We start from the raw sequence: 57,671 nt of genomic DNA on the forward strand, positions 1-57,671 counted from the left end.
TAGACCTAGGTTTTCTGCTTCTCTTTTTAGCGGCTTCATGTAGTCCTCATAGAAAGTCTGTTTACGTTTTTTGATTAGGATTGTTTTTGCTTCTTCTGCCACAAACATGCCGACACCCCGTTTTTTGTACAAAATATTTTCAGCAACAAGTTCATTGATGCCTTTCGCTGCGGTAGCTGGATTAATCTTGTAAAACTGAGCAAATTCATTTGTAGAAGGGATACGTTCATCCGCTTGCAGCGAGCCATTCATAATGTCGTTTTCCAACTGTTCTTTAATCTGTAGATAGATCGGTCTGCTGTCGTCCAGCTTGTTTTTCATAAGATCGCCTCGTTATATGGTTCATTACTTGTGTAACTAACCATATAACCAATAAACCTAACTGTCAATAGCAAAACAATAAAGTTCGAGAAAACTGTGCATAAGACAAGGAGCCATACACACAAACCGGGCATAAATTTGTTAAAATATTCACAGACGAAACAATAGAAGGTGGACAAACATCAATGGAAATTTTTGAAATAATCCTGTTCATGCTCAGTGCTGTGTTTATTTCAAATGTATTGAGCAAATTCATTCCGAATATTGCGTTTCCGCTTATTCAGATTGTGCTCGGCATTTGCTTAACACTGCCATTTGCGAGCCATTCACTTGAACTAAGTCCTGAATTATTCCTGCTTTTGTTTATGGCGCCGCTCTTATTCAATGACGCTGCAAGAGTAGATAAAGGGGCAATTTGGGGATTAAGGAAACCGATTTTGCTCATGTCGCTCGGTCTGGTCTTCATGACGGTTCTGCTGCTTGGGCTATTCATACATTGGCTGCTGCCAGGCTTGCCATATGCCGCTGCATTTGCCTTGGCGGCTGCTTTAGGACCGACCGATGCGGTAGCAGTAGGTGCTTTGGCAAAAAAGGTGAAGGTACCACATTCAATTATGCATACACTTGAAGGAGAGTCGCTTATCAATGATGCTTCTGGACTCGTTTCCTTCCAGTTCGCAGTAGCAGCACTATTAACAGGAACGTTCTCCATTGTGGACGCTGGGACAAGTTTCATTTTTCAGTCTGTTGGTGGTGTTCTTGTCGGTTCTGTGCTCAGCTTGCTTAAAATTGTTCTCATGCGCTGGTTGCGTAATTTTGGAGTGGAGAATGAAGTTTCTTACGTATTGATGGAAATTTTGCTTCCGTTTCTTATCTTCATGGCAGCAGAGGAATTGGGTGTAAACGGCATCCTTGCTGTTGTTTTTGGAGGGATTGTACATTCACTCAGTTATAAGAAGCTGAATGCTGAAGTGGCACAGTTGAAATTGCTATCGAGAAGCACTTGGGCAATTATCTCGTACAGCTTGAATGGACTTGTATTCGTTCTTCTTGGGATGCAACTACCAAAAATCTTAGTAACAATATGGAAAAATGAATTTGTTAACAATGGCATGCTCATTCTTTATATTGTCAGCATTACAGCAGTGTTGCTCGGCTTGAGATTAATCTGGGTGCGTCTATTTAACAACTTTGGAACTGAGCGAATATCTCATGGGGGAAAAGAGTGGAAGACGACATTTCTCTATACAATTGCTGGTGTCAGAGGGACGATTACACTTGTAAGTGCGCTTTCCCTTCCGTTTGTCTTATCCGACGGAACGTTATTCGCAGAACGTGATCTGCTTTTGAGTATCGCTGCAGGGGTAATTCTGCTGACGCTGCTACTTGCAAACTTTACACTGCCATTATTCGCTCCAAAGGCAGTGAGTGGAAAGGAAAGACCTGCAGTAGCTGAAGAAATCGCTATTCTGCGCAGAGTGACGAAGAAGCTTCGGGAGAAACGGACAGAGGATAATCAGGAAGCTGTGGGGCGAGTAATCAGGACATACAATGACCGAATCATGTCCCTTACGAGGTCGGGCGAAATGAGACAGGATGAAAAGAAGCTGCGTCGAATGATTCTCGATTGGCAGCTTGCGGATACGCTAAATCTAGTCAAGCAAGGGAAGGTTAAGCTGCGTATCGCTTATCCTGCTCTATGGAGACTTAACCGGAAACTGTTTATCATGTCACGGGAAAAACGGTACCGCCGGAATCTGCTCTATATTAGACTTCTTAAAAAGAGGTTCCATGCGGAGCATTTCCACTTGCTTACTGCTGCCGAGCGCCGTGAACAGCATAAAAAGTTGTTCCGGAGCAACCGTGCGTTCATTCTTGAAAGGTTGAAGGATATGGATGAAAGTACATTTCCGCGAGAGCTTGTTGAAATGTTTATCATGCTTTATCAGCGAAAAGAAGGACGTCGAAAAGCTAAGAAAGATACTGCAAGAGAAGAACGGAATCTTCTATATTTTGCAATTCAGACGGAGAGAGATTACATCCAGCAGTTCTTTGAGAAGGGGAAAATTTCTCGCAATGATATGAAGCGTTTTCGTGAAAATTTGCTTGCAATAGAGAATAGTCTCAGTTTAAATGACTGATCAGATAAAAGGATCGGCTGAAATTCAGCCGATCCTTTTATTGTTTTAGTTTAAGGAAATTTCGAATAGCTTGAGCATGTTTGTCTTTCGGATAGTTTTTATATAGGTCACTTGTGAGTCGAATTGGATCTCCAAAGAAATAACGTTCATATTGAGTTTGCCTTGTTCCAAAAGCACTCATAGTCAAGTCCCAGGCAAGAGTGAAAATCTTGACCCGTTCCTCTGCCGTTTTCGTTGCTCCTTGAACATATAGATCCAAATCTTTACGAATGTCCGAGGCGAATGCCTTTTCGGTTGGCAATGTAATCAGTCCACTTGCTCCAAGCAGTTGTATAATCTCGCACAAACGAGGGTAGATTTTAGGGAAGACTGTGCCAGCGACCTTTAATGTGGAGAGATCTGGCCTCATATAGCCCCATTCATCAAGGGCGGCATGATTTTCTGCCTTTTCCATCAACGCTTTCATCGTTTCCAGTCCGATGATGATTTCGGACATTTTTCCTTGAATATGTTCGTATTCACCAATATTAATGGTTTCTACAATAAGTTCTGCGAGACCAAGGATGAATTCCGTCTTTACAATTTGTCTTGTGATGACCTGGTGTTTAGCGAAAGAGTGGAAGCCGCTAACTGTAATGAACTCTTCAGCAACCTCGGCATTTTTGTAATAAAATACCCTTTCCCATGGTACAAGAACATTGTCAAAAACGACGATGGAGTCAATTTCTTCGTACCTGGAACTGAGCGGATGATCGAATTCCGAGCTGCCGCCGACAAAAGAATTTCGGCAAATGAATCTAAGTCCTTCTGTGTCGGATGGAATTGCAAAAGCAAAAGCTTCATTTTCATTAAAGAAGTATTTGCCGACACTAAAGACGAGCAGTTCATCAGTAAGACCGCCTTGAGTTGCGAGAAGACGTGCGCCTTTAATTAAGATACCTTTTTCATTTTCTTCAACGATTCTTGCAGCGATAGGTTCATCACTTTCTCCAAAATACATGGTTGAACGATTGACCTGTGGTGAAATGAATGTATGTGTAAAAGATAGGTCCTCTTCTCGAGCTTTTTCATGGAAGGCTTTAAGATGGTCGGGAAAGCAGTTATTCCTGTTCTCTAGCCAAGCTGCAGAGGAAGCAAGACCGGTCAGAACTGTGTTTAAATAGTCGGGGCTTCTCCCTAGTATGCCTCCTGTTTGTCTGGCCCACAGTTCAATCATATGTCTTCTTTTAAGAAGGTCTTCCTTTGTCCGTGGCATCAGGTACGACATACCGACTGGGTCGCCGGTTGTTGGTGACGGAAAGGTCATGATGTCTTTGAAAGCAGGTTTGAGCTGCATGTCATACAGGTGAGCTTTTGTTTGAAGGAGTCCTTTAAATGCTGGGTGCTCGGAAATTTTTCCGGTGATTTTCTGGCCGTCATACCAGATTTCTGTTTTTAGCTTATCCAATCGTTCAATATACTTTTTCCCATTAATTGATCCCATTCGATCACCTCATTTAAGATTATGATTAAGGCACTATATTCTTTCTTGGTTTTCAATTTGGGAACAGGATTTATGGTTGTTGGCATATTTTCAAATATAATAATGATAATTGATTTTTGGGAGGTTATGCAGTGGGGAAGCGTATTTCATTTTTAACACCAATTCTGTTGATTTTCACTCTGGTCGTAAGGGTGTTCAGTGAAGTGCATCGTTTTAAGGTGAATGAGGTTGTTTTCAAGTCAGATAAAATTCCTGCACAGTCTGGAGTTACAGTTTTACAAATTAGTGATTTGCATAATAGAGCTTTTGGCAAGGGGAATAAGCGGCTCGTCCATGCAGTAAAAGAAGCCAAGGCTGATTTGATTGTAATAACGGGTGATTTGATCAGCAAAGATACTAAAAGTCTGAGAGCTGTCTTCTCATTCATCGAAAAAGTCGTAGATATTAATAAGCATGTATTCTTTATTTCCGGTAATCATGACTGGGCAAATTATCAGAACGAGGTATTGTTTGCTGGACTAGCGAAGCGAAATGTAAAAGTTTTGCACAATGATAGTGTCCAGTGGAAGAAAGGCAATTTCGTTTGCAATATTGTTGGGATTGATGATGCTTCAACAGATTACGAAGATATGGAGGCAGCATTTGCTAATATTGATAAAGATGCTTATACAATCTTCCTGTCCCATACACCAGACATTGTAAAAAAATATAATGATATTCCTGCAAACCTGATCTTGAGCGGTCATACTCACGGTGGTCAAGTCCGGTTCCCGATTATCGGAGCAGTTATTGCGCCGGATCAGGGGTTCTTCCCGAAATTGGATAAAGGAGTCTTTGAAATTGGCTCCGACCAGAGCCTTTATATCGATAGTGGGCTTGGAACAAGCAGGGCTCCATTACGCTTTTTGAACAGAAGCCAGCTCAGCCTGATCAGAATTGAGAGTACATTGTAAAGTTATTGTTTAATTTTTATTATTGAATTGAAGTAGTCGGCAACCCATGCTACATTGAATCCGCTTTGCCTTATAAATTAACAATTCATAAAGGGAGAGATCAATGGAGGTCAGAAGGAAAAGCCGAATTAAAACACTTATAGAAATACTTATCGTTTCATTGAAGTTGGGATGCACATCATTTGGTGGGCCAATAGCGCACTTGGGTTACTTTCATCAGGAGTATGTCCGCCGAAGAAAGTGGATGGATGAGGAGAGCTATGCGGATCTTGTAGCACTCAGTCAATTTCTACCTGGGCCTGCCAGCAGCCAGGTGGGCATAGGTGTCGGTGTCATCCATGGTGGAGTAATAGGAGGAATCATTTCATTCGTTGGCTTCACACTTCCATCCGTGCTTGTACTCATTGTATTCGCTATGTATCTTCACACGTTCAACGTCAATGAGGCAGGATGGATCCATGGGCTAAAAATTGTCGCTGTCGTAGTCGTCGCACATGCAATTCTCGGGATGGCGAAAAAACTGACACCGGATATGCCAAGACAAACAATCGCCTTGGCTGCTTTAATTGCTGTATTAGTCATTCCTGCGGCAACTATACAAATAATCGTCATTATACTGGCCGCGGTTGTGGGATTTTTAATTTATCGGAATCAAATAGCGGCGGATAAGCTGCAATCTATAAAACAGTTTCCTGTTTCCAGACGATTTGGCTTGTTATGTTTGGTAGCTTTTTTCTTACTTCTCTTTTTGCTGCCAATCTTGAGTAGGGTAATAAGTTCTGATTGGTTTGCAATCATCTCCGATTTTTATAGATCGGGTGCGCTTGTATTTGGGGGCGGTCATGTCGTACTGCCGTTGCTGGAACAAGCTTTTGTCCAAGCAGGCAGGCTAAATGAATCGCAATTCCTGGCCGGCTACGGAGTGACTCAAGCAGTTCCTGGTCCGCTATTCACTTTTGCTGCATACATAGGAACAATTATGAAAGGCTCATTAGGCGGTGTCATTGCGATTGTTGCGATTTTCTTGCCAGCATTTCTCCTCATTTTAGGAGTCTTGCCTTTTTGGAATACAATCCGTGGCAATGCGAAGGTCAAGGGAGCACTGATGGGGGTCAATGCTGCTGTAGTCGGAATTTTGTTAGCTGCACTGTACAATCCAATATGGACGACATCTATTTTGGATGTATATGATTTTGTCTTGGCGGCCATCTTGTTCGGAATGCTCGTATTCTGGAAAATGCCCCCGTGGACTGTCGTAATTGCTGGAATTTTAGGTGGATGGCTCATGTTATAAGCTGGTATTCAGTTCGTTAATTCTTGGTAAGTATAAATTTCCTGTATCGGCTACATCCATTGTCGGTAAGCCATTTGGTAACATTAACATTGGAATATTCATGCAAACTCTGCTTCAAATTCTTTGTTGGTGCTTTCTGAACATGTTAGAATTGTAGACAAAAGCAGACATTTACCGACTGGAGGCCAGGAGATGAAAAAACCTAGAATAGCTGTCATCGGCTGTTGTGTGACGAGAGATCTGTTCAATAGAAAGTTCGTTGCGAATTACAAAGAGTTCTATGAATGTGTCTCAACAGCTTGGCAAACATCCATAATCAGTTTCATGTCCAATCGGTCTAACATTGATGAACATGGTAAGGAATTTGTTGATGAAGTTTCCGATTTGCAAAGAAAAACAGTGCAGCGTGATATGGATAAGTCTTACCGTGAAGAGCTGATTGCTGAGAAGCCGGATTATATTATATATGATCTGTATACTGACGTGAAATACGGGATTGTAGAAACGCAAGATGGATATTTGACAGACAATCCGAATGGATTTAGGAAGACGAGATTTTTCACGGAGAAGCTTTACAACAGAAGACTCAATATTTTTAAACATGAGGAATTCATGGAATTATTCAATAGGAAATTTGATGAGTTTTATAAGTGGGTACATAAGAATCTTCCAGGTTGCCGAATAATCGTCACGAGATTCTCGGAGACTTACAGTTATATGACCGATAAAGGTTTTCCGGTCAATTTCTCAACTAAAGTCTGTGGAACAGTTGCTCGCAATAACAAAATGTATGATCGTATATATGACCATCTCTCGGAAAATTATAATATCGATTTTATCGATATGCAGAAGAGAACCTACTTTGCCGATTATAAACATCCATATGGCAATAAGCCATGGCATTTCACACAGCAATATTATGATGACTTGTTTAGTGGTCTAAATGAAGTTATGCTGAATCATCAGCAAAACGAAGAGAACACAAAACTGCAAAATAAGACAATTATCACCAAACTGGTTGAGAAAGTAATTTTAAAATAAAGCTGCAAGGCAAAAAAAAGGTGGCGTCCATACACGGACACCACCTTTTTACGTTTTTCAGCTAACACTGACCATTTGTTCAATTTTCTTTTTTATTTCTTCACTGGATAGGCTGAGGCCGACTGCAAGTTCATTGCAAATGTTAGGCATAATGCGTTGGAGTATCTCAGCATCTTGATGATGAAGTTTCTTGTTCTCAAGTTTCAATTCGTTTTCTTTGCGCAAGATGGTGTTAGCCACCTGGGCAATCTGGAAATCGTCTTGTGTCTTCAGAACAGAACGATAATGCTGGTTGCGTTCGGAAGGGCGGTCTGACCATGGATCAGGGGCATTCTTGAAAGTACTGAGGATTTGCTGTGCCAGCTCCTTTGTGGCAACAGGTGTCAACTTTGAAGTGCCTTTCTCCTGTGTAACAGGATGATACAATTTCAGAGATTCATTCTGAATCGGTGCGAGAATGTAGTAATCACGCGCTGTACCAGAAAATGTTTGCTCTTGTATATCTACAATCGTGCACACACCATGTGCTTCATAAAAGACTGTATCTCCAATTGAAAACATTCTCCCGTCTCCTTTGAAGGCTATGAAACACAGACAGTTCTGGTTTATAGCTCATCTTGAATTGCATATTCAAATGTAAATTATTAGATACGCTACTTATATCATACCATATTTTAATCGCTTTTGCCGGGTCGTGGCAAAACAGCCCATTTTCATTAGTCCTATCTCATCTTTGCCTCTTCAGCGAATCGTTTGATCCGTGCCTCTATATTGTCTCGAACACGCTGGAAAACAGCCCATCGTTCTTCTTCAGTTCCTTTTGCTTTAGCCGGGTCTTCAAAACCCCAGTGTTCACGTTTTGCAGATGGCGGTGAAATTGGGCACCTTTCATTGGCATCATCGCATAAAGTGATAATCCAGTCGGCCCTTTGCAAAATATCCGGATTAATTGTTTCTGAAACTTGTCCTGATATGTCAATATTCAATTCAAGCATGGCACGGACTGCTTTTGGATTCAATCCATGGGCTTCAATGCCAGCTGAGAAAACGTCAAATTCATTACCAAGATATTTTTTTGCGAAACCTTCAGCTATCTGGCTTCTGCATGAATTGCCTGTACATAGGAAGTAGATTATTTCTTTAGACATGAGCTTCATCCTTTCATAATCAGTGAATAATGGTCAGCCATATGTATAGACCTGTCAAAGTAATAAACAGAGTTGGGATCGTCAAAATGATGCCGACTTTTAAGTAATACCCCCAGGAGATACGGACACCTTTAGTTTTAAGGACGTGAAGCCATAGCAATGTTGCCAATGAACCAATTGGTGTAATTTTTGGACCAAGATCAGAACCGATGACATTCGCGTATATGAGTGCCTCTTTAATACTTCCGCTTGTTCCAGTATCTGCAATTGCAAGCGCATCAATCATGACAGTGGGCATATTGTTCATCACAGAGGATAGAATTGCTGCAACGAATCCCATACCAATTGTTGCGGCAAACAGTCCGTGTTCGGCAAAAGAGCCGATTGCATTTGCTAGGATGCTTGTGAGGCCGACATTTTTAAGGCCATACACGACAACGTACATACCGATTGAGAAGAAGACAATTGCCCAAGGAGCGCCTTTCAATACGGTCATCGTTTGAACCGCTGGGCTCTTTCTTGCGATAATCAGGAAGACAATCGCTATGAATCCAGCGATAAAGGAGACAGGGATATTCAAAAACTCGCTAATAAAGTAACCGGCAAGAAGGACGATGAGCACGAACCAGGATATCCTGAACATCGTATGGTCTTTAATAGCTGTTTCAGGTGTCTTCATATGTGACATGTTGAACTCTTTTGGGATTCTTTTGCGGAAGAAAAGCCAAAGCACAAGCATGCTCGCTGCAAGGCTGAAAAGATTCGGTACGATCATACGCGAAGCATATTCAGCGAAACCGATGTTAAAGAAATCAGCTGAAACGATGTTAACAAGATTACTGACGATGAGCGGGAGTGATGTTGTATCTGCAATGAATCCCGATGCCATAATGAATGGCAGAATCATTTTATCTTCAAAATTCAAGGCTCGTACCATCGCAAGTACAATAGGTGTAAGGATTAGTGCCGCACCGTCATTTGCAAAGAGTGCTGCCACGACTGCACCAAGAATGATGACGAGCAGAAACATTTTTAAGCCACTGCCATTTGCGAACCGGGCCATATGCAAAGCAGCCCATTCGAAAAAGCCAATCTCGTCGAGTATAAGAGAAATGATAATAAGGGCAACAAAGGTAAGTGTTGCATTCCATACAATTCCTGTCACATCCGTAATGTCACCGAAATCGACTACGCCAGCAAGTAGCGCGAGCGCAGCACCTGCACAGGCTGACCAACCGATGGATAGATTCTTTGGCTGCCAAATGACAAAGGTAAGAGTCAATATAAAGATGAAAATCGCAGTAAATGCAAGCATGTAATTATGTCCCTCTTTTCATATTAATCACAAAGTATTCTTCTGCCATTCCTTGTCAGAGATTCAATTTCAGTCATGACTGAGGGAAGTGTATCGAGCAGCTGAAGAAGAAGTGAGTATTGTGGATGATCTGTGTTTAAAGAATGGAATGTCCATCTTCCTCTTTTTTCTTCAGTGATAATTTTTGCAGCTTTTAACTTTCTCAAATGCTGACTGACCGAAGGCTGGCTCATCCCAAGCAGTTGCACGATTTCACATACACAAAAAGAGTCACGAGCCAAATAGCAGACAATCTTCAAGCGCGTTTCTTCTCCGATCGTTTTTAGGAAAATACCAGTCTCTTCGTACGTAACCATAGTAAAACCTCCTCAATCTTCATGGAAACAGCATTTAACTTTGTCATTAAATTATATAAGTGAATGGTTATATAAACAACTACTTATATGAATTTGCCGTAAAAATTCATAGATCGCTAGTGAAACTGCTTTTACTTATTACTAGTAAATTCTGACCCTTATGAAGTTTTCAATTTATGCCAGTATTAGTATGCCGGTTATTGGAAGTAGTACACGAAACTAGCAGGTGTCAGAAACGAAAATTTTGTATGTGTAGATTATTGAGGAAATTTAATGTTTCCATAAAAAAGCTCTAAGTCAAATGATCAGGGTGTGAGAATACTTGCCTGACTTTTAACTTAGAGCCTTTTATATTAATTTGCGTATGTAAGGGGTCCAAGTATCTATATTGCTACTACTATGTTTTACTTAACATGAACGGTGTTTACGAAATGTCTATACTAATGGAGGCCTATACGATGGAAGAGGCAAGAAAATATGGATCGAATGACTCGTTGATCAAAGTTTCTAACATGCTTTTTAAAACTTTAGTTGATCAACTAAATGTAAATACCGCTTATATTGCTAAAAGAGAATACGATCAGATGGATGTAATCAATTCATTTAATAGAAATAAAGTTCTGGTTACTAATGATATGGTGGTTGATTATAAAGAATCGAATTGTAAGTATGTTATTGAAAATGATAAGAAAATCCAGTTTTTCACTAACTTAATGACACATCGGGAAACGAAGAATAGAAGCATTACTAAACAACTTCAAGCAAAGGCTTTTTTAGGAGTTGCATTAAACAGCTCCACTGGAGTTGAATTTGGTACACTTTGTGTTGCCGATCAGGAAGAAAAAGAATTCAGCGAAGAGGATATTAAGTATATAAGGACGATAGGAGATGTATTGTCTTTTATTATTGAGCTGGATGACACATATGAAGACGTGGGAATGCTGAGTGTCCCAATTATACCTATATCCTCAAGTATTGCTATATTAGCCTTGCAAGGAAATATAAGTAGTACAAGAGGTCTGAAAATCTCAGAATGTGTTTTGGACTATGTTACCGAAAAACAAATTGATTACTTAATTATTGATCTCTCGGAAATGAAAAGAAATTATAAAGAATTCCTAGACTCCATAAATCGTCTGATTTCTTCACTTAAACTGATGGGTATAGATGTTATGTTGTCCGGTGTCTCTCCTGAATTAGCTAGTGTATTCATATACTCTACTTCATCCATAGAAGCTGAATATGTTCAGTGTATTGAAAAAGGTTTAGATAAATTAGGCTTTGAATTGAGGGAGAAAAGGTAATTTAGTCTGACATCACTATATAATAAAAAAAAGAGCTGCTTATCTAACTAATGGGCACTTGTAAATATAAATAGAAAATAACCGACCCTTGCTAAACAACAGGGATCGGTTATTTTTGATTGCCATAAGTCTTAAGTCCCTCAAACAGAGACTTCTGCATATTTAAAAAATAATCAAATAAAGGATTGTCTGGTTAAAAATAAGGGTATTACATTTTTTAATGATTTTGATTTAGTTCAAAAGACCCTGTAAAGGATGGTGTTTCTACAACTATATGATTAATTGGAGGTGAATGGAAGGGGAATGTATGGTGACAATGAGAGAATAAGAAAGCATTCCAACTATAGAGGTACTTAAGTGACCATTCTATTTAAAGAGATTTGCAAAAAAGAGATCTTAATATGCAGAACTTACTATTTATGAACGGTTAAAAAATTTTAGCCTAATAAGCTAGTATGCTCAATACTTCTCATGCATTAAACAAAGCATGCTGCATCTTTTTAGGAAAATTAACCCTGAAAAAAGTATCAAATTAATTGAGCAGGCTTGCCAAACAAAGAACATTGAAAGTATTTAACCCATATACTTCCTCGATATTATCTGCGAGTGCTTTGGTAAGTCCGCATTCAATATCACCAAAAAACTAAAGGATTTTTCTGCTTTACGATATTATGATTTGCACCTTGTATGTACACTAACTGATTTTTTAAAAATAAAATGGAAGGGATCACAGATATGGATTTTATAATAAACGAAGCTGGAGCTAAAATATATGAGAACATTGAACACCATAAATATTTATATATCCCTATACTGGATGGAGAAGATGATCAAGGAGTAGTCTATCAAGTAATGTCTGCAGCGCTTTATCGAAATCATAAGCATGCAATTGTAACAGTTAGGGAAGGGGATAGAAAAGCAACAGCTTATCGAGTTCCTGATGATTTATATAATTGGGTTGAATCACTTATAAGATTGAATATTAAAGGCAATATACGGATGCCTCTTATGATTGAATTTTGTATGAAAGAAAACCATTTATATGCGAAAGTTGTAGAAAGGTTAGAGTGGAAAGCAGCAACACATATACATGGGTGATTAGACATTTTAATTTTTTTTACATATTCGACGCCAATTATGCAGATTCATTTGTAATCCCATTGAGAAAGTCTTACTTTAGCTGTGAAATTAGCTGAATATTAATTGAGTTGATACAATAGATAGGAATATTATTAGGAAGGTGAATGGAGGAATTATATGTTTCACCCAACCATATTTGAAAATTTAAAAGTAGCATTTGAGAACCGTATCTATGATTTGGACAGTCTGGATGGAAAGATCGATATCCTGAATCGGATAGATCGGATGGACTTTGCTATTATGAAAAGAGACTTTGCACTTCGTTTTGCATTGCTCGGTGAACCGGATGTAACTGTCGAAGTTGTGCTTGAAGCATCGTTACAGGAGCTGGCTGATGAAATTCTAGAAAATGAACGGGCTCATCCTGGTTCTGCACTTCGTTTGCGGTTCCGGAAAAGAGTTGAAGATAGCGAAAAAACATGCAAAAAAATTACCGAGGCCCTTGCTGCAATCTGGGAAGATGACGTGGAAATCAAACAAACACTGAGTCGAGAACTGGATGATAAAAAGGTAGGGGAACTGGATACGATACTTGTCAAGTTCAAGCCGAAGCTTGATGAAGAGCATATTGAGGAGATTCCTGAATTTCTTGAACATGTGCTGGAGTCACTTGCAGCACTGAATAAGTTGTAAAAAAACAGAGCCGAAATGCGCCTAGTGCATTTCGGCTCTGTTTTTTACAAATGGTAACTGCAATTATCGGTGCCCATTATGTGAAAAGAAGCAGGACACCACCAATGGCTGCCGCGAGGAGGATTGCTCCTTCGAATATGCGCTTCGGGAGGCGTGGCAAAACATTAACCCCTATAAATGCACCGATGATGACAAGAGGAGCAAGTGCCAAGTCGAACTTAAAAGTAGTCGCTGTAATCATGCCAAGGTGAATGAAAATCGGCAATTTGATGATATTGACGGTAAAGAAGAACCAAGCGACAGTGCCAACGAACTCTTTCTGGGGCAGTTTTTTTGCAAGGAAATAAATACTCATTACTTCGCCCGCAGCGTTTCCGACCATTGTGGTAAAGCCGCCAAGTATACCCATTAACGCAGCGAATATGCGAGATTCAGGCAGCATCTCGTTAAAACGTGTTCCAAATCTATTACGTAACAGTTGCAGCACAATAAGAAGGAGTACGATGAAGCCGATGATTTTGCGTAATAAGTCCCCGTTCAGCAATTGCAAGGTGACATAGCCTGCAGCAAGCCCGACTAGAACCCAAGGCAATAGCTTGAAAATGAGCCGCCAATGAGCATTGCGCCGATAATAGATCACAGCAAATATATCGGCTGTAAGAAGCATGGGCAGCATAATGCCGACTGCTGTTTTCACGGGGAATACGAACATCATCATTGTGACCGTCAGAATACCGAGTGTAGGCAAGCCGGTCTTATTGATACCTGTCAGAATAAAGACAAGGACAACGACTGTCCATCCCAACAATCCAAGTTCAAACATAATTCATCCCTCTCTTCCATGGCTGAAGCAATTGATGTGTGTTTGAATTATAACAACTGATAAGGGGAAAATGATACCAATACGATAGAGGATAATGGGATTTAATGTATATTATTGTCGAAAAAGGTGAGATATATGATATAATTACTTGCCATTTCAATAATAAAGGAGGCTATTTCCTTGAATCACATATCTGAATCACCATCAACAAATAATAAAAAGACAGTTTGGTTTGTTATTATATTTCTTCTTATTGCAATAGCGGGTCTAGCCTATGTGAAATGGGTACCGTATTATGGAAAGAGCATTATTGCTTCGACTACTCACTCAATTGGTGAATCTATACTGGGCAATCCGGATGCCCCAAATCACTTTACATGGCGAGGTGCCTGGGAGTATGCGCTTGTCTACTTTAACTCAGTATGGAAGGCTGCTATTCTTGGTATTGTGATCGGTTCGCTTGTACAGGTCCTTATCCCAGCGAACTGGCTTATGCGTGTCCTTGGCAAGACGAATTTTGGAAGTACTGCAATAGCAGGACTCTCGTCACTGCCTGGGATGATGTGTACATGTTGTGCAGCGCCTGTCGCGGTCGGTTTGCGTAAGAAAAATGTTTCTGTAGGGGCGAGCTTGGCATTCTGGCTTGGAAATCCAACTTTGAATCCGGCAGTACTCATCTTCATGACCTTTGTTCTTTCCTGGAAGTTCACTCTGCTCCGTGTTATCTTTGGAGTCATCTTAACATTTGGAGTCAGTTATTGGGCAAATCGTTTTATGCCGAAAGCGACTCCTGAGACGGCTGCTGAACTTATGGAAGGAACAGAAGAGCCCGATGAGAGCGGACCGTTTTTCAAGAGATGGATGCGCAGTATAGGCACGATGATTCTATATATTGTACCGGCATATGTAATTTCTGTTCTGCTTATGGGTGCTGTACGGGGCTTCTTGTTCCCTCATATTGATTTCACAGCAACAAGTACATGGCTGATGATTATCCTGTTCGCAATTGGAGGCATGCTTTTTGTTATCCCGACAGCGGCAGAGATACCAATTATCCAGACATTCATGGCATTTGGTCTTGGCGGTGGTCCGGCAGCTGCGTTGCTTATTACGTTGCCAGCTATTAGTTTGCCATCACTTATCCTCGTAGCAAGGTCTTTCCCACGCAGAGTACTTTACTTCGTGAGCGGATCTGTCGTTGGGCTTGGTATTCTATGTGGGATTGCAGGAATGTTAATATTGTAATTTTATTAGTAAAGGACCGATATCATTTTAGATATCGGTCCTTTACTGTATACAAGTCTGACTAGGATTTTAAAAACACCAACAAATTATGACAAAAAACGCTAAAGACTATCCAAAAAGTTGCGATTTTCTGTTTAGCTTCCTAATTCAAAGGCTATGTTTATGATGGATAGTTGAATTGCGGAAGGGGATAGAAATGGAACGCGAACATCAAGAGTCACTTATCAGGACGTTGCAAAACTGTGTGAAAACGTGCAATATTTGTTTCGAAGCATGTTTGAATGAAGAGCATGTTGAAATGATGGCCGATTGCATACGGTTGGACAGGGAATGTGCGGAAGTCTGCAGTTTGTTAGGACAGTTTGTGAGCAGAGGATCGCAGTTTACGACTGAACTGGCAGGACTTTGTGCAAAAGTCTGTGAAGCTTGTGGTAATGAATGCAAAAAACATAATCATGAACATTGTCAGCGCTGTGCGCAAATTTGCTTTGCTTGTGCTGAAGAATGTCATCGTATAGCAGCTTAAGAGAAAGGACCATCATGGAAACGTGCATGGTCTATTTACTTTGTCTAAGAGGGGGAGAATGTAGAACTGAACTTGGTCGGAGTCTATGATGAAAATTCCTACAATTGTTCAGTCGTACAGGAATATACTGTATAATTAGGTGAAAAGAAAGGAGGAATAAGGGATGAATTCATATGAACCAGAATTAGTCACTACAAGTGATGATCGGCTGTTCGCCATGCTGATTTATCTTACAAGTTTTTTCTTCCCGTTGATTGGACCTTTGCTTATATGGTTGCTGAAAAGAGACGATTCAGCATTTGTGGAATATCATGGGAAAGAATACTTTAACTTTTTTATTTCATACACAATTTATGGCTTCATCAGTGCTATTCTTATTGTTGTTCTTATTGGAATTATATTCGCATTTGTCTTTGGCATACTGGCATTTATTTTTACATTAATTGCACTGGTCAAGTCCTATAATGGTAAAATGTATCGTTTTCCGATGATTTTCCGTTTTATCAAGTAATTTTGGGATTAAAAAAAGCAGATTGCCTGCAGGCAATCTGCTTTTTTTAATCTAATCCGGTCTGCTCTTTATTAACGAGCCGGTCCTTTTGGAAAATGAGCATAACATTTGCCGGTTGATCGGTTCGGGCGCCCTGATAGTTGTAGACAATGGTTTTGTACTCATCATCTTGATCTGGTCCGGTATAGCTTTTGCCTTCTCCTCCGAGTATTTTTGTCACCTCTTTGTAGCTCATTCCATCTTTTATTTCGTTGAAATCTTTCAAAGTCATGACAGCAAAATTGTCCAAGTTGTATTGGCGCTTCTCAATAAGCTTATCATCCTGGAATTCTAGATAAACCGAGGAGGCATATGTCATTGTGGGGAACTTATACCGAACAGTTCCTGAGTATTCATCTTTACTGTCCATTTCTCCGCCAGTCCCGGCAATCTTCTTAATCTCTTTATAAGTCATTCCTTCCTTGAAACGGTTAAACTTTTTCTTTGTTACACGTACCGACTCAAGGAAAGCTTTATCATCAATTTTGCCTTTTGGGACTGGAGTGACATCATCTTGATGAACAATGAGTGGCTTCTGCTCTTCTTGTGATTCATAGCCAATTACATCATCTTTTGGTTGTTCTGGGTATATAACTTTTTCTGAAGTTTCATCATCTGAATCTTGTGCTTCTTCTAAGACAGAATCTGGGGGTGTGTCTTCCTGATCAGTGCTATTAACGGTAATTTTTAATAGAATTAGAATTCCTGCAAGGGCGAACAGCCAGAACCAGTTTTTTTTGTAAAGCGTATTTCCATTCATCGCAGCACCTCCTGTTGATGGTTAATTACAGTCTGTCTGTTTTCTAAATTATCAGGGTGGAGGATGACTGGTCAATCGGACCGAAGTCGTGGTATTTATATGAAATAAACCTCGAATCATTATTGATTCAGTCAGACTAGCAGGGGAAACTACTTGAAAAATGCCAGCATAATGATAGTGCCTATAATCAGAATAAGAATTAAAACAGCTGCAGCTTTCCAGCTTAGTCCATTGAACAGATCAACGAGGCTTCCAGAATTAGCACGGTGAAATGAATCATGTAAATTACCGGTAGGATTGTTACGGATTTCTTGTTGTCGTAACCTTTCTCTTGTTTCTTCAGGGGATTCATTGTTATCTGTCATCTTCTAACCTCCTGGATTTTTCTGATAATTGTAACATAATATGAAAGGAATTCGGAGAGCGCTGACTGTTAAGTTGATGTGATTGACTGTAAGCTTTTGCGAAGCGAAACTTGCTTATAAAGAAATCGCCCGCTTTTTTTGATTGCTCCATAATCTATTAAAATCTGTTTTCTTGATTTTTACATTCTTCTTTCCTATCCATGGGTCGTTGTAATAATAATAACTACTATTATAACCTGTAAGAGTTATGGCATGGACGCTGAATCCGTGCATTCGCGAGGCCCAGATGACAACAGGCTTTTTGTTTCGCAGCTGCTTTTCAAGGGTTGCATTCGTTTTGCCGGTCAGTATTGTCGAACTGCCGCTATATTTTTTAACGAGTTTCTTCAATGCAGGCGGGTAGATTGTCCAGCCGCTTTTGGCAAATGGATTTCCGACATAGCCCAAATTTGGATTCGAGTGATGCTTTGGCATTTCTCTTGCAAGTGTAACGTGTCCGACCTTGCTCCCTTTATATCGCAGCATCATGGTGACAGCTGTAATTTCACATCCGGTTGGAAGAGAAGGAAGCTGGCTGATTACTGGAACATTCAATATCCTCTCGCTAATATGTTCGGCGTGGCGGCCGTAACGGGTTTTTGGCTTATATTTATAAGTAGTCAGCAAGCGTGCAGTTCCTTTTTCCTTTTCGATTGCTTTGGATAGGTATCCATTTTTATCGATATCGAAGCGGTAGCGAATTTTATCCTCATGCTTTCCATAGATTGTTCCACTGTAGTAGTTATACCAATTTGTTAATCGTTTCGTGCCCGCTTCTCTTTTGTAAGCCTTGCTTAGATGACCATTTGTATTGAAAGAGAATCCATATTTAATTCTGTTTCCATGGTTGCCGTATATTGTGTTGTTATAGTAGGTATAAAGGTTCAGGACCCGCTTTGTTCGTTTTTCATATTTGCTGGCATTAATCAGATGACCATCATTGTTGATCGTGAATTTGTATTGTATGTTCTGTGCATGGCTTCCGAAGACAGTATAAGCATAGTATGTGTATTCATTGATTACATTTTGAGATTTTGCATCGAGCATGGATGCCTTCGTAATATGGCCGGACGTGTTCAGATGGAATATGTATTTAATAGATTTCTGAGCATTTTCAATCGTACTTCCAGGATGAAATTGTTGAATCTTTTCCACTCTGTCACTTTTATACACTTCAGAGTGGGTGATTCTTTTTTGGGAATCCAGATAATATTTTATGTTGCCTACAGTAACTGTTAATGGTTCCGAATTCATTGTTGCCGATTGTCCCTCCGTCTCTTTATTTAGTTTTATGCCATCTGCTGGTTGTACAGGGTGCTCAACATTTCCGGTTGTATTAGGCTCTGATATAGTGGCCTCGATTTGTACAGCTTCCGGCTCATTAGCGGATTCCTTTTGCTTTGTCTCGCTCTGCTTGCCCGGCACGGCTTTCTCATCAGTAGTCACTTGTGGAGAACCTGATTGAGCGAAAACAGTTGTAATTAACCACTTGTGCGAAAACGAGTAAATGGAGAACAAGGCTAGTATAAATACTATGTACTTTCTCATTTTTAGCTCCTCTCATATGCAATCAATGATTATTACCCCTAAAGCCTATCGTATGAGCCTGCAGAAGCGCCTATTCGTTTGTCAAATTCCGACAAGTTTAAGACTAGTACTGAATCAGGTATTATATGAGAAAAGCCGATTACACAATAAATGAGGTGACAATATGAATTTCAAGGATTATCTTCTCGCCCGGCATGAAATTAAAGAAGGGGCAAAACGTATGAAAGCTGTGTCAGCACAGCAATATGAGAATCGCTTGGAGAATTTGCGCAAGAAGAAGATTTACAATGAAGAAACTTACATTTCGAAGCATATTGTCCGATTGATCAACAGAACGTATGCGAACAAGACGCACGAATATGAGCGGACACTCCGATATTACATTGAATACAAGAAATACTCCGGACAGGCGAGGGAATATTTGCTTTACCCTGAGTTCCGGCATTAATCCTTATCTGAAGGCTTGCAGAATCTGTATCAGCATATGAAGGAAAGGCAATGTACCGATACACAACAATGTTGTCAGTAATGTCCCTGCAGAAGCAAATGCTGTATCACCGCCATATTTCTGAGCGTAAAGTGATACGGTTGGAGCAGATGGCATCCCAGTGACGAGCACAGCGATAATAAGCAGTGTCAGAGGAACTGGCAGAAGGATAAAAGGAAGCAGGAATAGTGGTATGATCAGAAGTCTCAAAACGGTAGCCTTCCACAGCAGCCGATTTTTCAGGATGTTGGGCAAGGAGCTTAAAGGAACACTTGCAATGAGGCTGCCGATTACTATCATTGATAGAGGGATTGTCATTTTACCTGTCGTTTCAAGACTTGATGAAATGAGAGCAGGCCATGTGAATGGGGTTAGGAAAATGATAAAACCGATAAATGTTGAAATGATTCCCGGATTGAACCATATTGTTCTCCAGGGAATTTTTTTAGTATTCCTAGTAAAAAGGTATATTCCATATGCCCATATATGAACTAGATAACAAACATTGAACATCGTCAAATAAATGACGCCTTGCTCTTTGAATAGAATATAGCTGATGGCATAGCCGATGAACCCCTGATTCCCAAAAATAATTAGACTTTCATAGACAGCGCCATCTTTGCTTGTAAGTCGGGAGCGCTTTCGCATGTAGTATCCAATCAGTGTGGCGACTAGAATGGCGGAAAGAGACATGGAAACGAGCCAGCTGAATTCTCCGATTGCAGAATAGGAGAAGGGAATGTCAAGTGTAAATAGGATAAGGGCAGGCAATGTAATATGAAGAATGAGCTGGGTCAAAATCTGGTTTGCTTCTTTACTAAGCAGGCCAGTTTTTCGTGCGATGAAGCCAATTAGACCGATTAGATAGAGAATTGTCATCTCGGATAGGAAATTACCCATTGCCATACGCACCATCTCCTTTTTGTCACTGTATGCGGGAGTGGGAACAAACGTCAAACACAAAAAAACAGTCCAAACGCTTTAGCGCTCGGACTGCAAAGATTGTGCATAGGTTGAATTTTTCTTTCTTATAGTTGCAATGGCGAAACCGATTAGGCCGCATAGGATGGCAGGTACTAGCCAGCCAAGCCCTTCGTCATATAATGGCAAGTACTGAAGCAGCCCTGAGATCGGACTGAATTCAACTTTGAATGCTTTTAACATGTCGAAGAGGCCGATAAAACCTGCTGCAAGCATTGCGAAATTGTATACTTCAGAATGTCCTTTGAACCACCTGTGCAAGAAACGGGCGGCAATGAGGACAATTGCGACCGGATAGATTCCGACTAGAACTGGAAGTGTAATAGCAATTAGCTGATCAAGTCCGATGTTAGCAACGATTGTTGTAAAGGTAATAATGCCGAACACAGCAATTTTGTATGACAACCGTGGTATGATTTTGGACAAGTATGTCGCACAAGCTGTTGTCAGACCGATCGCTGTTGTCAAACAAGCGAGTGTTACAGCGATACCAAGCAGAATTTGACCGAACACACCCATTTGAAGATGGGTAATCTGTGTAAGGATATATCCACCATTTCCTGCATTCGGAGCGATGGAGCGGCTTGTTGTTCCAATCCAAGCGAGAGAAATGTATACGAGACAAAGTCCAAAAACTGAAATAACTCCTGATTTTAACGTAATTTTTGTAATGGTTTTCTGGTCTGATATTCCTTTTAGCTTAATTGAATTAATTATGATGATTGCAAAGACGAGCGCAGCAAGTGCATCCATAGTTAAGTATCCTTCAACGAAACCGCTTGAGAATGGAGTTTCATCATATGGAGCCATAGGTGTCCCGCTCGTTCCAGCTGGATGAATAATAGCTACAATGACGATAAGTGCGATGATTCCGAGAAGAACAGGTGTAAGGATATTGCCAAACCAGTCAGTTATTTTACTTGGGCGTAGTGAAAGCCAAGCTGTAATCGCAAAGAAGCAGATAGAGAACAGGGCGAGCGCCAGTCCTTGATGGGCTTCAGGTATAAAAGGTGAAGCACCAATTTCAAATGAAACGGTCGCCGTGCGTGGAAGGCCAAACAATGGTCCGATTGTCAAATAAACGATTATTGGAAAAATTGCACCGAAAATTGGATGTGCTTTTCCAGCAAGGTCTTGCAACTGACTGCCACTTAAAGAAACCGCAAGCACACCGAGGAATGGAAGACCTACCCCTGTAATAAGGAAACCGAGTATCGTAAGCAGGACATTGGTTCCTGACTGTTGTCCAAGCAAAGGTGGAAAGATGATATTGCCAGCTCCGAAGAATAGAGCGAACATTGTAAGCCCCAGCTTGAATATTTCTTTATTGGGTAAAGCATTCATTATAATAATTCCTCCGAATGATTTTCTTATTGTTATCAGTCTTTTTTAAAAAGGAAAATAAAGGTAAAATCCGTCCGACAGCACATTAAATACCTCGGTTATTCAGTCTGAATAAGAGAATACGGACTGAGTGACCGAGGCGCTAATGACGAATTGTGACGAAAAATGTCTATCGGTTATTTTCAGTAACTACTATACTGTGTCAACGAATGTTCTGTCAAGTTCGAAAATAAATACAAATTGGTTATGTTTGGAAAGCGGCTTTTGAAAATAGGCTTTTTTAAGCAGGAAAAATAGACATCATGGGTGGAAAGGGATATATTTTAAATAGGGCGTTTTCCAATAAGAATTGGGAAGCGCACATTGAGACGAATTTTCTTTTGAGAGTGGAGGAATAACGGATGGCAACTTATGACTTGATTATCAAGAATGGAACAGTTGTAACAGCCGAGCGCACAGTCCAGGCCGATATTGCGGTTAAGGACGGCAAAATTATCAAAGTTTCACCTGACAAGGCGATTGAAGAATCAGCTGATCGTGTGATCAATGCTGAAGGTCTTCATGTATTCCCTGGTCTAATCGATTCACATGTGCACTTCAACGAACCTGGTCGTGCTGATTGGGAAGGTCTTGAAACAGGTAGTAAAAGTCTTGCAGCTGGTGGAGCTACGTCATTCTTTGACATGCCTTTGAACAGTACACCACCAGTAATCAATAAAGAGAATCTTGAACGCAAACAGGAATTGGCGAAAGAAAAGTCTGTCGTCAATGCTTTCTGCTGGGGCGGACTTGTTCCTGAGAACATCAGTGATCTAAAAGCTTTGCATGATGGCGGCGTCATCGGTTTCAAAGCATTCATGTCTCCAAGCGGTATTGAAGATTTCAACAATGCGGATGATGAAACACTATATAAAGGTATGAAGGAAATTGCTTCATTCGGTTCTCTACTAGCAGTTCACGCTGAAAGCACTGTCATGTGCGAAGAGCTTGCTGCTGAGAAGAAAGCTGCCGGCAAGACTTCTGCACAGGATTATGTTGATTCACGACCGATCATTTCAGAAATCGAAGCAGTTAAGCGTGTCATTTCCTACGCTGAATTGACAGGTTGTAAATTGCATATCGTACACGCAAGCAGCCGTAAAGTCGTTAAAGTAATTGAAGATGCGAAGAAGCGTGGCGTAGATGTAACTGTTGAAACTTGCCCACACTATCTAGCTCTTACAGTTGAAGACCTTGCTGAGCAGAAGGCGATTGCAAAATGTGCACCGCCACTTCGCGACAAGCATGAACTGGAAGACCTTTGGGAAGCTGTCAAAGCTGGCGAGATTGATACAATCGGTTCTGACCACTCACCAGCTCCAGCTGATATGAAAGTCATCACTGATAACTTCTTTGAAGGATGGGGCGGTATTTCCGGTGCCCAGTCTACATTGAATATCCTTCTTACTGAAGGTCATTTCAAACGCGGTGTTCCATTGGAAAAAATCGTTGAAGTCGCAGCAACAAACCCTGCGAAAATCTTCAACATTCCAATGAAGGGTAAAATTGACGCTGGTTACGACGCAGATATCACGATCGTTAATTTGAGCGAAAGCTTTGTTCTTGAGAAAGATGATTTGGAGTATCGTCATAAGCATTCACCATACATCGGTCATGAATACCAAGGAAAAGTAAAAACAACAATCGTAAACGGTGAAGTTGTTTTTGAAAACGACAAAATCGTTGCTGGTAAATAATTATTCAAAGAAAACTCCTTGAGGAGGCAAACTGCCAGCTCAAGGAGTTTTTTTGAGTTTATAAGGACGAAAAACCCTCGCTGAATGGATGAACCAGCGAGGGTTTTTCTATTTGAGTCACTATGAAATTTTTAGCTAATCATGCTGTCGTACCGAACTGCGGGTTTTCCATTGCTTCCTTTACTTGCGGAAAATGGCTTTGCAGTATTTCTGAGGATAGCGTGTAAGCTTGGAGTTTCTTTTTATGCTGTTTGACAATATCGATTGAATCGTTGTAGCCGAACATATACAGACGAATATCCTTTTTGTTCTGTTTTGTATCTATGATAACTGGTGTCACGCCTGTTGCCGGATGAAGGAAAAGTTCTTCATTACCCGGGAATATATGTTGGGATTTAAGAAATTGGGCTTCGTTGAAGTGTTTGACAAGCATTTCTTTTTGAGAGTCAGAGAGCTCTTTGCCTTCGTACGAAATAGTCGTATCTGCAGAAGAAATCTCAGGATGCAGTTCGAACTTCTTCGTTATCCACTTCACGGCATCATTAGGGAGGCAAGTGACAAGCAGTTTAAGTAAAGCAAGAATAGCAGTGATGATAATTGCACCTGTAGTCATCTAGTTGTCATCTCCGTAATAGTTGAATTGTAGTACATATTTATCTTACGTCTCTGTACAGGTGAATTCAAGTCAATGTGAAATGTGTCACAAATTGTTCATGAGAGAGATGTGGACAAAAAAATTACTCCTCAATTCCTTGTTAAAAAAGAGAAATTTTCACCGCTTTATAAAGGTTTAGTTTTCCTTCAGGACAACCGGGTATTGGACTGAAGGAGGTGGATCAATGCCTAAAACGATATGGCTTGCAATAGGATTTGCAATTATTCATTTGCTATCAAAACATATGAAATTTTTAAAGACGGTGCCGCGAAGCTGGCTGCTGTCCGTAGCAGGGGGCATCGCAGTTGCGTATGTATTTCTCAGGACGCTGCCAGAATTGGGTGAGTATCAGCTCGGAAGTGCTAAATTACAAATAGAGTCTGAAATTTATTTGTTTGCGATGCTCGGTCTTGTACTGTTTTATGGATTGGAGCGGCTTGTAAGTGAATCCAAAAAGCATACCGTAACATCAGGCACGAGCAACGGGGTTTTCTGGATTCATATGGCATCATTCTCACTGTACAATGGACTTATTGGCTATTTGCTAGTGGACGGAGAGTATAAGAGCATAAAGGGACTGCTTTTCTACTTTATTGCGATGGGTGTTCATTTTATTTCCAACGATCATGGTCTGCGCCAGACACATAAGGAAGTATATGATACGAAAGGAAGATAGTTGCTTGCATTTGCCGTAGTGGGCGGTTGGATTGTAGGTAAACTGGTTAATGTCGATTCAACAGTAGTTGCCTATTTGTTCGCATTTCTTGCGGGTGGTGTCATTCTAAACGTTATGAAAGAAGAACTTCCGGAAGAGCGGGAAAGCAATTTTTGGGCTTTTCTCGTTGGGCTTGTGGCATATTCGTTAGTTCTGTTTATTAGCTAAACAAAAAGAAACGGGCTCATCCATAGAGGCCCGTTTCTTTATTTATATTTAAGGTTTTAGAATAACTTTAATACAGTCGTCTTCATGTTCATGGAACTTTTTGTATGCAGCTGCAGCATCATCAAGTGGCAAAACATGAGAAATGATTGCCGTTGGATCAAATTCTTTGTTCATGATTTTTTCAAATAACATTGGCATGTAATGAATAACAGGTGCCTGACCCATGCGCAGGGTGATATTCCTTTCGAATAGGTTGCCAAGGGGGAACATGTTGTAAAGGGAACCATATACACCAGTAACTTGGATTGTACCGGCTTTACGAACAGATTCATGTGCAATTTCAAATGCGCTCAATGTGCCGCCTTGAACTTTCATTTTCTGTCCGACTTTTTCAAGAAGATTCTTCTTTCCATCCATACCGACACAGTCGATTACAATATCAACGCCGCCACTTGTTATTTCTTTCACATGGCTGCCGACTTCATCGTACTCCTCGAAGTTCAATATCTCGACATTATTCATTTTCTTGGCATGCTGGAGACGGTATGGGACACGGTCGATTGCAATGACACGGCTAGCACCTTTCATCCAAGCGAATTTTTGAGCCATCAATCCGACAGGTCCACAGCCGAGAACAGCGACAGTATCACCTTTCTTTACACCGGCATGTTCAACACTCCAATAGGCTGTCGGCAAAACGTCCGACATGAAGAGCAATGCTTCATCGGGCAAATCACATTCTTCCGGGATGAGGAAAGGGGTAAAGTTGCCATACGGAACCCGTAAATACTCAGCTTGTCCACCAGGATAATTGCCGTATCTTTCTGTAAATCCGAGATAGCCGCCACTGTCAACATGTGGGTTCGTGTTCGAATGGTCACATTGACTCTCTAAATCATGTTTACAGTAATAGCAATCGCCGCAAGCAAGGTTGAATGGAATAACAACCCGATCGCCCTTCTTCAGTCTTGTTACTTCAGGACCGACTTCCTCTACGATACCCATGGGTTCATGGCCAATGACGTAATCTTTATGGGTTGGAAGAGCTCCAAGATAAATATGCAAATCTGATCCGCATATCGCAGTTGATGTTACTTTGATGATCACATCATCGGGTTTTTCAATTTTTGGTGCTTCAACATTCTTAACCTGGATATCCTTCGCTCCCTGGAAAGTTACAGCTTTCAAACTTACCACTCCTCATAGTTGTATGTGATATGATTCAGCCTACGGTCAATTCTTTAAGCTGTATTGTTATAGACATACCCCAAAGCAGAATTGAAATGCAAAATTAAATGAACAAATTTAAAATTAAGATGTACTCTATACTCCCTTTTAGAGTTGCTTAGGTTAACGGGGGGATATGAGAAATATTGGAATAAGTTTAGAGAATGAAATTCACTCGTATGGTACGATAATTGAAGAAAAATAAAATATCCAGAATGGGGGAAAATTATGAATATCCGCAGAGCCGGAATTGAAGATCTTGGAGCAGCAGCTGAAATGTTTAATTTGTACAGGATTTTTCAAAAACAGCAATCAGATAAAGAAGGTGCTGAAGATTATCTTAAGGAGAGGCTGGAAAAGGAAGAATCCGTTATTTTCTTGGCCTATGATGAAGAAAATCGAGTAGAAGGCATTGCTCAGTTATATCCGCTTTTCTCTTCCGTCAGCATGAAACGAATCTGGCTGTTAAACGATCTTTACATAAAGGAAGAAGCTCGTAATAAAGGTTACGGAAAGAAGCTGATTGAAGAAGTGATCAGATTTGCAAAAGACACCGGAGCTGGCGGCGTGTCTTTGGAAACATGCGATGATAACTACGGGGCACAGCGTCTTTATGAAGGCATTGGTTTTAAGAAAGAGACGAATTATTTCTATCATCTCAGCTTATAGTCAGGAGGGTGAATGATGTCTGATTTTAAATACGAAATAATTGAGAGTTTAGGTATACTCTCCGAATCAGCCAAAGGATGGACAAAAGAACTGAATCTGATTAGCTGGAATGGTCGGGAGCCTAAGTATGATTTGCGAGATTGGGCTCCAGATAAAGAGAAGATGGGAAAAGGGATTTCGCTTTCGTCAGAAGAGTTGAAGGAACTAAAGAGGATTCTCGACAATCAATAATTGAAGGCCGGGAAAGAAATCCCGGCCTTTTCAGTCAATCTTCAAATTTTATATCAATTTTCTGTTCGAGTCCTTTTGTTTTCTTAGGCATTGTGACACGCAGGACTCCATTTTTATAACCGGCCTGCGTTTTATCAATTAAAACATCTGCCGGCAATGTAATTGTACGCTCGATACGGCCGACTGAGCGTTCTTTCTGCGCCACACGTTTTCCTTCGAATTCTGTGCCAGGATCACGGACTGCACTGATCTTTAAATGACGTTCATCAATAATATCGATTAGAATGTCTTCTTTCTTTGCAATACCTGGAAGGTCACATAATGCAATGACACTGTCTTCTTCTTCGTAGATATCCGCCAGCAATTCTACTGGTACTGGTACGGGAACTTGAACCTTCTTGTTGTCGAGAAACGCAGAGATGTTGAAAGGAGGAAACCCCCCGAAATAATCAGTAAATCGTTCCGAGTAATCATTTGCCTCTTTTGTACCGCGACCTGGGATTAGTGCCACAGAATCATCTCCTTAATATTCTTATAATTCAAACATAATGGATAAAGACTTATAAAGCAAGCGAAATATAGGTAGAAAAGATTATTTCCTACCCGTGCAACAATAGAACTATGTGAATTGGTGTGCATTTTTATAATATGATTTATCTTCTTCACATATGTCCATTTACCTTATTTAACATGAGGGTAAACTTAATTTAGAAGTGGGAGGGGATTATTTTGTATTTAAATGAGTTGGAAAAAGGATTCCAAAACAAGACGCTCGAACCAATGACATTTGGAATGGGCTGCTTTTGGACACCGGAATCCCGATTTGGAGCAATCAATGGAGTGAATCGTACATGTGTTGGCTATGCGGGCGGTACGACAGACAATCCAACATATCGAAGAATGGGCGACCATACAGAAACAATCCATGTTGAGTTTGATCCGAATATCATCTCCTATGAAGATTTACTCCGCCACTTTTGGCGTAATCACTATCCAAATCGTGACGAGTATAAGGGCAGGCAGTATATTTCTCTGTTGCGCTATCATAATGACGGGCAAAAGCAGTCCATTGAAAATATAAAGCAGGAAATGGAAAAAGAGCTCGGGGAACCAATTGAGACAGAAATTGCTCCTTTTGAAAATTTCACACATGCTGAAATACGACATCAGAAGTATTACTTGAAACGTTATCCGAAGGCGCTGGAACAGCTGAATGACATAATACCGAATGAAGAGATGCTTACCGATTCCACATTTGCGGCCAAGCTCAATGGCTTTGTAAAAGCTTTTATCACACGGGATGTGCTTATTGAGGAAATTAATTTCTGGCCAATTGAAATGGAGGCAAGGGAATTCTTGAAAAAAAGGTTAATGCATATGAAATGGTAGCTTGTTCTTAAACAGAAGAAAGTGGTATTTTCATATGGCTTATAGCTCAAACAGGCAAAAGGTGATAAATTATAAAGATATGATTGCAAGCTGAAGAGACTATATTTCTTCGCTTATATTAACTAGAGGGAATAGGTGTTTTGTATGAGTCTGTTAACTGTTAAGAACTTGAACCATGGTTTTGGAGACCGGGCTATTTTTGAAGATGTTTCTTTTCGATTGCTGGCAGGTGAGCACATTGGTTTGATTGGAGCCAATGGTGAGGGAAAATCTACGTTTATGAATATAATCACAAAAAAACTGATGCCGGATGCAGGTATAGTTGAATGGGCAAAACGAGTGCGTGTCGGTTACCTGGATCAGCATGCGGACTTGAAGCAGGGCATGACAATTCGTGATGTACTGCGAACGGCGTTTCAGTTTATGTATGACATGGAAACAGAAATGAATGAGTTGTTCGGCAAAATGGGCGAAGTTGAGCCGGATGAGCTGGAGACTCTCTTAGAAGAAACAGGAAAAATTCAAGAAACGCTGGAACAGAGTGGCTTTTATATTATCGATGCAAAAGTGGAGGAAGTAGCGAATGGCCTAGGGCTGAATGATTTTGGACTTGATCGTGATGTCCACGACTTGAGTGGTGGACAGCGGACAAAGGTTCTTCTTGGAAAGTTGCTTTTGGAAAAACCAGATATTCTCCTTCTCGATGAACCGACGAACTACTTGGACGTAGAGCATATTGAATGGCTGCGTGGCTATCTTCAAGACTACCCAGGTGCATTTATTCTTATTTCTCACGATATTCCATTCCTGAATAGTGTTATTAATCTAATCTACCATATGGAAAACCAGCAAATTACACGCTATCCGGGAGATTATGAAGAATTCAAACGCGTATATGAAATGAAGAAGCAGCAAGTTGAAGCTGCTTACAAGAAACAACAAAAAGAAATTGCGAATTTGAAAGATTTTGTAGCGCGGAACAAGGCGAATGCAGCGACAAGCCGCATGGCTCAATCGCGTCAGAAAAAGCTTGATAAGATGGACATGATCGAACTGGATGCAGAAAAACCGAAGCCTCATTTTGATTTCAAACCGGCAAGAACTCCAGGGAAGTTTCTATTCGAAACAAAAGACCTTGTTATCGGTTACGATGAACCGCTGTCCAGTCCACTCACTCTTACAATGGAGAGAGGGCAGAAAATTGCTCTGTCAGGTGCCAACGGGATTGGTAAGACGACATTGTTGAAAAGCTTACTCGGTGAGATTCCAGCATTGTCTGGCTCTGTAGAACGAGGAGAGCATCTTCACATTGGTTACTTTGAGCAGGAAATTAAAAATGAAAGTGATAAAACATGCATTGAAGAAGTTTGGAGTGAATTCCCGCATTTCACGCAATATGAAGTACGTGCTGCTTTAGCACGTGTAGGTTTGACTACAAAGCATATTGAGAGCAAGGTGAAAGTGCTCAGCGGTGGAGAGCGTGCCAAGGTTCGCCTATGTAAGCTTGTCAATCAGGAAACGAACTTGCTCGTTCTTGATGAACCGACGAATCACCTTGATCAAGATGCGAAAGACGAATTAAAACGAGCGTTGCAGGAATATAAAGGCAGTGTGCTGCTTATTTCTCACGAGCCGGAATTCTATGAAGGACTGGCGACGGATATTTGGAATGGCGAGAAATGGACAACAAAAGTATTTTAAGATGAGAATCGGCAGCTGGAACTCCTGGCTGCCGATTTTGTTCTAAGATAAAATATTTGCATGTAATCTGTCCTCGACGAATAGGTTGTAACAAGAGTTGGACAACTTGTTTCGGGGAGTGCAGTGAATGAGTGTTTTCTTTGGTTACGTTTTTATGGGACTGGCTATCGCAGCGCCAATTGGTCCAGTGAACGCCGCTCAGCTGGACAGAGGAATTAAGAGTGGTTTTTGGCATGCATGGCTAGTCGGCCTTGGTTCCATTATGGCGGATTTTGTGTATGTTGGTGTCGTCTATCTTGGACTTATTCAATTCATGGAAATTCAGATTGTCCAAGCTTTCCTTTGGTCTTTTGGTACTTTTGTACTCATGTATACAGGAATTGAAGGTATTGTGAATGCCGGGAAGATTGATATGCGCTCGTCTGATAAAAGACAAACTGCGGCCAAATCATTTTTTGGAGGTTTTCTAATCTCCATATCAAATCCTTTGACGATCCTGTTTTGGCTCGGAATTTATGGATCAATCCTAGCAAAGACTTCTGCAACCTATACGACATTCCAAATTATTCTTTACAGCTTTGCGATTTTTCTCGGGCTATTTGCATGGGATTTGTTCATGGCGACTGTCGCGAGTACTTCGAAGAAATTTCTCAATTCAAAAGCACTCAAATGGATTTCAACTTTTTCCGGCCTTTCACTAATTGGATTTGCCATTTATTTTGGAATAGAGGCATTCAAAATACTGTTCATGTAAATGAAAAACAAGGAGACTGTCCGCTTAATGGGCAGTCTCCTTATCCTTATTTTTGTTCATGAAGTGTTTGATAATAAACGCTATAACAATCAGTATAACGAACAAGATACTTACATAAAACCCGGGGCGACTTTCTTTATCAACGAGCGTCCCGCTAATGGCAGCGGCAATTAGCAGCATGCCGATATATCGTTTGATATGTCCGCCACCTTTCACCTCAATAAGCCGAGGGAAGGAGAACAGAATGAAGAGCCAATTGTACATGAGCATGAGACCGGCGGATGTAGTAATGTATTCGTACACTTTTCCGGGCATCAGAACAGATAGTACAATTGAAGCAATGAGTCCGCAAATGGTAAGCAACAGTGCAAATGGCTGGACTTTCAACTTCCATTTAATCGCAAACAGTTTTGGAGCGTCACCATCTTCAGCGAGTGTTACAATCATGCTTGTAACAGCGAATAATGAAGCTGACATAGTAGAAAAACCAGCAATGATAATAGCTCCAATGAAAATGTGGGGGAAGAAATCGAGATTGTAATCAGCTAGAGCGACAACGAACGGACTCTCATTGATTTTGAACTTTTCGAGGGAAGCAAGACTAGTCGCTAGGATAAGCGAAATCAGATAGATGATTGTAAGAACGATGAGCATAACGGATGCAGACTTTACAGCATCCTCCCGATTCTTAAGTCTTGTTGACATGATTCCCATAATTTCAATTCCTCCGAAAGCATAAAAGCCGAATATCAATGAGGCCCACAAACCCATTACGCCACTTGGGATGAAATCGCCCACTGTCTTTGAAAATTGGAAATCGGAGCTGCCGCCGCCGAACAGACCAAAAATTACAGCGATGGCGAGTATGATGAACATGAAGATGGCTGCAATTTTAATGACCGCGAAGATATTCTGTGCTTTTTCAAAGCCGCTCGTTCCAATCAGCACGACAATGACACCGAGTATGGCATAAAATGTTCCAAAAACCCAAAGTGGCCAGTCAGGGAACCAGAATTTGGACAAGATGGAGAGAGCGGTAAGCTGACTGCCGACTATGAGAATTTCTGAGAACCAGTATACCCAACCGCTGCTGAAGCCCGCCCATGACCCATAAGCTTTTTTTGCATAAGAGCGGAAGGCACCTTTTTGAGGGTCCTTTGCAGACATTTTGGCTAGTGCTTCAGCGACAATATATGTCCCGATTGCTGCGAGAATAAATGAAATGATAATAGCTGGTCCAGCCATTTTGATGCCGATGACCGAGCCGAGAAAGTAGCCGGTTCCAATGATGCAACCGACTCCAACGAGGGAGAGCTGCCACCAGGCTAGCTTTTTTTCGTCCTTGGAATTAGCTGAAGTTCCCAATTGAGGATCGACTCCTTTCATGAGAATTAGTATTGACGGGAGAGAAAGTTTTATGCGGGGTATGTACCAGTTGAGAAGATAGAAATTTCTTTGGACAAACGAGCCTAAAACGATATAGTGGTTTCATCAAATATAGAGGGTATAAAACTCCTGATACGGTTTGCCAAGGGCATACCATGCATTATAATGATAGGAATATGAATTGAAGGAGAGCGTACTGTGACGCGACTTTTATACGCAATTATTATTGTTTGTTTTCTTGATACATTTGTCCAGCTGCCGATTATTACGCCATATGCGATTGGTCTTGGTGCTTCACATGCACTTGCAGGCTCAATTGTTGCGGTGTACTCTTTGACGAATATGCTTGGGAATGTGGTTGGCGGGCATTGGATTGACCAGTTTGGCCGTAAGCGGATGCTGCTAGTCGGCCTTTGTTCTGTTGCTGTCGTTCTGTTCTTTTACCCGGCCATGCAGTCGGGGCCCCAGCTATTCGTAATCCGGATGTTGCATGGACTAGCAGGGGGGATTCTGATTCCGGCTGCCTTCGCTTATATTGGTGATCGAACATCAAAGAAGACAAGAGGAAAGGCAATGGCATTTACAGGAGCTTCAATAGGGACTGCTGCCATAGCAGGTCCGGCATTTGGCGGAATTATGACATCATTGGATAAGGTTGAATGGGTCTTTATCATAATCGGTATTTTGTTCCTCCTATCAGCACTTCTAGTTGTCAAATTCATTCCTGAATCGTTTACTCTTAGCGAGCGTGGCAAGGTGAGTGTCGGTGATTTTGTCCCGTTGCTAAAAAATCCAGGTGTCATTCAAGCATCACTAGCTGCTTTCGCACTTATGATCAGCAATGGCACTTTGGCTTTTGCATTGCCGCTACAAGTCGAAGCAGCAGGACTGGCACCTGGGAAAACAGGCATGCTGCTAACCATTTTCGGTTTAATGGCACTTGTTGTTTTCCTTTCACCGTTGAACAGGGTGTTTGAGAGGGTTCGGTTCATACCTCTCATTTTCGGAGGTCTTGTACTGATAAGTCTTGGGCTTTTCATGCTGCAAACTATGGCAAGTTTGAATGTGGGGATCGTCGCAATGCTTGTTTATGGAACTGGCTTTGCATTCGTTTTTCCATCAATGAATCAACTCGTCGCAGCCGAGTCGCAAAAAGTGGACAGGGGCAAGGCTTATGGAATCTTTTATGCTTTCTTCTCCCTAGGAGCGGTTGCGGGTTCAGCAATGTCGGGGGCGATTTCTGAGGCCGGCAGGGCACCATTCGCAACGAGCGCATTTGTCATGTTGCTAGGGGCAGTACTGCTAGTAATCCTGTCAGCTTTAAGGAGGCCTCATTTGCTCAAGTAAAATTGAAAAACAAATGCCCCAGCCTGGTTTTTTGATAACCAGGCTGGGGCATTTCGTTTGTTATTCGGTTTCCTGCAAAGGTTTCTTTCTGAACTTGGCAAGGAATTCATATACGACAGGGACAATGACGAGTGTAAGCAATGTGGAGCTTGTCAAACCACCGATTACAGTAATGCCGAGTCCTTTTGAAATGAGGCCTCCGCCTCCACCTTCGAGACCGACAGCAAGCGGGATGAGCGCACCGATTGTAGCTAGTGCAGTCATGAGGATCGGTCGCAATCTCGTTGAACCTGCTTCAAGCAAAGCTTCTCTCGTCGTCATGCCATCTCTTTCATTGTGGATGACGCGGTCAATCAGCACAATTGCGTTCGTTACTACAATACCAATGAGCATAAGCAAACCAATCATACTGGATACGCTCAATGGTTCCTGGCCAATCCATAGTGCAATCAAGCTTCCAATCATGATGAACGGAAGAGAGAAGAGAATTGCAAATGGTGCCAAAGCTCCATGGAATGTAATGACGAGTACAAAATAGACAATTGCAACTGCTGCAAGCATGGCAAGAGCAAGTTGTGTGAATGCCTTGTTGATGTCTTCCGTCACGCCGCCAAACTCGACTGTTGTTCCATCTGGAAGGTCAAGTTTGTCAATTTTACTCTCCACAGTACGTGAAACGCCGCCGACATCTTTGCTTTTAACATCAGCTGTTACAGATGCATACATTCGGCCATCACGACGTTCGATTGTATCTGGGGACTTGCCAGTCTTTACATCCAGGACATCTTTGATTTTTACCTGAGTGCCAAGTGGCGTCGTGATTTTTACGTTTTCCAGATCTTTTAGAGATTTGTATTCCCGTTCTTCTGTCTGGAGATAGACAGAGACGTCTTTGCCTTCATGTTTGACCTTAGTAATGGATGGTTGTTCAGCAGTTTTTGCAAGTTCCATACCAATTTGCGCTGCTGTCAGTCCATTTTCGGCCAGTTTCTTTTGGTTGGCTATAAGGGTGTACTGGTCATATGCCTCAGAGAGACTTGTATCTACTTTAACAAGGTCTTTATTTTTCTTAAGTACAGGGATGATCTTATCTGTAGCTTTCTGAATGGCCTCAATGTCATCTCCATAAACAAGGAGATCAAGACCGCTAGAACCAGTACCGGAAAAGTCCATGCTCTTCCATTCACCATTTTTCGTTTCTTTGTTCAGTTTGTTGATGAGCTTAAGATCTTCACCTTTGAAATTCTCAAAGTCATCATCATACTCGATGAAGAAGAGGGCAGAATTATCTCCGCCACCTGCACCTGTCATAGCTCCCATCGGACTGCCGCCACCTTGAGAATACTGATAGGATTTGACACCATCGCGTTTGCTGATTAGTTTCTCAGCTTGAAGTGCAGATTTTTCAGCTTCTTCTTTTGTTTCCCCTGGTTCAGGACTGTATGTCGCCATAACCATCTTTTGTTCATCTTCAGGCAAGAAGCTGACGCCTATTAGAGGAAGAAGGAAAAGACTTAAGACAAGAATGACGATGGAGCCACCAAATGTGATGAGTTTATGGTTCAATGTCCACTTAAGGATGCGCTTATAAAGGTTTGCCAGTTTCCCTGGTTTCTCCTTATGGTGAACTGCTAATGCTTCATCAGCATAGAGCTGTTTTTTGAACAGAGTATGAGCAAGCATCGGTACAAGTGTTACTGCTACGACAAGTGATGCGGCTAGTGCAAATACAACTGCAAGTGCAAAAGGCATGAACATTTCTCCGACTTGTCCACTAACAAAGCCGAGAGGAAGGAACACCGCAATCGTTACGACTGTTGAAGAGAAAATAGGCGTAAACATTTGACGTGTCGCTTCACGCACAAGTGCCTTGCCGCGCAATTTTTCACCTGGTAGGGCCATGCGGCGATAGATATTCTCCATGACAACGATTGAGTCATCGATGACACGGCCGATTGCGACTGTAAGCGCACCGAGTGTCAGGATGTTCAATGTTATATCCATTTGATGCATAATGAAAATTGCGATCAGTAGGGACAACGGTATTGAAATGATTGAAATTAATGTCGTCTTGATACTTCTTAGGAAGAGTAAAATGATCACAACAGCGAACAAGATACCGAACAAAGCTTTATCCAGCATCGTGCTGACGGAATCTTCAATTGGCTCACCCTGGTCGAAAGAAGTTTCGACTGTAAGACCGTAGTCTTTTTCAAAGTCTTTTATTTTGTCTTTTACTTTATTGACGACTTCGACTGTGTTTGCAGTTGAGGTTTTTACAATTTGGATACTAATCGATTCTTCACCATTTGTACGGGAAATCGATTCTGCTTCACCAATAAGTTTTACCTTGGCAATATCCTGTAATTGTACAGTCGGAATCTTCATTCCTTGTTGTGCTTGTGCGGAAGCTGGCGGTCCGCTTTGAGCACCAGCCTGCGGCATAGCTTGTCCGCCCTGACTTTGTGCAACACCTTGTTGTGCACCGGCTTGTCCGGTTGCTGCTTGCTGCCCAGCACCTTGAGATGGCATTGCAGGTATTTCGATTTTCTTAAGATCAGCTACCGTTGCAACATTTCCATCAATGACTAGGTTTTTAACATCTTTGTCAAAAGTGGTAAGTCCGAGCGGGTAAGTAATATTAGAACCTTGGAGAATCTGTTCTACAGATTTTTCTGTAAGTCCATATTGTGCAAGCTTCTTCTTATCAAAATCGAGGTTCACCTTTTCCAGCTGCTGTCCGGTTACTTGCACATCAGCAACACCATCGATTCCACTCAGAGCAGGAACGACATCCTTTTCCACTCTCTGTGTCAGGTCTTTAAGAGAATGTTTTGCATCACTTAAGCTGAGTGCGAGAACAGGGAAGGCATTAAAGCTAAGCCTTGTTACTTGCGGATCTTTCACCTGATCCGGCATTTCCACATCCGTTACAGCTTCTTTTACATCGTTTACTGCCTGGTCCATATCTGTATTGAAATCAAATTCAATTTGTATGGATGAAGCATTGGCAAGTGAATTGGATGTGACAAGTTTCACATCTTTCAAGTTTTCAATAGCCTGTTCCAGAGGTTCTGTCACTTTCTCTGCTACTTCATCTGGGGCAGCCCCTGGGTATGTAGTAAGAATTGAGACGTTTGGCATTGTAATATCAGGCATTGTTTCCTGCTTCATATTCAATCCGGAATAGAGGCCTGCGACGATGACCATAATTGTAAGAATCCATATGGCCAGTTTGTTGTTCATCGAGAAATTAATTATTTTCCGCAAAGTCTTCGCTCCTTTTTTAAATTGACTAGTTGGTCACAGTAATTTGACCATATGGTCGCTATTTATATAATATAGAGGTACGAAGCTGCAATTACAATGTATTTTCTATGAATTTAAATATTTTTTAGGATGACCGAATGGTCGGAAAAAAGAGGTGCCGTCATTTTGAAAGAACAGAAACAAAATGAAATCATCAAGACTTCCATTCGTCTTTTTGCAGAAAAAGGGTTTTATCAGACGAGCGTCCAAGATATTGTGGATGCGTGTGGAATGTCCAAGGGGGCATTCTATGGTTACTTCTCTTCCAAAGAAGCTTTGCATATTGCTATTTTTAAACATTATTTCAAGGAAATGCGAAGCGTGATTGAAAGTATCAACAAAGAAGATGTAACACCTCGAGAGAAGTTGAGGAAACAAATGGCAGCTCCGCTTAAATCCATCCGCGGCCAAAAAGAATTTTTTGTCATGTATTTGCGTGAGCAGAGTTTCTCCATTAATAAGGAGCTTCGTGAGTTCATGGAAGCATTTCAAAAAGATATGATTGTTTGGTACGAAAAAAGTTTATTGGCCATCTATGGGGCTGAGATGCGATCTTGCTTTGGAGACTTGATGCTGGCAGCGGAAGGTTTGCGCAATAGTTATTTATCGGCAATGCTATTTTTAGATTCGCAAATTGACATAGAAAGATTCCCCGACTTCCTCATGAACCGCCTAGATGAGCTAGCGGATGCATTCCGTGCTGGTGAGAAGCCGATTATAACAAGTGATCTTTTTGATAGAAGTTCGGATAAAGATTGTACTCCTAGAGAAGAGGCTGTTCATCTGCTTGAGGAGATGAAGAAGCGACTTGAGGAAAAAGAAGTAAAAGATGAAGGGATGATTCACGTTCTGAACATGCTGCTAATCGAGTTGACCAAAGAAAAATATGATCCCTATTACGTTCAAGGGATGCTTGCCAACCTTAAGAAACTGAATCAATTTGACAGCCAGCGAGCAAAAATTGCAAAACTGCTTGATATAGAAATATTGTAGTTACAAGTCTGTACTCTAAAGGGTACAGACTTTTTATATGGGGAAGATAGAGTAAGTGATTGTAAATAAATATATTTTAATGTTAAAATACTTTTTGTGAAATTAATCCTAGTATAAATCCAAAGGGGATCATACGGAAATGAAGGATAACATATGAACAAAAAGATGATTATTTCGAATACATTGCTCTTTATCGGGATTTTGGCGTTTATCCTGCTATTCAGTGCGGTGTTCAGTCAAGAGAATATGCTTATAGGTATATCGACGATAACGGCGATGCTCATGCTATTAGAGCGTGACCTGACAGCAGAGCCGCTTATGAACACTGGTAAACTGCTTACCTTTAATTTGTTCATGGGAATTGCTGCTTATCTCGCTAATTTGAACATGTGGCTTGGAATTCCAGTTAATTTCATTGCGATGTTCGTGATCAGCTACATGCTTATCTTTAATTTGAAAAACCCACTTTACTTGCCGTTCTCGCTACAGTATCTTTTCCTTCTTGCAATGCCAGTAGGGCTTTCCGGTTTGCCATTACGTCTCGGTGCGCTCGCATTTGGTGCAATTGCCATTATGGGACTCCAGTTGATCTTTAACAGAAACAGAGTTGCCAAAGGTGGCAAAAATCTAATCAAGGCAATTTGTGAAGCGCTTACAGAAAAGGTTGAATTGATACAAAAAGGTGAATCTGGCGCTGAAGAGAGCGCGCGTGTCAAAAGTTCGATAAGCAGTTTGCGCTCGATGATTTATGATAAAAGGGAAGAAGATTACTATTTGACGGATGAAGGCATGACATTGTTGAATATCTCAGCAGCGTTGGAGAAGATTAATCTTTTTCTCAATCAGATTCAATTAGACAAGACAGATGAGCGGTTACTTAATGATTTGCAGACCACTCTTAAACTCGCAGCAAAAGGTGTTGCTTCAGATGAACCATTGGATGAATTGAAGCGTTCATTCTCCAACTTGCTAGGCAAATATGAAGGTAATGACAACATACCTCTATTTTCATTGCGCATCCTTGCCAATGTTGATTCTTTGCTGGACAGTTTGTATGAATTGAAAAAGCTCGATAGGAAGCAAGGGAAAATTACACGTAAACTGCATGAAGTGCCGTTGAAGTTTAAAAAGCTGACATACGGTAACGCACCAAAGCATACGACTTCCATTAAGTTTTCCTATGCGATCAGAGTTGCAATCGGTATTACAATTGGCGCTTTCCTTACAGACTATTTCAAGCTGGAAGAAGGCCGTTGGATGCTATTTACAATTCTGTCTGTATCCATTCCGATATATGAACAGTCACGTCAGAAGATGCGTGACAGGCTTTTTGCAACGATTGTAGGAGCATTGGTAGCAGTTTTTCTCTTTACAATTTTTGACTCGAATCCAGCCAGGTCAGCTTTGCTTCTGCTCGGTGGCTATCTCATGAGCTATATCAAAGTGTACCGTTACAGTACAATTCTTGTTACATTTTCGGCTATTGGTTCTGTCGTGCTTATTACTGGAGAAACTCACTTTTTAACGACAGAAAGAGTGCTGCTCGTTGCATCTGGACTTGTGTTGGCGCTTATGATCAATCGTTTCATCTTGCCGTACAAACAGACAGATGCTATAAGCAATCTCCAGAAAATGTACAAAGATACAATCAATACAATGCTTCAAGAACTGCGGCTTGGTAATGGGGATGTTGACAATAAAGACAACCACAGTATGAAAAACTTGCTCATCATTACAACAATGATAGAGGACCGGTTGAAGGTGGATCTGGAGAAAGGGAGCGAGCCTGCAAATACAGAGTGGATGAATCAATTACGTTTAATCACCTGCTCAATTTTTGAATTATCGCTTTGGCTTGAGAAGCGTGGTCTGGAATCTATGAGAAATCCGGATATTGAAAGAAGTATTCGGGAAATGAAGAAAGTAAATCTTCAAAACGGAGTTGTTTCTTCTCATGGAATAGAAACAGTTGTAAATCAGATTGAAGCTGCCTCGACTTTAGAAAACAGAATTGCACTTAGTATGATCTTTGAAATTACTGCTGAACTTGCTGCCTTGAACAAAATAAACTGGAAAGTTTCATAACCACTGCTATTAAAAAATTGGAGGGATCCATATGAAAAAACTGTTAGGTAAAACAGCTATTATTACAGGTGCGAGCAGTGGAATAGGAGCAGCAATTGCAAGGGAGCTTGCATCAGCCGGAGCAAATGTTGTACTTGCTGCACGCCGTGCTCAGCCACTCATCGAACAGGCAGATGAAATTAAAGCTTCTGGTAGTGTAGCACTCGCTGTTCCTACAAACATGGCGGTGAAGGAAGAGGTCGAGCAGCTTGTGAAGCAGGCAGCAGAACATTTCGGCCATGTTGATATTTTTGTTAACAATGCTGGACAGATGCTTTCCGCTCAGGTGACCAAAGGGGAGGTTGAAGATTGGGAGCGTATGATAGATGTGAACGTGAAAGGTGTCCTCTACGGTATTAACGCTGTTCTGCCAGCAATGCTTACACGTTCTGAAGGGCATCTCGTCAATATTGCTTCTGTTTCAGGGCATGAAGTGACAAAAACCAGTACCGTCTATAGTGCTACGAAATTCGCTGTACGTGCGATTTCTCAAGGACTGGAGAAGGAACTTGCGAGGACAGGGGTACGGGTGACAAATATTTCTCCTGGCATGGTGGATACACCGCTGAGTAACACAATTACAGATAGACAAAAGCTGGCTGCAGAAGATATCGCCAAGGCAGTGGTATATGCTGTCACCCAGCCTGACTATGTCAATGTAAATGAAATTACAGTACGTCCTGTGTAACAATGTGGGACATGGCATATAAGCCATGTTCCTTTTTTGTCGAATTGAGCGTTTTATTTGTTTACTGTCAGGGAATCTTTTCCTGAGACAAGACTGAGCGAGGAAGGGAATGTATGAATGTTTTCAAAACGAGTATTAATGTGTGCTGTTGCTGCAAGTGTTGCGATCCTTACTGCATGCGGAAACGGGGCAGAAAAAGATGCGGATGGCCGTTATGAGGTACGCGCACAGCGAGCCTTGAAAGTAGGACCAGAGCGGACAAAGGCGGATAATAGTAATACATATGAAGCGATTAAGCCGTCAAACAATGCAAAGAAGCTGATAAATCATTATACAGAAGAAGAGAAAAAGGATATGCCGATTCATGAGGCGCATGGCGATAGTCAAACAAGAAGTGTACCGCTTGGACAGACCCTTTTAAAAGGCAAAAGGGATTTATCAAACGGACCACTGAAAGATCATCGCCTCGTCGCTTATTATGGTACTCCCCTATCTCAAAATATGGGCATACTTGGCGAATATGAACCAGAGATTATGATGCAACGGTTGAAAAAACAGGCTGCTGTCTATTCAGAGTTAGATCCGGAACGACCTGCAATACCGACAATCGAACTAATCGCCACAGTTGCCCAGCGAAGTCCAGGACCTCAGGGTCTATACATCACGCCCCCGTCCAAAAAAGTTATAGATGAATATGTAAAGCTTGCGGAAAAACATGGTGCACTGCTTATGCTGGATGTACAACTTGGCCGAGCTGATGTGATGACAGCGGTTAAAGAGGTGGAAGAATATTTACGTTTGCCTAACGTACATCTTGCCATTGATACGGAGTATAGCGTCGGTCCAGGGCAAGTTCCAGGAATGGATCTTGGTCATGTTGAGGGAGCAGACATTCAGGAAGCTGTTGAATATGTAGACCAAATCGTTCAAAAGGAGCATTTGCCAGATAAAGTTGTTCTCGTTCATCAGTTTGGCAATGGTATTGTCCGTAATAAGGAAGAAATTCATCCGACCAAACATGTGGAGGTTCCGCTTAACTACGATGGATTTGGTGATGCTGCCATTAAGCAGAGTGCTTATGGAAAACTTGTTCGCAACGAGCCTATACAGTATGGCGGGTTTAAGCTTTTCCATAAAAATGATAAACCGCTTATGACACCAAAACAGGTTCTGCAGCTGGATCCAGCGCCTGCCATGATTAATTATCAATAATATAAATCGGTTTGTGAATCTACTTTTAACAAAACAAGCCCCTGCAGTTTGCTCAAAACTCTGCAGGGGCTTGTTTTCTATTGAATCAATCTAGCCTTTCCACTTCTACTTGTATTTTGGTCACATACTGATCGATACTCTGCACAGCGACCTCGTCCAGCACGTATTCTTCATAGGCATTACCTTTTATTTTCAAGTTATTCTTTCTAAAATATTTCTTAATCCTCGTATATGTTTTGCCAATGGTAGCTTCGTCCCCAATGTGATAAGCGGTCACATAGAGTCCGGCTGGTCTTATGAAAACTGGACGTTCTGAATAAGAACTATCTGCTTCTATATACAAGTATTCATAGTTTTCGTAGTCCTCAGTGTCTAGTTGCGGCATTGCAATAAGAGCACCAATCGGATTTCCCTTGTTCAGTCCGAGGTGTTCAATATCTTTGCTGAATGCAGACAGTATTTTAACAAAAGCACGGTCTGAGCAATCAAGGAGAGAGGGACTTAAGTAAAGAGGGAGTGCTTCTTCATTTTTTAGGACGATTTTTGAGAAGTCTGTTGCAAGTGCCAATTCAATTTGGGAGATTTTCGTATCAATGATTTTCTGAACGCGGCTGAGTTCGATTCGTTTTTTCTCCAACTCTTTTGATTTGCGCGCAAGCAGGCTATTCAACTCATCTGGAGTCTTATCCTGAAGAAATGATTTAATCTCTTTTAATGGCATTCCGAGAGTTTTAAGCAATTCAATGACTGTGTAGACGCCATATTGTTGGAAAGTATAAAAACGATATCCTTTTTCATTTCTGAATTCAGGTGAGAGCAAACCAATCTCATCATAATGAAAGAGTGTTTTCTTCTTAACATTACATAGATTGGCGAATTCTCCAGTTGTGAAATATTTACCTCTGTCTTCGCTCATTTTAAATCAGCTCCTTGACTATCCGGTTACTGGATACTTTAGTATTTATGTTAGCACAAAAGCAAGTGTGTCATAAATATGAAAGGGTCTGAAAATCATGATTGGGATTCACAATGTAACGGAAGAGAATTACCGAAGCATACTAAAACTGGAAGTATCAGAGGGGCAGGAAGATTTCATCGAAACTCCGTATGAATGCTTGGAAGAAGCGGCAGAGTGCAAATTGTATAAGCTCGTTGGCTTGTCTATTGACGGTGATTTTGCAGGCTTTGCCATGTACGGATATTTTCCCGCAGAGAAAGCAGAAATAAGTGGAAGACTGTGGATCGACCGCTTTCTTGTCGATGGGAATTTTCAGGGGAAGGGTCTCGGGAAAAAGTTTTTCCAGGCTATCATCCAACAGGTGGAATCAGAATATGGAAAGCAGCCAATCTATCTTAGTGTCTATGCGCAGAATAGTGTTGCAATCCGTATGTATGAGAAGTTCGGTTTTATTCCTACTGGTGAACAAGATGTGAACGGTGAATTAATCATGGTTAGAAGCCTCGAGCAAGGAGCATGCAATTTGCATGTATAAGGTGACGATAAATGAATGAGTTAAAAAATACACCCGTACGGAAACTGTTTATAACTTATCTAGTTCCTTCAGTACTTGGATTAATGCTCATGTCAGTCAATATTCTGATTGATGGTATTTTTGTCAGTAAAGGGGTTGGAGCGGAGGCGCTTGCGGGCGTTAACATTGCTGTACCAGTCTATTCCATTCTGCTCGCGCTTTCTCTATGGATTGGCATTGGAGGCGGCACACTCTACTCTATTGCTGGAGGAAGAGGGGATTGGAAGGAAGCGCGTCAATATTTCACACAAAGTTTAGTCTGGGCAATTGGCATCGTCGGTACGATTATCTTGCTCTGTCTATGGAAAGAGAAGGAATTGGCTCTACTGTTTGGAGCGGATAAAGAGATCTTGCCGTATGTACTGGATTATCTGCATATTATTGTACTCTACGGACTTGTCTATGTCCTTGAAAATATTTTAAGTATTTTCATACGAAATGATGGCAACCCGAAACTTGCAATGTCGGGTCTGATTGTGAACTCGGTACTGAATATTATCCTAAACTACATTTTTATTTTTCAGTTTGGCTGGGGAATCAAAGGGGCGGCATATGCAACAATCATTGCAACTTTTGTAGGTGTCATAGTGATGTGCTCCCACTTCCTTCGTAAAAAGAGCCAGTTGGGATTCGTCCCGTTTACACCTGATCTGCGTAAATTAAAAGAAATACTGACAATAGGTTTTCCAAGCTTCATTGCGGAAGGAACAGCTGCTGTAATGACAGTCGGCTATAATGTAACCTTTATGTCATACGTCGGAAAAATTGGTATTACCGCTTTTGCGGCTGTCAATTATTTGCACGCCGTTTTTCTGATGTTCTTTCTTGCTGTTGGTGCAGCGATTCAGCCACTCGTCAGCTATCATCATGGAGCGGGACTGCATACCCGAGCTAAGCAATTCCGAAAATATGCTCTTGTCACAGGTGCGGTCTTTGGGGTAATTGTCTTTGGGGTCTGTCTGTTATTTGGCAAACAGCTCGCTAGTTTGTTCAACGTAACAGGAGGGGCTTTGCTCTCCTATACAGTTACAGGGCTTACCTTATTCACAACAGGTTATTTGTTCCTATCCATTAACATGGTTTGGGCTGAGTATTGCCAAGCGATCAAGCGGACAAGGGCTGCAACGATTATCATTTTGCTGCGGAGTATTGTATTTTTCCTTCCGTTGCTATGGCTGCTTCCGGAGCTTTTCGGAAAATGGGCGATATGGTTAGCGCTGCCGGGCGCTGAATTTTTGACAGCGGCTTCTATTTTTATCATTCTTGGTTACCAGAGAAAAGCTGAAAGGTCAGTAAAAGAAGTAAATTAAAAGATGAAGCACTGCAGGAATTGGCTATTCCGAATTTGCTTCATCTTTTTCTGCGTTGGATCATTGTGACGACATTGTTACCTCGTAATTTGTTCTCGTTAATGTTATGGATATGTTTTTCTTTGATTGTATGGTCGGCATGCGTATAACAATTCAATAAGGTGTAAAAGCCATCAATTTCTTCAGGTACGAGGCAGGCTGGTGAAGCGAGCAAATTTTCTTTTATTTTTAGTGCAAGACGATTCCTTTTCAATACAGTTATGTCCTTTGTGTGGACAGTCACTTTCTTTAAGGTACAGCGTTCACTAAAAACAATAAAGGATTTAAACAAATGATTGTTTTCAATTCCGAGTAATTGTCTAATCGCCCGGATATGACCGGCATTTTGCATAATAGGATTGTAGAAGCGGTTTTTATTTCGGGGACTGAACACCTGTGTCCATTGCTTTTGCTTTTCATCTCCAAAAATCCATCCGCCAAAATTCTTAGACTCAACTACATAGAAACCTTTTTCGGTAATCATGACCAAATCGATTTCAGTCATTGTTCCATCTTTCTTAGGTATGTATAAATTGGTTAAGATGCGCTTATAGCCAGGGACCTTTTCTAATATGGAATATGTCTTGTATTCTCCATAAATACCTTTATCAAGGAATGTCCTCAAGAATGGATTACCGCTTTCCTGAGAATAGCTTTTATGTTTTTTTAGCTGTACAAGGAAGGCTGCGAGAAGAACAAAACAAATGAGAAGACCTGCCAATATTTCCACCTCGCCATATTGTGAATATTCTTATCATACTATATTCGGTCGTGTTTGTTTTTGTTTTTTAGGAAAAGGGAACTGGATTGAATCATATGTTCATAGAAGGAGTCCTGAAAATGAGAGACAGATTACAGCATTATATAAATGGCGAATGGGTCGATTCTACAGGTTCTGAAACGACAGAAGTCCTGAATCCCGCCACTGAAGAAGTTATAGGTCACATCAGTCTCGGAAAAGAAGAGGATCTTGACAAGGCAGTAAAAGCAGCACGAGCTGCATTCCCTGCTTTTTCTCGTACTACGAGGGAAGAGAGGATTGACCTGCTGGATAAGATTGTTGATGCTTATGAACGCAGAAAAGATGAAATTATTGAGGTCATCACACTGGAACTTGGCTCACCAGTGAAAAAGTCGGAAGAAGTCCATTATGCAATGGGGTATAACCACTTCAAACAGGCTGCTAAAGAACTGAAAACATTCCAATTTACTGACAAACGAGAGAACTCCACTGTTGTAAAAGAATCCATTGGGGTGAGCGGTCTGATTACACCTTGGAACTTCCCAACGAATCAGACGACTACGAAGATTGCCAGTGCGCTTGCTGCAGGAAGTCCAATGGTTCTGAAACCTGCAGAAATTACACCTTATGCTGCAATGATTCTTGCTGAAATCTTCGATGAGGTTGGCGTACCAAAAGGTGTATTTAATCTTGTGAACGGGACAGGAGAAACGATTGGGAACGGCATAAGTTCTCACCCGGATATCGATTTTGTATCGTTTACAGGATCTGTGCCAGTTGGGACAAAAATTATGGAAAATGCTGCTCAGACGATAAAGAAAGTCGCACTGGAGCTTGGTGGCAAGTCTCCACTTATCGTACTTGAGGATGCTGATCCGGAATATGCTGCCAACACAGCTGTCTCCCATATTATGAGCAATACTGGGCAGGTATGTTCGGCGGCAACACGCATTATCGTTCCAAAACAAATGAAAGAGGAATTCGAAAAGGCCCTCGAAAAGGTACTGCCTACTTACAAAGTCGGCGACCCGCAAGACCGTAATACATTCACAGGGCCTCTTGTTGCCGAGAAAATTTGGAATCGAGTACAGGAATATATCCAGAAAGGCATTGATGAGGGAGCTACGCTTCTTGCGGGCGGAACAGGCAAACCAGACGGGCTTGAAAAAGGATACTTTGCTAAGCCGACCATCTTTACAGATGTGAAAAATGATATGACAATTGCGCGCGAAGAAATTTTCGGCCCTGTCATGTCGGTCATCTATTCAGATTCATTGGATAATGCGATTGAGATTGCGAATGACACAGACTATGGGTTGGCAGGCTACGTGGTCGGCAAGGACAAAAAGACACTTGCACAAGTTGCAAAAAGTATCCGCGCTGGTCGTATTACAATCAACAATGCAAAAAGTGACTTCTCAGCACCATTCGGAGGATACAAGCAATCCGGAATTGGCCGTGAATGGGGAAACTTCGGCATTGAGGAGTATCTTGAGCCAAAAGCGATTCTTGGAATGGAAGAATAAATAGATTTTCGAAGCTGAAGCGGCGAAGTGACCTCTCTATTGAGAACATTTCGCCGCTTTTGATTTTAATGCGATTAACTTCCAATGGAATGGAGTGCGCGCATACGATAGGCATTCATTGCAGTTTCACCAAGCTGCTCCATTAAGTTATGGTTCGCATATGCACCAACAATGGCTCCAAAACCTGGAATGAGCTGGAGCAGTTTCGCTAAGTCGATATAATCACGGTATTCTTGCTGGAACACTTGCCAGTCCATATCAAGGATGGCATGTTTATAAATTTCCCAATTCTCAATGACTTCCAGAGTTTCACGGCGCTTTTCGGTATTTGAAAAGGCAAGCTGGAAGATATGAAGAAGGAAGAGCCGTTCTTCATATTGGTGAGGATTATATCCGTACACTGCAGCAGTCTCATAAAGGAATTTCATTTTAATGGAGAGCAGGAGCGGAAAGTCCGCGATTCCGAGCAAAATTCCGCCAAAGCCTGTTCCTGCACCTTCTGCGACAGCGGCTTTTTGATATGTGGCTAACTTTTCTCTGAACAGTTGATCTTGTTCGAATAGGGTTGAAGGAGCGGCAGCCTGCCGGGATAAAACACTAGCCCCTGTAAGGATTGATTTAATAAATGCTTTTATGGCCACAGTAATCGCTTGATGTATTTTCTGTGGGATGACGGAATTTATCTTGTTTTGAACATTTTTGGACATGCGTTTCATAAGATGAGGATTTTGGAGTTGCTTTTTCTTCCACATCTGTATTTCTTTTTGGACAATTTCTTCATAGCTTGTCATAAGAAACCTCCTGATCCTATTATGATTATTTTTAAAATTATACTTATGTCACAGGATATCCACAGAAACTTTACGCAAGAGCATAATGCACCTTCTGCGAATTGCAGTACGGTCGTACCAACTTGTATAATGTCTGAAAAAGGAGGGACCTAATGTTCAAAAAACTGATTAGACAGTTCATGCATGGAAGCAGTGAACGAAGACGCGGGTACTATTATGATAGCAGTAAGCGAAAGCATCATTACTATAAATCCGGCAGCAGTGGGCGCCACAGGCACAACCCGCTCAGTGGCAGCAAACGATATAAACGAAAAGGCTGGGGAAGCAGCAGTTAATTGGATGTTGCCTTAATAGCGGCTAGAAGATCTTTGCGAAGCTCATCAGCATTTTCATATGGTTGAATTAGTCCAAGAAGCTTTTTTAGCATATGGACTGTTTCTCCTGACAGCGACAGCTCTTCCGTCCAAGGAAGGGCTTTTTTCTGTTTTGAATTAAACGTAGTGTAGAGCAGATAGAGCAATACGTCCCCCATATCATAATAATCCTGTTTTCGCATTTCTTTTTGCACAGTCTCTGGCTCCGATGCTGCATCCACTGCCAGTCCAAAATCTATTAAATAGGTATTTCCATTTTTTAGCATTATATTTGGAATGCGCAAGTCCAAATGATACACATGCTGTTCATGAAGAAACTCAATAATATCCACTAAAGAAGACAAAAGAAGAAGTGCTTCATTTTCAGTAAAGGTGCTGTCAGAGACAAATATTTTCTCCTCTGCATTCTCGCCTTCAATGTAATCCATAACATAGATTGCAGCTTGTTCATGAAGGAAATGATCATGAAGTTTTGGAATACCTGGATGGTCGAGCTTCTTTAGCAAATCAATTTCCCTTATGAACATCTCGTTCTCCTTTAGCTTGCTTGGCCGCAATTGCTTGACCACTCGATATTCGGAAGCATTTAAATCTCTGCACAGGTAGGCCATGCCGTAGCTGCCTGTTCCAATCAGCTCTACAATCTTATAGCATCCTTTTAAAACAGTTCCTTTTTGGAAAGGGCGGTCAGCAAAATAACGGTAAGTTTTCCTAAGCACATTCATAATTGAAAAGGATTCAGCTCCTTATAATTCGGTACGGGCTATTCATTTTTTTATATTGTACATGATAATCGAGTCATGTTCAGTCATGACAATAGAAAAATGTTTATAGACAGATGAAGGACCGGGCAATTAATATAATATATGTTGCATCAAGAGATATCACATGAGAAGGAGGTACATCATTTTGAAAAAATTAGCCGCAGATCTACTAATGGTAATTCTGGGATCACTTATATATGCCCTTGCACTTACATTGCTTGCTATTCCAAGTGACTTGGCTGAAGGTGGGGTTCCCGGAGCTGCGATTCTGCTTCACTATGCATTTGACTGGTCCCCTGGACTTATCACCTTTATTTTGACTGCCAGTCTGATGGTTATCGGTTTCCGTTCTTTGCCGCGCAAATCGATTGCCTTATCCATCCTTACAGCCCCGCTGATTTCTTTCTTCATGTACATTTCAGAAGGACGGGCAGATGCGCTTGGTGATCCGCTTACTGCTGCCATTTTTGCAGGTTTCTTCATCGGTATAGGCTCAGGACTTATTTATCGTACGGGAAGTTCAATGGGAGGGACGAGCCTGATCGCCCAAATGTGCAAAAAATCACTTGGCTGGGATCTTGTTCGAACTATTTTTGTATTGGATACACTTGTTGTCCTATCTGGCCTTTTCGTCATCGGACCGCTCCATACAATGTATACAATTATCGCACTCTTCATCGGCAAGAAGGCAACAGACCTTGTTGTGGATGGACTTGACCCGCGTAAAGCAGTAAGTGTCATATCCGATGAAGCATCCAATATTGCGGATGCGATTGTCAGCCAGATGAATACGAGCGTGACAGTGTTCAAAGGCAGAGGCGGTTATTTGAAACAGGACAAAGATATGACTTATATCATTATTAATAAATATCAACTTATGAAACTGAAGAACATTATTGCTGCTATAGATGATAAAGCATTTGTCGTTGTCCATGATGTTCGCGAAGTGCAAGGTGGCAGTTTTTCAAGAATACGCTAATTACCTAAACACCGTTCCGCAGTTGCCGGAGCGGTGTTTTTTATGTTTTAAAAGATTCAATTCAGATTAGTGACTAATAGAGACAACACCAGCTGGGTGTATTACCTTATTTTAACCAATATATTTGAAGATATTGAAACGGAAAAAAGGGAATAGACAGTTATACGTTAATTAAGAAAGGGAGGCTTTAATATGGCCCAAGAAAAATCTGAAAACAACCAAGAGATCCTCAGGCCAACAGAGAAAGAAGATCGCCATATTGGTCCTCTTACGTTTATGTCCATGTGGGTGAGCGACGGAGTCAATTTGGGAAACATGACACTCGGAGCGAGTCTACTCGTTGCTGGAGCTGCTACTCTGAATATGGTGCAAACATTTGTGGCTGCCGGTATAGCAATTGCCATTATTTCGATTGTGTTTGCTTTAAATGACCGTCCTGGTTACAGGACAGGCATTCCATACGTTATTCAGCTGCGTCAGTCATTCGGTCGAAAGGGAACTGTATTCGCCTCTTTATTCCGAGCGATTCCTGGCGTCTTCTGGTATGGAGTGCAAAGTTGGATTGGCGGTACGGCTCTAAATGAGATTGTGAAATTTATAACAAAAGGGACTTTCAATAATATTGGTATCTGCTTTGCCATCCTCGTTGCAGTGCAGATCGGTTTGTCTTTGTTTGGCTTTGGGGCTGTCAAATGGGTAGGCACCATTGCATCAGTAGTAATTGGTGCAGGACTTATCTATGTATTCATCGTTCTGCTCCAATCTTATCCAGAGAAAATCTCTCATCGTTGGGTAGAAGCGAAAGGTACGTGGGGGTTGCCATTCTTCGGCTTTATCATGGTGTTCATGGGTAATTATGCGGCAACATTTTTAAGTGCTGCCGATTACTCAAGAGAACTTAAACCTGGTATTTCGGATACGAAACGCGGACTTCTTTATTTTTCTCCAATTTTCCTCGCGTATGGCTTTGTACTGACAATAGGAGCAATGCTTTCTGCAGCAACAGGAGATGCGAATCCGGTAAAAGCATTTTCAGTAGTTGTGGATAATGACTATATCAAGCTTGGAATGTCTGCATTCATCGTTCTTGGCGTCATCGCGACTAATATGGTTGCAAATATTGTAGCTCCGACGTATGTCATTACATTACTTACAAAAATGAAATACAAAACGGCTGCAATTATTACCGGCCTGATCGCATGCTGTACGTTTCCTTGGTTGCTCGTTAAGGATCAGTCTGCAAGCAATCTAAATGTATTTGTTCTCATCTATTGTGCATTTTTAGGACCAATTGCAGCAATCATGCTTATTGAGTATTATGTGTTGCGGAAGCAGAAGTTGGATATAGATGAATTGTATAAAAAAGATGGGATTTTTTCTGGTATTAACTGGGCGGCAGTGTTGGCTCTTCTTGTTGGAGCAGGAGCAGCATTCATACAATTGAAATTAGCCTGGCTGATAGGATTCATCATTGGTGGCATCGTATACTGGCTACTTATGAAATTTGCATTTAAAAAATCACTTTTCAAAAGACAAACACGCTACGAGTAGGGTCATTCTTTGTGAATGATCCTTTTTTATTTCGTAATTAGCAATTAAGGACGAGTCAAAAAGTAACTGTTCGGAAAGTCTGACAAGCTGGGTGCGTAAGATATAGTCAGGTGCCTAATTGGTAATTCAAGCAGCAAGGGGAGGGGAGGCCGCAATGTTCTATAACTGTTAGCGATGATGTATTTACCTGGATATTTTGCAACGGTCTGCATGTTGATTTACTTATGGAAAGTAAGAATCAATACAGAATTGCAAATGAAGGAGCGGGTAAGCATGACAAAAAAACTGGAAAATCAAACGTTGAACAATCAGCAAATTGAGGACACAGGAGATGACCGGTCACTTAGGCCGAACAGACCCGGTGATCGGACAGTCGGACCGGTTTCTTACGCATTTATGTGGATTGGTGATGGGGTCAATCTTGGAAACATGACGCTTGGGGCAAGTCTCATCGCCCTTGGTGTTGCAACACTGAATATATATCAGACATTCGCGGCGGCAATCTTGGCAATTGGAATAATCTCTGCAGTTTTTGCTTTAAATGATAGGCTTGGCTATAGAACGGGTATCCCTTATGTTGTTCAGTTGCGGATGTCTTTCGGAATGAAGGGGGCAGTCATTTCCTCACTCATGCGCGGAATTCCAGCCATTGTATGGTACGGCTTTCAAAGTTGGATCGGTGGTACGGCGCTGAATGAAATTGCGAAAGTTGCAACTGGCGGGTCTTTTGACAGTGTTCCAATCTGCTTTGTCGCATTGCAATTGTTCCAGATTGTTCTTTCTCTGTTTGGATTCCATGCAGTCAAATGGGTTGAGATGCTAGCTTCCATTGTCATCATGATTGCTCTTGTATATGTATTCGGAGTTCTCATCAGTTCACACGGCCCGGCAATTAAGGAAAGTTGGGTACAGGCGAAAGGTACATGGGGATTGCCATTCTTTGGGTTCATTATGGTTTTCCTTGGGAACTATGCGGCGATTTTCCTCAGTGCAGCTGATTATTCCCGCGAGCTTAAATCAGGGATTAGTGATAAAAAACGCGGATCACTATATTTCTTCCCAATTGTCGTCGCTTATGGATTCGTTCTCACAATCGGCGCGATGCTTGCTGCAGCAACAGGCAATTCCAATCCTGTGAAGGCATTTGCGATTGTAGTTGATAACCCGTATATAACAGTTGGCGTATCAGCCTTCATCGTTCTTGGCGTAATTGCAGTCAATATGGTAGCAAACATTATTCCACCAGCGTATGTCATTACACTTCTGACAAAAGTGAATTATAAAGTCGCTGTAACGATTACAGGACTCCTTGCTCTAGGGGCATTTCCATGGGTGCTCGTTAAAGATTCATCTTCAGCTGGACTCGCGATGTTCATTCTGATCTATTCAGCATTCTTGGGGCCAATTGTTGCGATCATGCTTGTTGAGTACTATATTTTGCGCAGGCAGCGGGTCGATGTTAAGGAGCTGTATAATGAAGAGGGCCAATTTGCAGGATTCAATCCAAGTGCGCTCATTGCCATGCTAGTTGGAGCAGGAGCTGCGTTCATTGAAGTGGAACTTGCTTGGATTGTCGGCCTTGTCGTAGCGGGAATCACATACTTCCTCTTGATGAAATATGCCTTTAAAGATTCACCGTTCAAAAAAGGAACGATCTTCGAAAAGAAGAAGTAGTCTATAAGGAAGCTGCACCAATGGAGCAGCTTCCTGGAATTTTTATATGGAGGGTTGGAAAATTGTGTACAAAAGTACATCGGATTATAGATGCACATATTCATCTTGATCAGTTCTCCGATAAAGAGCTGCCAGAATTTTATAATAGTATGAAGCGTGTAAACTGCTCTCATGTAGTAGCAGTTGGCTCAGATCTCGCCTCATCTGGGCGCATTCTCGATCTATCACATAAACACGATTGGGTAATTCCAGCTGCCGGTTTCCATCCGGAGCAATCAATCCCAAGTAAAGAAGAAGTGGACAAGCTATGTGTCTGGATTGTTGAACATGAGGCGGATATTGCTGCAATTGGAGAAATAGGATTGCCGACTTATTTGCTGCGTGAAAGGCAGGACACTAATATTCTTCCTTATATTGAACTGCTGGAAAGGCTGCTTAATTTGGCGAAAAAACTAGACAAGCCTGTTGCTCTGCATGCTGTTCATGCGGAAGCTGATATTGTTTGTGATTTATTGGAAAAAGCAGATATAGAAAATGCACATTTTCACTGGTTCAAAGGCAGCAAAGCAACAATGAAGAGAATGATGAACCGCGGATATTTTATTTCTTTGCCGCCTGAAATTGTATACAGACAGAAAATCAGAGATATCGCCAAACTTTATCCTTTAAATTTAATGATGGCAGAAACAGATGGTCCTTGGCCTTTTGATGGCCCTTTCAAGGGAATTCCAACACATCCAGAAATGATCCATGCCATCATCGAATCTATCGCCGAAATTAAAGGAATATATAAGAAAAAAGTATATGAGATAATTTGGAAAAATACAGTGGATTTCTATAATTTGCAATAGTACCTAGGCTGAAAGCGTTTTAATACAATCTTGTGAAAATAAGTCGAAATGTGATAATATTTTAGATACATAGTAAAATTAATCTGCTTGAATTTTTTATGAGCGGAAAAGGGAGTATTTTTTATGGAACAACAAGACTTGGCAAGAGGATTGAAGAACAGACACGTCCAATTAATTGCAATTGGCGGAGCAATCGGAACAGGTCTATTCCTTGGAGCGGGGAAGTCGATCCACTTGGCGGGCCCATCCATTTTGTTCGCTTATATGATTACTGGGGTGCTCTTATTCCTCGTCATGCGTGCATTGGGAGAGCTACTTGTATCAAACCTGGAGTATCATTCATTTGTTGATTTTGTTCAAGACTATTTAGGTGACCGAGCAGCATTTCTTACAGGATGGACCTACTGGTTCTGCTGGGTATCGATTGCCATGGCCGACTTGACGGCAGTTGGATTGTATACACAGTTCTGGTTCCCTGATGTGGCTCAGTGGGTTCCAGGATTAATCGCACTTGTAATTCTGCTTATCATGAACTTGACTACAGTTAAGTTATTCGGTGAGATGGAATTCTGGTTTGCATTAATCAAAGTTATCGCAATTCTTGCATTGATTGTAATTGGTATATTCATGATCTTAAAAGGATTCTCAACAAGCTCTGGTCCTGCGAGCTTCACGAATCTATGGAGTCATGGGGGCTGGTTCCCGAATGGAATGAAAGGCTTCATTCTATCGTTCCAGATGGTTGTCTTTGCATTTGTAGGAATAGAGCTTGTCGGTTTGACTGCTGGTGAAACAGCTGACCCTAAAAATGTCATTCCGAAAGCAATCAACAACATTCCAATTCGCATTATCGTATTTTACATAGGTGCACTCATTGTCATTATGAGCATCTATCCTTGGAACGCAATCGTTCCTACTGAAAGCCCGTTTGTTCAAGTATTCGTTGCTGTTGGGATTGCAGCTGCTGCAGCTATTATCAACTTTGTCGTTCTGACATCGGCTGCTTCTGCATGTAACAGTGCTGTTTTCAGTACAAGCCGTATGCTTTATGGATTGGCAAGAGATAAAAATGCGCCGAATTCATTTAATAAATTGACGAAGCGCCAAGTGCCGTCAAACGCACTTTACTTCTCAACGATCATAATCTTCATTTCAGTTGTACTGAACTATGTCATTCCTAAAGCTGAAGTAGTTTTCACGCTTGTGACAAGTGTTTCGACTGTATGTTTCCTCTTTATCTGGGCAGTTACTCTAATTAGTCATTTGCGCTATCGCAAAACTAGACCAGAACTGGCAGCAAAGAATACGTTCAAAATGCCGCTTTATCCTGTGGCGAACTATATTGCATTGATCTTCCTTGCGTTTATCGCTGTTGTTCTTGCTCTTGCAGAAGATACACGTGTGGCATTGTTTATCACACCAGTATGGTTCATCATTTTGCTCATTGTTTATGAAGTAAGAAAGAACAAAATCGTAAAAGCAAACTAAAAAATAGACGCGTTCCTCTAATTGGAACGCGTCTATTTTTCTTCTTCATCAAACTCTATATTTATTCCTTTTTCACTCAGATTCTGTATGCATTCATCGAGATAGTCTTCCGTATGCTCAGCATAGAAGCGGACGCCGGGGATAGCCATTTTCCCAGATTTAAAAGATTCCTGGTTGTGAGGTTCACAAATTTTGCCACGATAATGCGGATCCTTCCATGCTGAATCGACATTGTAACCGCGCTTCTGCATTTCTTCCATGATGGCTTCGTGGTAGCGGAAGAGCTGCTCAGGAGTATATTCGAATACATAATTGACAACAGAGTGTCTCTTACCCCAACCATTTCCACGCAGAGCACAACATTCCCGATGTTGGCCGAGTAATTGCTGGCGCGGTAGATAGGGAATGAGTTTTTCGTGCCATAAACGCATGATTCATCACTTCCTCTTACCATTTTAAAATGGGTAAATGTTATTTTTGACGAAACATATCTATTATAATCATTTCCCGGGAAATGATGGAATAAAAGTATTTCCGCAAATAGACATTGTTTTCTTTTCTTCCGTGGAAAACCTTATATGCAGACGCCGATTGTGTTAATATTTAGACAAGATAAAATATTGCTTGCGGAGGGGAAGACATGAACAAACAAGAATTCATTGAGAAACACGCGATTTCGCGTAAAAATACAAATTCATTAAAATGGGATGCATTGGGTGAGCGATTCGGCAACCCTAATTTGACTGCTGCATGGGTTGCAGATATGGAATTCAAAGCTCCACAGCAAGTCCTGGATGCAATCAAAAGCCGTGTTGATCATGGGGTATTCGGTTATTCATTCGTCTGGGATTCCTATTATGAAGCGTTCATCAATTGGGAACGTGAGCGTCATGGTTATGCAATTGATAAAGAATGGATGCGTTTTTCTACAGGGATTGTTACGGCTCTTTACTGGTTCGTCAATGCCTTCACGAAGCCATCTGAATCTGTGGCGATTCTAACACCTGTCTATTACCCGTTCCATAACGCTGTTAAAGATACTGGAAGGAATCTTGTTACATGTGAACTGATTCAGGAGAACGGTGTTTACGAGATTGATTTTGATACATTTGAGAAGCAGATTGCTGAGAATGATGTCAAGTTGTTCATCCAATGCTCTCCACATAATCCGGTTGGACGTGTATGGAAAGAGGATGAGTTGAAGAAAGTGTTGGAAATCTGCGAAAGACATGATGTTCTTGTCGTTTCCGATGAAATTCACCAGGATTTGGTCTTTGCTGGGCATAAACATATCCCTTCCGCAATTATTGAAGGTGGCAAGTACTCTGATCGAATCATTACAGTGACAGCACCTTCAAAGACATTCAACCTTGCTGGACTGCTCGTTTCACATATCATTATTCCAAATGAACAGCTTCGCAAAACGTATGATGAATACGTTAACACAGTGAACCAGACGGAAGTGAATGTTCTGGGCATGACTGGTGCTGAAGCGGCATATCGTCATGGAAGTGACTGGCTGGAAGGACTGCTTGCTGTTATTGAATCGAACTATAAGCATTTGAAGGACACATTGCTTGGTGCAGCGCCTGAGCTGATTATTTCTCCGCTTGAAGGGACTTACCTTACTTGGATTGATCTACGTGCTTATATTAATCCTCAAGAGACGAAAGAATTCATACAGGATAAATGTGGTGTTGCAATTGACTTCGGTGAGTGGTTCAGTGCTTCTTGCCAAGGATTCATCCGAATCAATTTGGCGACAGAACCGAAGTTCATTGAACATATTTCGAAACAGATCACAGAGCATTTACCTGAAAAGGTACGCTAATTAATGAATCCCGGCTGATTTTCAGCCGGGATTTTTCGTTCAAGCAGGAAACACGAATAATGTGGCTTTATCTGATAAGATTAAATGACAATGAGTGAAAGTGAGGGAACAAAAGTGG

The 57,671-nt window shown here is 41.3% G+C and carries 57 protein-coding genes (2 of these 57 cut by a window edge); 35 read left to right on the forward strand and 22 right to left on the reverse strand.

Annotated elements, in window-relative coordinates; genetic code table 11:
* Positions 1-321 carry the 5' portion of a GntR family transcriptional regulator gene (locus QR721_RS02980; RefSeq protein WP_348028994.1) on the reverse strand. It extends 54 nt beyond the left edge of the window, so 321 of the gene's 375 nt are visible here — the first part of the coding sequence; it begins with the start codon at positions 319-321; its stop codon lies off the left edge, out of view.
* 185 nt (positions 322-506) lie between these two features.
* Here QR721_RS02980 and QR721_RS02985 point away from each other — a divergent pair, with 185 nt between their 5' ends.
* Positions 507-2,462 carry a cation:proton antiporter gene (locus QR721_RS02985; protein WP_348028995.1) on the forward strand — a complete coding sequence of 652 codons (1,956 nt, stop codon included), beginning with the start codon at positions 507-509 and terminating at the stop codon, positions 2,460-2,462.
* 37 nt (positions 2,463-2,499) lie between these two features.
* Here QR721_RS02985 and hpaB read toward each other — a convergent pair whose 3' ends face one another.
* The gene (hpaB, locus tag QR721_RS02990; RefSeq protein ID WP_348028996.1) at positions 2,500-3,945 is read right to left on the reverse strand and encodes a 4-hydroxyphenylacetate 3-monooxygenase, oxygenase component; all 1,446 of its coding nucleotides are present in this window, start codon (positions 3,943-3,945) and stop codon (positions 2,500-2,502) included.
* Positions 3,946-4,076: 131 nt separating this feature from the next.
* Between hpaB and QR721_RS02995 the strand changes: the two genes are divergently transcribed.
* The 3 genes from QR721_RS02995 (at position 4,077) to QR721_RS03005 (ending at position 7,233) form a co-directional block, all read left to right on the forward strand.
* Complete coding sequence (locus tag QR721_RS02995; RefSeq protein WP_348028997.1) at positions 4,077-4,898, forward strand: metallophosphoesterase; 822 nt, start codon at positions 4,077-4,079, stop codon at positions 4,896-4,898.
* A 103-nt stretch (positions 4,899-5,001) separates the two neighbouring features.
* Complete coding sequence (gene chrA, locus QR721_RS03000; protein ID WP_348028998.1) at positions 5,002-6,192, forward strand: chromate efflux transporter; 1,191 nt, start codon at positions 5,002-5,004, stop codon at positions 6,190-6,192.
* A gap of 192 nt (positions 6,193-6,384) precedes the next feature.
* A complete protein-coding gene (locus QR721_RS03005) occupies positions 6,385-7,233 on the forward strand; it encodes a DUF6270 domain-containing protein (RefSeq protein ID WP_348028999.1) in 849 nt (282 codons plus the stop codon).
* A gap of 57 nt (positions 7,234-7,290) precedes the next feature.
* Here the strand turns inward: QR721_RS03005 and QR721_RS03010 are convergent, their stop codons facing one another.
* From QR721_RS03010 to QR721_RS03025, 4 genes are all read right to left on the reverse strand, one after another.
* The gene (locus QR721_RS03010) at positions 7,291-7,794 is read right to left on the reverse strand and encodes a CarD family transcriptional regulator (protein ID WP_348029000.1); all 504 of its coding nucleotides are present in this window, start codon (positions 7,792-7,794) and stop codon (positions 7,291-7,293) included.
* A gap of 161 nt (positions 7,795-7,955) precedes the next feature.
* Positions 7,956-8,381, reverse strand: coding sequence for an arsenate reductase (thioredoxin) (gene arsC / locus QR721_RS03015; protein ID WP_348029001.1), 426 nt, complete (start codon positions 8,379-8,381; stop codon positions 7,956-7,958).
* A gap of 19 nt (positions 8,382-8,400) precedes the next feature.
* A complete protein-coding gene (locus QR721_RS03020; protein ID WP_348029002.1) occupies positions 8,401-9,696 on the reverse strand; it encodes an arsenic transporter in 1,296 nt (431 codons plus the stop codon).
* Positions 9,697-9,719: 23 nt separating this feature from the next.
* Positions 9,720-10,052 carry an ArsR/SmtB family transcription factor gene (locus QR721_RS03025; RefSeq protein ID WP_348029003.1) on the reverse strand — a complete coding sequence of 111 codons (333 nt, stop codon included), beginning with the start codon at positions 10,050-10,052 and terminating at the stop codon, positions 9,720-9,722.
* 458 nt (positions 10,053-10,510) lie between these two features.
* Between QR721_RS03025 and QR721_RS03030 the strand changes: the two genes are divergently transcribed.
* From QR721_RS03030 to QR721_RS03040, 3 genes are all read left to right on the forward strand, one after another.
* Positions 10,511-11,356, forward strand: coding sequence for an STAS domain-containing protein (locus QR721_RS03030; protein WP_348029004.1), 846 nt, complete (start codon positions 10,511-10,513; stop codon positions 11,354-11,356).
* Between the two features lie 735 nt (positions 11,357-12,091).
* A complete protein-coding gene (locus QR721_RS03035; RefSeq protein WP_348029005.1) occupies positions 12,092-12,454 on the forward strand; it encodes a hypothetical protein in 363 nt (120 codons plus the stop codon).
* Positions 12,455-12,613: 159 nt separating this feature from the next.
* Positions 12,614-13,129, forward strand: coding sequence for a hypothetical protein (locus QR721_RS03040; protein ID WP_348029006.1), 516 nt, complete (start codon positions 12,614-12,616; stop codon positions 13,127-13,129).
* A gap of 76 nt (positions 13,130-13,205) precedes the next feature.
* Here the strand turns inward: QR721_RS03040 and QR721_RS03045 are convergent, their stop codons facing one another.
* Positions 13,206-13,952: a sulfite exporter TauE/SafE family protein gene (locus tag QR721_RS03045; RefSeq protein WP_348029007.1), complete on the reverse strand. Its 747-nt coding sequence runs from the start codon at positions 13,950-13,952 to the stop codon at positions 13,206-13,208.
* A 180-nt stretch (positions 13,953-14,132) separates the two neighbouring features.
* Between QR721_RS03045 and QR721_RS03050 the strand changes: the two genes are divergently transcribed.
* The 3 genes from QR721_RS03050 to QR721_RS03060 all read left to right on the forward strand — a co-directional run bounded on the left by QR721_RS03050 (position 14,133) and on the right by QR721_RS03060 (position 16,234).
* Positions 14,133-15,197 carry a permease gene (locus QR721_RS03050; RefSeq protein WP_348029008.1) on the forward strand — a complete coding sequence of 355 codons (1,065 nt, stop codon included), beginning with the start codon at positions 14,133-14,135 and terminating at the stop codon, positions 15,195-15,197.
* 196 nt (positions 15,198-15,393) lie between these two features.
* A complete protein-coding gene (locus QR721_RS03055) occupies positions 15,394-15,723 on the forward strand; it encodes a four-helix bundle copper-binding protein (RefSeq protein ID WP_348029009.1) in 330 nt (109 codons plus the stop codon).
* Positions 15,724-15,886: 163 nt separating this feature from the next.
* A complete protein-coding gene (locus QR721_RS03060; protein ID WP_348029010.1) occupies positions 15,887-16,234 on the forward strand; it encodes a DUF4870 domain-containing protein in 348 nt (115 codons plus the stop codon).
* Positions 16,235-16,280: 46 nt separating this feature from the next.
* Here the strand turns inward: QR721_RS03060 and QR721_RS03065 are convergent, their stop codons facing one another.
* The 3 genes from QR721_RS03065 to QR721_RS03075 form a co-directional block, all read right to left on the reverse strand.
* The gene (locus QR721_RS03065; protein ID WP_348029011.1) at positions 16,281-17,033 is read right to left on the reverse strand and encodes a DUF3862 domain-containing protein; all 753 of its coding nucleotides are present in this window, start codon (positions 17,031-17,033) and stop codon (positions 16,281-16,283) included.
* A gap of 149 nt (positions 17,034-17,182) precedes the next feature.
* Positions 17,183-17,398 carry a DUF6366 family protein gene (locus tag QR721_RS03070; protein WP_348029012.1) on the reverse strand — a complete coding sequence of 72 codons (216 nt, stop codon included), beginning with the start codon at positions 17,396-17,398 and terminating at the stop codon, positions 17,183-17,185.
* Positions 17,399-17,512: 114 nt separating this feature from the next.
* Positions 17,513-18,985 carry a C39 family peptidase gene (locus QR721_RS03075; protein ID WP_348029013.1) on the reverse strand — a complete coding sequence of 491 codons (1,473 nt, stop codon included), beginning with the start codon at positions 18,983-18,985 and terminating at the stop codon, positions 17,513-17,515.
* A gap of 163 nt (positions 18,986-19,148) precedes the next feature.
* Here QR721_RS03075 and QR721_RS03080 point away from each other — a divergent pair, with 163 nt between their 5' ends.
* On the forward strand, positions 19,149-19,433 hold the full coding sequence (locus tag QR721_RS03080) for a hypothetical protein (protein WP_348029014.1): 285 nt from the start codon (positions 19,149-19,151) through the stop codon (positions 19,431-19,433).
* A gap of 3 nt (positions 19,434-19,436) precedes the next feature.
* Here QR721_RS03080 and QR721_RS03085 read toward each other — a convergent pair whose 3' ends face one another.
* Positions 19,437-20,378, reverse strand: a complete 942-nt coding sequence (locus QR721_RS03085) for an AEC family transporter (protein WP_348029015.1) — start codon at positions 20,376-20,378, stop codon at positions 19,437-19,439.
* A gap of 75 nt (positions 20,379-20,453) precedes the next feature.
* Positions 20,454-21,797, reverse strand: a complete 1,344-nt coding sequence (gene brnQ, locus QR721_RS03090; protein ID WP_348029016.1) for a branched-chain amino acid transport system II carrier protein — start codon at positions 21,795-21,797, stop codon at positions 20,454-20,456.
* A gap of 401 nt (positions 21,798-22,198) precedes the next feature.
* On the opposite strand from brnQ, the gene QR721_RS03095 reads away from it, so the two are divergent.
* A complete protein-coding gene (locus QR721_RS03095; protein WP_348029017.1) occupies positions 22,199-23,533 on the forward strand; it encodes an allantoinase in 1,335 nt (444 codons plus the stop codon).
* 139 nt (positions 23,534-23,672) lie between these two features.
* Here the strand turns inward: QR721_RS03095 and QR721_RS03100 are convergent, their stop codons facing one another.
* A complete protein-coding gene (locus QR721_RS03100; protein ID WP_348029018.1) occupies positions 23,673-24,146 on the reverse strand; it encodes a YfmQ family protein in 474 nt (157 codons plus the stop codon).
* A gap of 226 nt (positions 24,147-24,372) precedes the next feature.
* Here QR721_RS03100 and QR721_RS03105 point away from each other — a divergent pair, with 226 nt between their 5' ends.
* Both QR721_RS03105 and QR721_RS03110 read left to right on the forward strand, forming a co-directional pair.
* Positions 24,373-24,864 carry a hypothetical protein gene (locus QR721_RS03105; protein WP_348029019.1) on the forward strand — a complete coding sequence of 164 codons (492 nt, stop codon included), beginning with the start codon at positions 24,373-24,375 and terminating at the stop codon, positions 24,862-24,864.
* A complete protein-coding gene (locus QR721_RS03110) occupies positions 24,865-25,071 on the forward strand; it encodes a hypothetical protein (RefSeq protein WP_348029020.1) in 207 nt (68 codons plus the stop codon).
* Between the two features lie 48 nt (positions 25,072-25,119).
* Here the strand turns inward: QR721_RS03110 and QR721_RS03115 are convergent, their stop codons facing one another.
* Positions 25,120-26,259 (reverse strand): zinc-dependent alcohol dehydrogenase, encoded by a 1,140-nt coding sequence (locus tag QR721_RS03115; RefSeq protein ID WP_348029021.1) that lies wholly within the window; start codon positions 26,257-26,259, stop codon positions 25,120-25,122.
* A gap of 267 nt (positions 26,260-26,526) precedes the next feature.
* Here QR721_RS03115 and QR721_RS03120 point away from each other — a divergent pair, with 267 nt between their 5' ends.
* Entirely contained in the window at positions 26,527-26,967 is a 441-nt protein-coding gene (locus tag QR721_RS03120) for a GNAT family N-acetyltransferase (RefSeq protein ID WP_348029022.1), read from the forward strand.
* Positions 26,968-26,982: 15 nt separating this feature from the next.
* A complete protein-coding gene (locus QR721_RS03125; protein WP_348029023.1) occupies positions 26,983-27,198 on the forward strand; it encodes a YdbC family protein in 216 nt (71 codons plus the stop codon).
* Positions 27,199-27,232: 34 nt separating this feature from the next.
* On the opposite strand, the gene QR721_RS03130 is transcribed toward QR721_RS03125, so the two are convergent.
* A complete protein-coding gene (locus tag QR721_RS03130; RefSeq protein WP_348029024.1) occupies positions 27,233-27,709 on the reverse strand; it encodes an Hsp20/alpha crystallin family protein in 477 nt (158 codons plus the stop codon).
* A 218-nt stretch (positions 27,710-27,927) separates the two neighbouring features.
* Here QR721_RS03130 and msrA point away from each other — a divergent pair, with 218 nt between their 5' ends.
* From msrA to QR721_RS03145, 3 genes are all read left to right on the forward strand, one after another.
* Entirely contained in the window at positions 27,928-28,587 is a 660-nt protein-coding gene (msrA, locus tag QR721_RS03135) for a peptide-methionine (S)-S-oxide reductase MsrA (RefSeq protein ID WP_348029025.1), read from the forward strand.
* Positions 28,588-28,731: 144 nt separating this feature from the next.
* The gene (locus tag QR721_RS03140) at positions 28,732-30,288 is read left to right on the forward strand and encodes an ABC-F family ATP-binding cassette domain-containing protein (RefSeq protein ID WP_348029026.1); all 1,557 of its coding nucleotides are present in this window, start codon (positions 28,732-28,734) and stop codon (positions 30,286-30,288) included.
* A gap of 127 nt (positions 30,289-30,415) precedes the next feature.
* The gene (locus QR721_RS03145) at positions 30,416-31,042 is read left to right on the forward strand and encodes a LysE family transporter (protein ID WP_348029027.1); all 627 of its coding nucleotides are present in this window, start codon (positions 30,416-30,418) and stop codon (positions 31,040-31,042) included.
* Between the two features lie 24 nt (positions 31,043-31,066).
* Here QR721_RS03145 and QR721_RS03150 read toward each other — a convergent pair whose 3' ends face one another.
* Entirely contained in the window at positions 31,067-32,407 is a 1,341-nt protein-coding gene (locus QR721_RS03150; RefSeq protein ID WP_348029028.1) for an amino acid permease, read from the reverse strand.
* A 219-nt stretch (positions 32,408-32,626) separates the two neighbouring features.
* Between QR721_RS03150 and QR721_RS03155 the strand changes: the two genes are divergently transcribed.
* Positions 32,627-33,775: an MFS transporter gene (locus QR721_RS03155; RefSeq protein WP_348029029.1), complete on the forward strand. Its 1,149-nt coding sequence runs from the start codon at positions 32,627-32,629 to the stop codon at positions 33,773-33,775.
* Between the two features lie 60 nt (positions 33,776-33,835).
* Here QR721_RS03155 and QR721_RS03160 read toward each other — a convergent pair whose 3' ends face one another.
* Positions 33,836-37,045, reverse strand: coding sequence for an efflux RND transporter permease subunit (locus tag QR721_RS03160; protein ID WP_348029030.1), 3,210 nt, complete (start codon positions 37,043-37,045; stop codon positions 33,836-33,838).
* 165 nt (positions 37,046-37,210) lie between these two features.
* Here QR721_RS03160 and QR721_RS03165 point away from each other — a divergent pair, with 165 nt between their 5' ends.
* The 4 genes from QR721_RS03165 to QR721_RS03180 all read left to right on the forward strand — a co-directional run bounded on the left by QR721_RS03165 (position 37,211) and on the right by QR721_RS03180 (position 42,101).
* On the forward strand, positions 37,211-38,077 hold the full coding sequence (locus QR721_RS03165) for a TetR/AcrR family transcriptional regulator (RefSeq protein ID WP_348029031.1): 867 nt from the start codon (positions 37,211-37,213) through the stop codon (positions 38,075-38,077).
* A gap of 153 nt (positions 38,078-38,230) precedes the next feature.
* Entirely contained in the window at positions 38,231-40,162 is a 1,932-nt protein-coding gene (locus QR721_RS03170; RefSeq protein ID WP_348029032.1) for an FUSC family protein, read from the forward strand.
* Positions 40,163-40,193: 31 nt separating this feature from the next.
* Entirely contained in the window at positions 40,194-40,889 is a 696-nt protein-coding gene (locus QR721_RS03175) for an SDR family oxidoreductase (protein WP_348029033.1), read from the forward strand.
* 117 nt (positions 40,890-41,006) lie between these two features.
* A complete protein-coding gene (locus tag QR721_RS03180; RefSeq protein WP_348029034.1) occupies positions 41,007-42,101 on the forward strand; it encodes a hypothetical protein in 1,095 nt (364 codons plus the stop codon).
* An 85-nt stretch (positions 42,102-42,186) separates the two neighbouring features.
* Here QR721_RS03180 and QR721_RS03185 read toward each other — a convergent pair whose 3' ends face one another.
* Entirely contained in the window at positions 42,187-43,017 is an 831-nt protein-coding gene (locus QR721_RS03185) for a MerR family transcriptional regulator (protein ID WP_348029035.1), read from the reverse strand.
* Positions 43,018-43,114: 97 nt separating this feature from the next.
* On the opposite strand from QR721_RS03185, the gene QR721_RS03190 reads away from it, so the two are divergent.
* Positions 43,115-43,594, forward strand: coding sequence for a GNAT family N-acetyltransferase (locus tag QR721_RS03190; RefSeq protein WP_348029036.1), 480 nt, complete (start codon positions 43,115-43,117; stop codon positions 43,592-43,594).
* An 11-nt stretch (positions 43,595-43,605) separates the two neighbouring features.
* Positions 43,606-44,943 carry an MATE family efflux transporter gene (locus tag QR721_RS03195; RefSeq protein WP_348029037.1) on the forward strand — a complete coding sequence of 446 codons (1,338 nt, stop codon included), beginning with the start codon at positions 43,606-43,608 and terminating at the stop codon, positions 44,941-44,943.
* 40 nt (positions 44,944-44,983) lie between these two features.
* Here the strand turns inward: QR721_RS03195 and QR721_RS03200 are convergent, their stop codons facing one another.
* On the reverse strand, positions 44,984-45,703 hold the full coding sequence (locus QR721_RS03200; protein WP_348029038.1) for a nuclease-related domain-containing protein: 720 nt from the start codon (positions 45,701-45,703) through the stop codon (positions 44,984-44,986).
* Positions 45,704-45,822: 119 nt separating this feature from the next.
* On the opposite strand from QR721_RS03200, the gene QR721_RS03205 reads away from it, so the two are divergent.
* Complete coding sequence (locus QR721_RS03205; RefSeq protein ID WP_348029039.1) at positions 45,823-47,250, forward strand: aldehyde dehydrogenase family protein; 1,428 nt, start codon at positions 45,823-45,825, stop codon at positions 47,248-47,250.
* 74 nt (positions 47,251-47,324) lie between these two features.
* On the opposite strand, the gene QR721_RS03210 is transcribed toward QR721_RS03205, so the two are convergent.
* On the reverse strand, positions 47,325-48,041 hold the full coding sequence (locus tag QR721_RS03210; RefSeq protein ID WP_348029040.1) for an EcsC family protein: 717 nt from the start codon (positions 48,039-48,041) through the stop codon (positions 47,325-47,327).
* 152 nt (positions 48,042-48,193) lie between these two features.
* Between QR721_RS03210 and QR721_RS03215 the strand changes: the two genes are divergently transcribed.
* Positions 48,194-48,376, forward strand: coding sequence for a hypothetical protein (locus tag QR721_RS03215; protein WP_348029041.1), 183 nt, complete (start codon positions 48,194-48,196; stop codon positions 48,374-48,376).
* Here the strand turns inward: QR721_RS03215 and QR721_RS03220 are convergent.
* Complete coding sequence (locus tag QR721_RS03220; RefSeq protein ID WP_348029042.1) at positions 48,373-49,140, reverse strand: serine/threonine protein kinase; 768 nt, start codon at positions 49,138-49,140, stop codon at positions 48,373-48,375. The two genes, QR721_RS03215 and QR721_RS03220, sit on opposite strands and share 4 nt — an antisense overlap.
* Before the next feature lie 184 nt (positions 49,141-49,324).
* Between QR721_RS03220 and QR721_RS03225 the strand changes: the two genes are divergently transcribed.
* From QR721_RS03225 to QR721_RS03245, 5 genes are all read left to right on the forward strand, one after another.
* Positions 49,325-50,158, forward strand: a complete 834-nt coding sequence (locus QR721_RS03225; protein ID WP_348029043.1) for a YitT family protein — start codon at positions 49,325-49,327, stop codon at positions 50,156-50,158.
* 192 nt (positions 50,159-50,350) lie between these two features.
* Positions 50,351-51,709 (forward strand): NCS1 family transporter, encoded by a 1,359-nt coding sequence (locus QR721_RS03230; RefSeq protein WP_348029044.1) that lies wholly within the window; start codon positions 50,351-50,353, stop codon positions 51,707-51,709.
* Between the two features lie 273 nt (positions 51,710-51,982).
* Positions 51,983-53,383, forward strand: coding sequence for an NCS1 family transporter (locus tag QR721_RS03235; protein WP_348029045.1), 1,401 nt, complete (start codon positions 51,983-51,985; stop codon positions 53,381-53,383).
* 62 nt (positions 53,384-53,445) lie between these two features.
* Positions 53,446-54,234, forward strand: a complete 789-nt coding sequence (locus QR721_RS03240) for a TatD family hydrolase (protein ID WP_348029046.1) — start codon at positions 53,446-53,448, stop codon at positions 54,232-54,234.
* A gap of 123 nt (positions 54,235-54,357) precedes the next feature.
* Entirely contained in the window at positions 54,358-55,722 is a 1,365-nt protein-coding gene (locus QR721_RS03245) for an amino acid permease (protein ID WP_348029047.1), read from the forward strand.
* Between the two features lie 32 nt (positions 55,723-55,754).
* On the opposite strand, the gene QR721_RS03250 is transcribed toward QR721_RS03245, so the two are convergent.
* Positions 55,755-56,153, reverse strand: coding sequence for a TIGR02328 family protein (locus tag QR721_RS03250; RefSeq protein ID WP_348029048.1), 399 nt, complete (start codon positions 56,151-56,153; stop codon positions 55,755-55,757).
* 209 nt (positions 56,154-56,362) lie between these two features.
* Here QR721_RS03250 and QR721_RS03255 point away from each other — a divergent pair, with 209 nt between their 5' ends.
* Both QR721_RS03255 and QR721_RS03260 read left to right on the forward strand, forming a co-directional pair.
* Entirely contained in the window at positions 56,363-57,553 is a 1,191-nt protein-coding gene (locus QR721_RS03255) for a MalY/PatB family protein (protein WP_348029049.1), read from the forward strand.
* Positions 57,554-57,667: 114 nt separating this feature from the next.
* Positions 57,668-57,671, forward strand: the start of a protein-coding gene (locus QR721_RS03260) for an NADH:flavin oxidoreductase/NADH oxidase (RefSeq protein WP_348029050.1). Its footprint extends 1,034 nt past the window's final position; only the first 4 of its 1,038 coding nucleotides appear in the window; the start codon lies at positions 57,668-57,670; its stop codon lies beyond the right edge, outside the window.

The sequence above is a fragment of the Aciduricibacillus chroicocephali genome (genome assembly GCF_030762805.1).
Classification (GTDB): Bacteria; Bacillota; Bacilli; order Bacillales; family Amphibacillaceae; genus Aciduricibacillus; species Aciduricibacillus chroicocephali.

Coding starts and splice junctions, on each gene's coding strand:
- QR721_RS03105 (WP_348029019.1), top strand. CDS start 24,373: ATGCCTAAAACGATATGGCTTGCAATAGGATTTGCAATTATTCATTTG.
- QR721_RS02985 (WP_348028995.1), top strand. CDS start 507: ATGGAAATTTTTGAAATAATCCTGTTCATGCTCAGTGCTGTGTTTATT.
- QR721_RS03025 (WP_348029003.1), bottom strand. CDS start 10,052: ATGGTTACGTACGAAGAGACTGGTATTTTCCTAAAAACGATCGGAGAA.
- QR721_RS03235 (WP_348029045.1), top strand. CDS start 51,983: ATGACAAAAAAACTGGAAAATCAAACGTTGAACAATCAGCAAATTGAG.
- arsC (WP_348029001.1), bottom strand. CDS start 8,381: ATGTCTAAAGAAATAATCTACTTCCTATGTACAGGCAATTCATGCAGA.
- QR721_RS03255 (WP_348029049.1), top strand. CDS start 56,363: ATGAACAAACAAGAATTCATTGAGAAACACGCGATTTCGCGTAAAAAT.
- QR721_RS03185 (WP_348029035.1), bottom strand. CDS start 43,017: ATGAGCGAAGACAGAGGTAAATATTTCACAACTGGAGAATTCGCCAAT.
- QR721_RS03145 (WP_348029027.1), top strand. CDS start 30,416: ATGAGTGTTTTCTTTGGTTACGTTTTTATGGGACTGGCTATCGCAGCG.
- hpaB (WP_348028996.1), bottom strand. CDS start 3,945: ATGGGATCAATTAATGGGAAAAAGTATATTGAACGATTGGATAAGCTA.
- QR721_RS03125 (WP_348029023.1), top strand. CDS start 26,983: ATGTCTGATTTTAAATACGAAATAATTGAGAGTTTAGGTATACTCTCC.
- QR721_RS03100 (WP_348029018.1), bottom strand. CDS start 24,146: ATGACTACAGGTGCAATTATCATCACTGCTATTCTTGCTTTACTTAAA.
- QR721_RS03230 (WP_348029044.1), top strand. CDS start 50,351: ATGGCCCAAGAAAAATCTGAAAACAACCAAGAGATCCTCAGGCCAACA.
- QR721_RS03060 (WP_348029010.1), top strand. CDS start 15,887: ATGAATTCATATGAACCAGAATTAGTCACTACAAGTGATGATCGGCTG.
- QR721_RS03220 (WP_348029042.1), bottom strand. CDS start 49,140: ATGAATGTGCTTAGGAAAACTTACCGTTATTTTGCTGACCGCCCTTTC.
- QR721_RS03120 (WP_348029022.1), top strand. CDS start 26,527: ATGAATATCCGCAGAGCCGGAATTGAAGATCTTGGAGCAGCAGCTGAA.
- QR721_RS03065 (WP_348029011.1), bottom strand. CDS start 17,033: ATGAATGGAAATACGCTTTACAAAAAAAACTGGTTCTGGCTGTTCGCC.
- QR721_RS03075 (WP_348029013.1), bottom strand. CDS start 18,985: ATGAGAAAGTACATAGTATTTATACTAGCCTTGTTCTCCATTTACTCG.
- QR721_RS03055 (WP_348029009.1), top strand. CDS start 15,394: ATGGAACGCGAACATCAAGAGTCACTTATCAGGACGTTGCAAAACTGT.
- QR721_RS03030 (WP_348029004.1), top strand. CDS start 10,511: ATGGAAGAGGCAAGAAAATATGGATCGAATGACTCGTTGATCAAAGTT.
- QR721_RS03005 (WP_348028999.1), top strand. CDS start 6,385: ATGAAAAAACCTAGAATAGCTGTCATCGGCTGTTGTGTGACGAGAGAT.
- QR721_RS03170 (WP_348029032.1), top strand. CDS start 38,231: ATGAACAAAAAGATGATTATTTCGAATACATTGCTCTTTATCGGGATT.
- QR721_RS03085 (WP_348029015.1), bottom strand. CDS start 20,378: ATGGCAATGGGTAATTTCCTATCCGAGATGACAATTCTCTATCTAATC.
- QR721_RS03205 (WP_348029039.1), top strand. CDS start 45,823: ATGAGAGACAGATTACAGCATTATATAAATGGCGAATGGGTCGATTCT.
- QR721_RS03215 (WP_348029041.1), top strand. CDS start 48,194: ATGTTCAAAAAACTGATTAGACAGTTCATGCATGGAAGCAGTGAACGA.
- QR721_RS03245 (WP_348029047.1), top strand. CDS start 54,358: ATGGAACAACAAGACTTGGCAAGAGGATTGAAGAACAGACACGTCCAA.
- brnQ (WP_348029016.1), bottom strand. CDS start 21,797: ATGAATGCTTTACCCAATAAAGAAATATTCAAGCTGGGGCTTACAATG.
- QR721_RS03180 (WP_348029034.1), top strand. CDS start 41,007: ATGTTTTCAAAACGAGTATTAATGTGTGCTGTTGCTGCAAGTGTTGCG.
- QR721_RS03070 (WP_348029012.1), bottom strand. CDS start 17,398: ATGACAGATAACAATGAATCCCCTGAAGAAACAAGAGAAAGGTTACGA.
- QR721_RS03195 (WP_348029037.1), top strand. CDS start 43,606: ATGAATGAGTTAAAAAATACACCCGTACGGAAACTGTTTATAACTTAT.
- chrA (WP_348028998.1), top strand. CDS start 5,002: ATGGAGGTCAGAAGGAAAAGCCGAATTAAAACACTTATAGAAATACTT.
- QR721_RS03020 (WP_348029002.1), bottom strand. CDS start 9,696: ATGCTTGCATTTACTGCGATTTTCATCTTTATATTGACTCTTACCTTT.
- QR721_RS03045 (WP_348029007.1), bottom strand. CDS start 13,952: ATGTTTGAACTTGGATTGTTGGGATGGACAGTCGTTGTCCTTGTCTTT.
- QR721_RS03080 (WP_348029014.1), top strand. CDS start 19,149: ATGAATTTCAAGGATTATCTTCTCGCCCGGCATGAAATTAAAGAAGGG.
- QR721_RS03040 (WP_348029006.1), top strand. CDS start 12,614: ATGTTTCACCCAACCATATTTGAAAATTTAAAAGTAGCATTTGAGAAC.
- QR721_RS03010 (WP_348029000.1), bottom strand. CDS start 7,794: ATGTTTTCAATTGGAGATACAGTCTTTTATGAAGCACATGGTGTGTGC.
- QR721_RS03210 (WP_348029040.1), bottom strand. CDS start 48,041: ATGACAAGCTATGAAGAAATTGTCCAAAAAGAAATACAGATGTGGAAG.
- QR721_RS03190 (WP_348029036.1), top strand. CDS start 43,115: ATGATTGGGATTCACAATGTAACGGAAGAGAATTACCGAAGCATACTA.
- QR721_RS03035 (WP_348029005.1), top strand. CDS start 12,092: ATGGATTTTATAATAAACGAAGCTGGAGCTAAAATATATGAGAACATT.
- QR721_RS03140 (WP_348029026.1), top strand. CDS start 28,732: ATGAGTCTGTTAACTGTTAAGAACTTGAACCATGGTTTTGGAGACCGG.
- QR721_RS03095 (WP_348029017.1), top strand. CDS start 22,199: ATGGCAACTTATGACTTGATTATCAAGAATGGAACAGTTGTAACAGCC.
- QR721_RS03175 (WP_348029033.1), top strand. CDS start 40,194: ATGAAAAAACTGTTAGGTAAAACAGCTATTATTACAGGTGCGAGCAGT.
- QR721_RS03250 (WP_348029048.1), bottom strand. CDS start 56,153: ATGCGTTTATGGCACGAAAAACTCATTCCCTATCTACCGCGCCAGCAA.